This is a genomic window from Algoriphagus sp. UBA3586 (assembly GCF_002376385.1).
Lineage (GTDB): Bacteria > Bacteroidota > Bacteroidia > Cytophagales > Cyclobacteriaceae > Algoriphagus > Algoriphagus ornithinivorans.
Genome location: NZ_DFMT01000049.1, coordinates 57,672 through 115,342, shown reverse-complemented (window position 1 = coordinate 115,342; position 57,671 = coordinate 57,672). Strand labels below are relative to the sequence as shown.

The 57,671-nt window shown below is 39.4% G+C and carries 49 protein-coding genes and 2 tRNA genes (2 of these 51 cut by a window edge); 25 read left to right on the top strand and 26 right to left on the bottom strand.

Annotated elements, in window-relative coordinates:
* Together recG and B2906_RS17965 are read right to left on the bottom strand one after the other, a co-directional pair.
* Positions 1-1,147, bottom strand: the 5' portion of a protein-coding gene (gene recG, locus B2906_RS17970; protein ID WP_144605943.1) for an ATP-dependent DNA helicase RecG. The gene continues 947 nt to the left of window position 1, outside the view; only the first 1,147 of its 2,094 coding nucleotides appear in the window; its start codon is at positions 1,145-1,147; its stop codon lies off the left edge, out of view.
* Between the two features lie 86 nt (positions 1,148-1,233).
* Positions 1,234-2,295: a phosphotransferase enzyme family protein gene (locus B2906_RS17965; protein WP_144605944.1), complete on the bottom strand. Its 1,062-nt coding sequence runs from the start codon at positions 2,293-2,295 to the stop codon at positions 1,234-1,236.
* Positions 2,296-2,452: 157 nt separating this feature from the next.
* Here B2906_RS17965 and B2906_RS17960 point away from each other — a divergent pair, with 157 nt between their 5' ends.
* The gene (locus B2906_RS17960) at positions 2,453-4,228 is read left to right on the top strand and encodes a sodium:solute symporter family protein (protein ID WP_144605945.1); all 1,776 of its coding nucleotides are present in this window, start codon (positions 2,453-2,455) and stop codon (positions 4,226-4,228) included.
* Here the strand turns inward: B2906_RS17960 and gldD are convergent.
* Positions 4,225-4,797, bottom strand: a complete 573-nt coding sequence (gldD, locus tag B2906_RS17955) for a gliding motility lipoprotein GldD (RefSeq protein WP_144605946.1) — start codon at positions 4,795-4,797, stop codon at positions 4,225-4,227. The genes B2906_RS17960 and gldD overlap by 4 nt on opposite strands.
* Positions 4,798-4,874: 77 nt before the next feature.
* Between gldD and B2906_RS17950 the strand changes: the two genes are divergently transcribed.
* On the top strand, positions 4,875-5,405 hold the full coding sequence (locus B2906_RS17950; protein ID WP_091653350.1) for a DinB family protein: 531 nt from the start codon (positions 4,875-4,877) through the stop codon (positions 5,403-5,405).
* Between the two features lie 39 nt (positions 5,406-5,444).
* On the opposite strand, the gene B2906_RS17945 is transcribed toward B2906_RS17950, so the two are convergent.
* The 4 genes from B2906_RS17945 to B2906_RS17930 all read right to left on the bottom strand — a co-directional run bounded on the left by B2906_RS17945 (position 5,445) and on the right by B2906_RS17930 (position 9,419).
* Positions 5,445-6,053 (bottom strand): nitroreductase family protein, encoded by a 609-nt coding sequence (locus tag B2906_RS17945; protein WP_144605947.1) that lies wholly within the window; start codon positions 6,051-6,053, stop codon positions 5,445-5,447.
* A gap of 14 nt (positions 6,054-6,067) precedes the next feature.
* The gene (locus B2906_RS17940) at positions 6,068-7,420 is read right to left on the bottom strand and encodes an FAD-dependent oxidoreductase (RefSeq protein ID WP_091653353.1); all 1,353 of its coding nucleotides are present in this window, start codon (positions 7,418-7,420) and stop codon (positions 6,068-6,070) included.
* Between the two features lie 158 nt (positions 7,421-7,578).
* The gene (gene kynU / locus B2906_RS17935) at positions 7,579-8,865 is read right to left on the bottom strand and encodes a kynureninase (RefSeq protein ID WP_144605948.1); all 1,287 of its coding nucleotides are present in this window, start codon (positions 8,863-8,865) and stop codon (positions 7,579-7,581) included.
* 41 nt (positions 8,866-8,906) lie between these two features.
* Positions 8,907-9,419 carry a 3-hydroxyanthranilate 3,4-dioxygenase gene (locus B2906_RS17930; RefSeq protein ID WP_144605949.1) on the bottom strand — a complete coding sequence of 171 codons (513 nt, stop codon included), beginning with the start codon at positions 9,417-9,419 and terminating at the stop codon, positions 8,907-8,909.
* 122 nt (positions 9,420-9,541) lie between these two features.
* Between B2906_RS17930 and B2906_RS17925 the strand changes: the two genes are divergently transcribed.
* Both B2906_RS17925 and B2906_RS17920 read left to right on the top strand, forming a co-directional pair.
* Entirely contained in the window at positions 9,542-10,522 is a 981-nt protein-coding gene (locus B2906_RS17925) for a dipeptidase (RefSeq protein WP_144605950.1), read from the top strand.
* Entirely contained in the window at positions 10,522-11,142 is a 621-nt protein-coding gene (locus tag B2906_RS17920; RefSeq protein ID WP_144605951.1) for a thiamine pyrophosphokinase, read from the top strand. The genes B2906_RS17925 and B2906_RS17920 overlap by 1 nt, the downstream gene beginning before the upstream one ends.
* On the opposite strand, the gene B2906_RS17915 is transcribed toward B2906_RS17920, so the two are convergent.
* The 4 genes from B2906_RS17915 to B2906_RS17900 all read right to left on the bottom strand — a co-directional run bounded on the left by B2906_RS17915 (position 11,129) and on the right by B2906_RS17900 (position 14,332).
* Positions 11,129-11,614 carry a GAF domain-containing protein gene (locus B2906_RS17915; protein ID WP_144605952.1) on the bottom strand — a complete coding sequence of 162 codons (486 nt, stop codon included), beginning with the start codon at positions 11,612-11,614 and terminating at the stop codon, positions 11,129-11,131. The two genes, B2906_RS17920 and B2906_RS17915, sit on opposite strands and share 14 nt — an antisense overlap.
* Entirely contained in the window at positions 11,607-12,632 is a 1,026-nt protein-coding gene (gene ribD / locus B2906_RS17910) for a bifunctional diaminohydroxyphosphoribosylaminopyrimidine deaminase/5-amino-6-(5-phosphoribosylamino)uracil reductase RibD (RefSeq protein WP_144605953.1), read from the bottom strand. The genes B2906_RS17915 and ribD overlap by 8 nt, the downstream gene beginning before the upstream one ends.
* The gene (locus tag B2906_RS17905) at positions 12,632-13,432 is read right to left on the bottom strand and encodes a DUF4382 domain-containing protein (protein ID WP_186300116.1); all 801 of its coding nucleotides are present in this window, start codon (positions 13,430-13,432) and stop codon (positions 12,632-12,634) included. The genes ribD and B2906_RS17905 overlap by 1 nt, the downstream gene beginning before the upstream one ends.
* Positions 13,433-13,519: 87 nt before the next feature.
* The gene (locus B2906_RS17900; RefSeq protein WP_219957367.1) at positions 13,520-14,332 is read right to left on the bottom strand and encodes a DUF4382 domain-containing protein; all 813 of its coding nucleotides are present in this window, start codon (positions 14,330-14,332) and stop codon (positions 13,520-13,522) included.
* A 104-nt stretch (positions 14,333-14,436) separates the two neighbouring features.
* Between B2906_RS17900 and dgt the strand changes: the two genes are divergently transcribed.
* Together dgt and B2906_RS17890 are read left to right on the top strand one after the other, a co-directional pair.
* Positions 14,437-15,780, top strand: a complete 1,344-nt coding sequence (gene dgt, locus B2906_RS17895) for a dGTP triphosphohydrolase (protein WP_219959484.1) — start codon at positions 14,437-14,439, stop codon at positions 15,778-15,780.
* A gap of 105 nt (positions 15,781-15,885) precedes the next feature.
* Positions 15,886-18,888, top strand: a complete 3,003-nt coding sequence (locus B2906_RS17890) for an AsmA-like C-terminal region-containing protein (RefSeq protein ID WP_219957366.1) — start codon at positions 15,886-15,888, stop codon at positions 18,886-18,888.
* Positions 18,889-18,948: 60 nt separating this feature from the next.
* Here B2906_RS17890 and B2906_RS17885 read toward each other — a convergent pair whose 3' ends face one another.
* The 14 genes from B2906_RS17885 to B2906_RS17820 form a co-directional block, all read right to left on the bottom strand.
* Positions 18,949-20,742 (bottom strand): acyl-CoA dehydrogenase family protein, encoded by a 1,794-nt coding sequence (locus B2906_RS17885; protein WP_219957365.1) that lies wholly within the window; start codon positions 20,740-20,742, stop codon positions 18,949-18,951.
* An 18-nt stretch (positions 20,743-20,760) separates the two neighbouring features.
* Entirely contained in the window at positions 20,761-21,936 is a 1,176-nt protein-coding gene (locus B2906_RS17880) for an acetyl-CoA C-acyltransferase (protein ID WP_091653369.1), read from the bottom strand.
* Between the two features lie 91 nt (positions 21,937-22,027).
* Positions 22,028-22,399: a four helix bundle protein gene (locus tag B2906_RS17875; RefSeq protein WP_091653371.1), complete on the bottom strand. Its 372-nt coding sequence runs from the start codon at positions 22,397-22,399 to the stop codon at positions 22,028-22,030.
* 61 nt (positions 22,400-22,460) lie between these two features.
* Positions 22,461-24,866, bottom strand: a complete 2,406-nt coding sequence (locus tag B2906_RS17870; protein ID WP_144605958.1) for a 3-hydroxyacyl-CoA dehydrogenase/enoyl-CoA hydratase family protein — start codon at positions 24,864-24,866, stop codon at positions 22,461-22,463.
* Between the two features lie 47 nt (positions 24,867-24,913).
* On the bottom strand, positions 24,914-25,375 hold the full coding sequence (locus B2906_RS17865) for a MarR family winged helix-turn-helix transcriptional regulator (RefSeq protein ID WP_144605959.1): 462 nt from the start codon (positions 25,373-25,375) through the stop codon (positions 24,914-24,916).
* 255 nt (positions 25,376-25,630) lie between these two features.
* Complete coding sequence (locus B2906_RS17860) at positions 25,631-27,379, bottom strand: AMP-dependent synthetase/ligase (protein ID WP_144605960.1); 1,749 nt, start codon at positions 27,377-27,379, stop codon at positions 25,631-25,633.
* Positions 27,380-27,911: 532 nt separating this feature from the next.
* Entirely contained in the window at positions 27,912-29,612 is a 1,701-nt protein-coding gene (locus B2906_RS17855; RefSeq protein WP_250161354.1) for an Ig-like domain-containing domain, read from the bottom strand.
* The gene (locus B2906_RS17850) at positions 29,609-30,403 is read right to left on the bottom strand and encodes a class I SAM-dependent methyltransferase (protein ID WP_255590418.1); all 795 of its coding nucleotides are present in this window, start codon (positions 30,401-30,403) and stop codon (positions 29,609-29,611) included. Before B2906_RS17850 ends, B2906_RS17855 begins: the two co-directional genes overlap by 4 nt.
* A gap of 100 nt (positions 30,404-30,503) precedes the next feature.
* Complete coding sequence (gene mnmG / locus B2906_RS17845; RefSeq protein ID WP_286942100.1) at positions 30,504-32,372, bottom strand: tRNA uridine-5-carboxymethylaminomethyl(34) synthesis enzyme MnmG; 1,869 nt, start codon at positions 32,370-32,372, stop codon at positions 30,504-30,506.
* A gap of 78 nt (positions 32,373-32,450) precedes the next feature.
* Positions 32,451-32,876, bottom strand: coding sequence for an rRNA maturation RNase YbeY (ybeY, locus tag B2906_RS17840; RefSeq protein WP_144605963.1), 426 nt, complete (start codon positions 32,874-32,876; stop codon positions 32,451-32,453).
* Position 32,877: 1 nt separating this feature from the next.
* Positions 32,878-33,279 (bottom strand): ATP-binding protein, encoded by a 402-nt coding sequence (locus B2906_RS17835; protein WP_091653382.1) that lies wholly within the window; start codon positions 33,277-33,279, stop codon positions 32,878-32,880.
* A gap of 35 nt (positions 33,280-33,314) precedes the next feature.
* Positions 33,315-34,079, bottom strand: a complete 765-nt coding sequence (locus tag B2906_RS17830; RefSeq protein ID WP_144605964.1) for an exodeoxyribonuclease III — start codon at positions 34,077-34,079, stop codon at positions 33,315-33,317.
* Between the two features lie 2 nt (positions 34,080-34,081).
* Entirely contained in the window at positions 34,082-34,444 is a 363-nt protein-coding gene (locus B2906_RS17825; RefSeq protein WP_144605965.1) for a hypothetical protein, read from the bottom strand.
* Between the two features lie 5 nt (positions 34,445-34,449).
* Complete coding sequence (locus B2906_RS17820) at positions 34,450-34,791, bottom strand: carboxymuconolactone decarboxylase family protein (protein WP_091653386.1); 342 nt, start codon at positions 34,789-34,791, stop codon at positions 34,450-34,452.
* Between the two features lie 79 nt (positions 34,792-34,870).
* Between B2906_RS17820 and B2906_RS17815 the strand changes: the two genes are divergently transcribed.
* The 7 genes from B2906_RS17815 to B2906_RS17785 all read left to right on the top strand — a co-directional run bounded on the left by B2906_RS17815 (position 34,871) and on the right by B2906_RS17785 (position 40,041).
* A complete protein-coding gene (locus B2906_RS17815; protein WP_219957362.1) occupies positions 34,871-35,569 on the top strand; it encodes a ComF family protein in 699 nt (232 codons plus the stop codon).
* Positions 35,570-35,574: 5 nt separating this feature from the next.
* Entirely contained in the window at positions 35,575-36,117 is a 543-nt protein-coding gene (locus B2906_RS17810) for a YfiT family bacillithiol transferase (RefSeq protein WP_144605968.1), read from the top strand.
* Between the two features lie 12 nt (positions 36,118-36,129).
* Positions 36,130-36,888, top strand: coding sequence for an SDR family NAD(P)-dependent oxidoreductase (locus B2906_RS17805; protein WP_144605970.1), 759 nt, complete (start codon positions 36,130-36,132; stop codon positions 36,886-36,888).
* 7 nt (positions 36,889-36,895) lie between these two features.
* Positions 36,896-38,311 (top strand): pyridoxal phosphate-dependent decarboxylase family protein, encoded by a 1,416-nt coding sequence (locus B2906_RS17800; protein ID WP_286942093.1) that lies wholly within the window; start codon positions 36,896-36,898, stop codon positions 38,309-38,311.
* A gap of 12 nt (positions 38,312-38,323) precedes the next feature.
* Positions 38,324-38,887, top strand: coding sequence for a hypothetical protein (locus B2906_RS17795; RefSeq protein ID WP_286942091.1), 564 nt, complete (start codon positions 38,324-38,326; stop codon positions 38,885-38,887).
* A gap of 97 nt (positions 38,888-38,984) precedes the next feature.
* Positions 38,985-39,440 (top strand): PaaI family thioesterase, encoded by a 456-nt coding sequence (locus tag B2906_RS17790; RefSeq protein ID WP_286942088.1) that lies wholly within the window; start codon positions 38,985-38,987, stop codon positions 39,438-39,440.
* A gap of 184 nt (positions 39,441-39,624) precedes the next feature.
* On the top strand, positions 39,625-40,041 hold the full coding sequence (locus tag B2906_RS17785) for a hypothetical protein (RefSeq protein ID WP_144605977.1): 417 nt from the start codon (positions 39,625-39,627) through the stop codon (positions 40,039-40,041).
* A 16-nt stretch (positions 40,042-40,057) separates the two neighbouring features.
* Here the strand turns inward: B2906_RS17785 and B2906_RS17780 are convergent, their stop codons facing one another.
* Positions 40,058-40,597, bottom strand: coding sequence for an RNA methyltransferase (locus B2906_RS17780; protein WP_144605979.1), 540 nt, complete (start codon positions 40,595-40,597; stop codon positions 40,058-40,060).
* A 79-nt stretch (positions 40,598-40,676) separates the two neighbouring features.
* Here B2906_RS17780 and mutS point away from each other — a divergent pair, with 79 nt between their 5' ends.
* The 12 genes from mutS to B2906_RS17720 all read left to right on the top strand — a co-directional run.
* Positions 40,677-43,280 carry a DNA mismatch repair protein MutS gene (mutS, locus tag B2906_RS17775; protein WP_144605981.1) on the top strand — a complete coding sequence of 868 codons (2,604 nt, stop codon included), beginning with the start codon at positions 40,677-40,679 and terminating at the stop codon, positions 43,278-43,280.
* 48 nt (positions 43,281-43,328) lie between these two features.
* Complete coding sequence (locus B2906_RS17770) at positions 43,329-44,126, top strand: LuxR C-terminal-related transcriptional regulator (RefSeq protein WP_219957358.1); 798 nt, start codon at positions 43,329-43,331, stop codon at positions 44,124-44,126.
* Positions 44,127-44,266: 140 nt separating this feature from the next.
* Positions 44,267-44,339: transfer RNA gene (locus tag B2906_RS17765), tRNA-Gly, on the top strand.
* An 84-nt stretch (positions 44,340-44,423) separates the two neighbouring features.
* A tRNA-Leu gene (locus tag B2906_RS17760) sits at positions 44,424-44,507 on the top strand.
* A 368-nt stretch (positions 44,508-44,875) separates the two neighbouring features.
* Positions 44,876-48,046 carry a CHAT domain-containing protein gene (locus B2906_RS17755; protein WP_219957357.1) on the top strand — a complete coding sequence of 1,057 codons (3,171 nt, stop codon included), beginning with the start codon at positions 44,876-44,878 and terminating at the stop codon, positions 48,044-48,046.
* A 53-nt stretch (positions 48,047-48,099) separates the two neighbouring features.
* On the top strand, positions 48,100-49,281 hold the full coding sequence (locus tag B2906_RS17750) for a serine hydrolase domain-containing protein (RefSeq protein ID WP_219957356.1): 1,182 nt from the start codon (positions 48,100-48,102) through the stop codon (positions 49,279-49,281).
* 71 nt (positions 49,282-49,352) lie between these two features.
* On the top strand, positions 49,353-49,910 hold the full coding sequence (locus tag B2906_RS17745) for an RNA polymerase sigma factor (protein ID WP_219957355.1): 558 nt from the start codon (positions 49,353-49,355) through the stop codon (positions 49,908-49,910).
* Positions 49,910-50,641, top strand: a complete 732-nt coding sequence (locus B2906_RS17740) for a tetratricopeptide repeat protein (protein WP_219957354.1) — start codon at positions 49,910-49,912, stop codon at positions 50,639-50,641. Before B2906_RS17745 ends, B2906_RS17740 begins: the two co-directional genes overlap by 1 nt.
* 68 nt (positions 50,642-50,709) lie before the next feature.
* Positions 50,710-53,214 carry a hypothetical protein gene (locus B2906_RS17735; protein ID WP_219957353.1) on the top strand — a complete coding sequence of 835 codons (2,505 nt, stop codon included), beginning with the start codon at positions 50,710-50,712 and terminating at the stop codon, positions 53,212-53,214.
* 139 nt (positions 53,215-53,353) lie between these two features.
* Positions 53,354-54,532 (top strand): hypothetical protein, encoded by a 1,179-nt coding sequence (locus B2906_RS17730; protein ID WP_219957352.1) that lies wholly within the window; start codon positions 53,354-53,356, stop codon positions 54,530-54,532.
* A 31-nt stretch (positions 54,533-54,563) separates the two neighbouring features.
* Positions 54,564-56,747 carry a hypothetical protein gene (locus B2906_RS17725; protein ID WP_286942081.1) on the top strand — a complete coding sequence of 728 codons (2,184 nt, stop codon included), beginning with the start codon at positions 54,564-54,566 and terminating at the stop codon, positions 56,745-56,747.
* A 118-nt stretch (positions 56,748-56,865) separates the two neighbouring features.
* Positions 56,866-57,671, top strand: partial view of a mechanosensitive ion channel family protein gene (locus tag B2906_RS17720; RefSeq protein ID WP_286942078.1) — the 5' portion only. It continues 49 nt past the right edge of the window; the window shows 806 of its 855 coding nt (coding positions 1-806); it begins with the start codon at positions 56,866-56,868; its stop codon lies beyond the right edge, outside the window.

The window sequence follows — 57,671 nt, the reverse complement described above, 5'->3', positions numbered from 1 at the left end:
CTTCCAACAATGCATGGGTTCCAATGAGAATTTTCAATTCGCCCGACAGCAGTTCTTCATGTATTATTTTCCTGGCTGATTTTTTAACAGAGCCGGTGAGGATTGCGATTTTCAAACCCATCATATCCGCAAACTCTTTCAGGCCCTCATAATGCTGATTTGCCAAAATCTCAGTTGGAGCCATCAAACATGCCTGTGCACCGGAACTGATCGCTATCAACATACAAATAAAAGCGACCATGGTCTTTCCACTTCCTACATCTCCCTGTACCAGGCGATTCATCTGCTTACCTGACTTAAGATCATGATAGGCCTCTCGAATAACACGCTTTTGTGCATTGGTTAATTCAAAAGGAATATGATTTTGGTAGAAATCAGTCAACAATTCCGTGTTGTCCAAAACTTGTCCCTTGAACTTTTCAGTTCTGGCAACTTTCATCATCAAAAGCCTCAACTGTAAAAAGAAAAACTCTTCGAACTTTAGGCGTTTCCTGGCTCGGTGTAAAAGGCCTGGCTCCGATGGAAAATGTATTTCCTTAACAGCTTCTCTTTTTCCAATCAGTTGATATTGTTGAAGGATCTCCTGAGGAAGTGTTTCCTGAATATGAGGATAGCAGGCCTGCACCAACTGCTCCATGATTTTGGAAATCCCTCTACTATCCAAAAAGCGGGCTCTCAGCTTTTCCGTAGTTGAATAAACCGGCTGAAAATTATTTCTCTTTTCCGAAGCTTGGGATAGTGGTTCCATCTCTGGATGGGCGATACTCCATTTTCTCCCAAACTGAGCAGGCTTTCCAAAAAATATGAATACCGCCCCAGTTGGCAATTTCTTTTGGACCCATTGAATTCCCTTAAACCAAGTCATTTCCATTTCTCCGGTTTCATCAGCCACATGAGCTACCAGTCGCCTTTTTCCGCCCATTCCAATCAGCTCCACTTTCAAAATCCGGGCGATTACTTGGACATTTTCTAACTCCTCATGGAGCTCCCGGATTTTATAAAACTTGCTTCTATCTTCGTAGCGAAAAGGGTAATGCTGTAACAAATCTCCATAAGAAAAAATTGAAAGCTCCTTATTCAGCAAATCCGCCCGTTGGGGACCAACACCTTTTAGAAATTCAATTTTTGTGTCGAAAAATCCGGACAAGAGATTCTGGTTTTAGAGGAAAGCAAATTAAATCGGGTAAGCATCAAAAGCCAAGTTTTTGACTAAAATTGTCAGGTCCTACTGGTTTAAAGACAAACTTTATTTCCTATCTCTTCAAGAATCTTTCTTTTGGCTTGCTGATCTTTTAAAAAGATCATCTGATTTTTCGCTCTGTGAAGATTTTGCTCGGGGTACTTTACCTTATAATAGACATTCCCCATCAAATGATCCGTAAAAAATCTCAATCCCATGATACAAGTCATGATTTCTCCTGCCAATAGCAATGACTCTTTTTCCGCTGAAGTTGCAATACTTCTAATTCCTGACCAATACCCTTTTAGAAGCTCTTCATAAACGTCAATATTCAAATGGATAGCCGGCCAATTGATACTTGTTTCGGATACCGAGCAGCCAACTGTACGAATCAGGTCTCCCAAATCATAAAGCAGATATCCTGGCATTAAGGTATCCAAGTCGATCAAGGCTTTCACATTTTGAGCATTTTCAGAAAAAATCAAATTATTGATCTTGGTGTCATTATGGGTTAAGCGTAAGGGAAGATTGGAGATCCAGGATTTGTAAGCCTCCACTAAGGGCTTTTGGTTGATATAAAACATCAAAATTGACTGTTCCTCTTCATTAAGGTTTTGCTTTGAACTAGCCACCTCCAAAAACCTCTCATACCGCAAGTCCAACCGATGAAAATTGGGAATAGTTTCCTGATAAAGACTGAGGTCAACATCCTTCGCCCAGGATGCGAAAAATCCATACGCTTCCCCCGCAACATATGCCTGCTCTTTACTTTCGATTTCTTGAATAGTGGTGCCCTGAACAAAATCAAAAAGCCGATAGAGTTTCCCTTCCCAGTCTATCATATTTTTTCCTTCAGCAGACTTTAAAGGCAGAGGAAGATCATATTGAAATGGATGACTGTCTCTATATTCAGCCAGCAAGCTTAAATTGGAGGATATTCTTTCCGGGAATTGAAATACTTCCCGATTAAAGGCTTGGAGAACAAATAAACCTTCTGGAGTATTCAATAAAAAAGTCTGATGAATCAAACCCTCTCCCAATTCAGTGAGGGTAGCTTTGGAAATAGGTCCTAATTCATATTCCTTAAAAATGGCTGTAAAGAGTGCTTCATTCATAGTTTGAAAATACAACAGATCCCATTTTAGACATTGAATTCAGGAAATTTTATCAAAAGAGCGAAAATTTTTAATGTTTTTAAAATTTATTAAAAAAGCCAGAAGGCATTTTAATAAATTTTTTGTTATTTGGGCGAATTAAATAAACCCATCACCCATGAATGTCAGCACTTTAGACTGGGCCATCATTGCAGCCTTCTTTATCATATCCCTTTTGATAGGGATTTTCACTTCCAAAAAAGCCGGAAGCTCAGCAAAAGAATTCTTCCTTTCCGGGAGAAATATGCCTTGGTGGCTATTGGGGGTATCAATGGTAGCGACCACCTTTTCAGCAGACACTCCCAACTTGGTTACCGATATAGTCAGAAAAAACGGAGTAGGAGGTAACTGGGCCTGGTGGGCATTTTTGTTAACAGGGATGCTTACGGTATTTGTGTATGCAAAACTTTGGAGAAGATCCGAGGTCACCACCGATTTGGAATTTTATGAATTGAGATACTCTGGAAAAGGTGCTGCTTTCCTGAGAGCTTTCAGAGCATTGTATTTGGGTATTTTCTTTAATGTAGTCATTATGGCTACGGTATCATTGGCTGCGATCAAAATCGGTGGAGTGATGTTGGGGCTTTCTCCCGTACAGACTCTTTTGATAGCCTCAGTGGTTACGGTGATTTACAGTTCTTTGGGAGGTCTGAAAGGCGTTTTATTGACAGATTTCTTTCAGTTTTTTATAGCCATGATAGGTTCATTTGGAGCCGCTTATTTTATCTTGGATTTACCAGAAATTGGCTCTCTGAATAATCTTTTGGCACATGAAAATGTGGTAGACAAATTGGATTTTGTTCCGGACTTCACAGATCCCAATGTGTATATTCCTTTATTCATCCTTCCGATTGCAATTCAATGGTGGGCCACTTGGTATCCAGGAGCTGAGCCAGGTGGCGGTGGCTATATCGCCCAGCGTATGCTTTCGGCAAAAGATGAAAAAAATGCCGTAGGTGCTACTTTATTTTTCAATATTGCCCATTATGCCATGAGACCTTGGCCTTGGATATTAATAGCCCTTTCCTCATTGGTGATTTTCCCTAACATATCTGATATGCAGGAGGCATTCCCTCAGATTCCGGTGGATAAATTAGGAGATGATTTAGCTTATTCAGCCATGCTTACTTTCCTTCCTACAGGCCTAATCGGAATTGTATTGGCTTCATTGATTGCCGCGGTCATGTCAACTCTTTCGACACACCTTAACTGGGGATCCTCATATATCGTGAATGATTTTTATCTCCGTTTTGTAAAGCCGGAAGCTTCTGATAAAGAATTGGTAGCTGTGGGTAGGATTTCCACGGTAGGATTAATGGTATTGTCAGCATTCTTGGCTTTAGCACTTTCTTCTGCTTTGGATGCGTTTAACATTCTGCTCCAAATCGGTGCGGGTACCGGCTTGATATTTATACTTCGTTGGTTTTGGTGGAGAATCAACGCTTACACAGAGATTTCTGCTATGGCCATTTCATTTGTAGTAGCCATATTTTTTGAGGTAATCAATCCTAAAGTCAACTGGATTTTAATTCCTGAAAATCAAGCTTACCTCAAACTCATCTACTCAGTTTCCATCACAACTGTAGGCTGGTTATTGGTTACTTTCCTGACTCAACCGGAAAAGGACGAGGTATTACTCAGCTTTTATAGAAAAGTATATCCGGCTGCTTATGGTTGGAAAAAAGTGTTGGATAGATATCCTGAGGAGAAGCAGACCGTTGGCCAACTTCCAAAAGAAATTGGTTTGATGCTGATTGGTTCCATCATGGTATACGCCGCATTATTTGCAACTGGCTTCTGGATCTACAGTGAGACCTTTCCAGCAATCATCGCTTCAGCAGTGGCAATAGTGGGTGGAGTGATAATTATTAAATCCTGGAAAAATCTGCGTTAATCCCGAAATTTCACTGAATTCATCAGGTGGGCCATGTCCACCTTGATGTATTCTATTACAGGTGCCAACGAATCATTTTTCATAGCTGTATTAAAATACAAGGCTCCACGAAGGAAATGCTCTGTGGAATCTGTAACAAAGAACTGAAATTGGGTAGGTACTTCTCCCTGTAATTCTGCCACGACACCCGTATATCCATTGGGCGTTACCAAGACCGACTCTTCGATTCCATAGGCTTTGATTTGATGCTTGGCTGTCAACTTAAAGGCATCCGTTGACAAAGTTCTGAAATCCTGAGTCTGGGTGATCGGCTTGTAGGTCAAGTGAACTTTAGCTCCAAAGTTCGGATAGCTTAAATTAATCCAATTTTTCTCCGCCAAATTAAAGGAATCTGGCTCAACTCTACTGTGAACGGATAACTCAAATTGATATGCATAATCACCTGATAGAGGCTGGTAGCTATGATTTGGTAAATCAATTCTATTATATCCTGGAGGTTTGGGAAGATAGTTTTCCTCACATCCCATTAGAGCAATTAAAAATATGCCAGCCAATACCATTCTCTTCATGCTTTAAAATTAGTCTTTTGAATTTGATTTGAACTTGGAATAATGGAAATTTAACATGTAACCAACCATAGTTTCCTATGAAAAAGACAATAAGTACCCTGATTTTCAGCCTAGCTGCAGGAATGATGATGCTGGCTTCAGGCTATGCGAATGCCCAAACTACCATGGAGGAGTTTGTGAGCAAATGGAACAACAGTAAGCAGTTTACGATTGATGTGTTAAATAAAATGCCTGACTCAGGAATGGATTACAAAACTGATCCGGATGCCATGAGTTTCAAGGAGCAAATTCATCATATTGGTTCTGCCATTGTAGGCATCTCGAAAGGATTCCTTGGAGGCGGAGATTTTGATTTTACAATCGATGTGGCAACCGCGTCAAAAGCTGAATTAGCAGATTATGTTGCCAAATGCTATGACTATGGAACAGCAACCGCCAAGGCATTAACACCCGAAAAAGCTGGGGAACAAATAGAGGTTTTTGGAAATAAAGTAACTCGAAGACAAGTTTTGGCCCTAATCATGGATCACAGCACTCATCATAGAGGAGCTGCCATTGCATACCTTAGAGCAAATGGTGTAGAGCCTCCTGCTTTTGTGGGATTTTAAATCAAAAGAGGCTGGTTTGATAGAAACCAGCCTCTTTTTTTATTCTCTTATCCAGCCAACTTTATCAGCAATTGGCTCTCTTTTTCCTGCTGGCCAGTTTTCAGTAGCTGGCTTTGCAACATAAAAGAAGCCCATCAGCATATCTTCGCCCTCCAGTCCAAAATCTTCTCTGGCTTCTTCCCAAAACGTCGGTCCACCAGTACCCCAATAAGCTGCTAAGCCATGAGCGGAAGCAGTGAGATACATATTTTGAACGGCCATAGAAACTGCTGCGATTTCTTCCATCACAGGAATACCAGAACCCTCGGTTCTTTTCATCAAAATTGCAATGACATGAGATGCTTTTAGAGGATTCTCTTTGAATTTTTGGTAGGTAGCTTCAATAAATGGGGTCCTATTCTTTTCTGCCCTTTTCTTGTACAACTCGGCCTGATAATCAGCAAATTTTTTCAAGCCCTCACCAGTGTAAACAATAAATCTCCAAGGTTGGGTCAATTTGTGAGTAGGTGCCCAATTTGCGTTTTCCAACATTTCTTCAATGATGCTGTCATCTACGGGGTCATTCTCTTTGAATTGAGCTACGAACATGGATCTTCGTCCACGGATAATCTTATTAACTTCTTCGATGTTAAAATCGGGTTTCTGCATATTGCTATTAAAAGTTATACTGCTTTCGCAGTTTCCATGATATTGATGATTTCTTCGTAGTCCAGCTTGTCCCAATTTTCGGTGATTAAAGGATCTGCCATCACCTTATCCATTACTGCTTCCTGTAATTTTCCTTGAGCATAGGCTTCTGCATATCCCATATCGGAAAAAGTAACCATGGAATACAAAGGAATCCAGTCATTAGGATATAAATCGTGCAATTTTGCCTCAATCTTTTTCCTAAGAATAAATTTAGGATCTGCTACAGAATCACGCATTTCCACGAAGTTTTCCATCGCTAATTGGCAAATTGCGTCTGTATCAGGCTTACGTTGCTTCTGGAATTTTTCAAATACCAAGTCCCAAGAATTGTGACCGAATTTATCCAGATAGCTATTTAAAATATAGCAGTCCTCAAATCCGCAATTCATTCCCTGACCATAGAATGGAACCATCGCATGGGATGCATCTCCCAATAAGATACTGTGCCCTTGAACCCAAGGATAACACTCAATATTGATTAGTGCTGCTGTAGGGTTTTTAAAATATTCCTCCTTTAAGTTGGGCATCAACTGATAAGCATCATCAAAATAATGCTTGAAAACAGATTCCAAATCTGAATCATCATTGATTTTTTCAAAGCAAACTTTACTTCCCTCAAAAGGAAGAAACAAAGTGCAGGTAAAGGACTTGTCTGGATTGGGAAGTGCTATCAGCATAAATTTTCCCCTTGGCCAGATATGCAAGGCATTAGGGTCCATTGCAAACTCCCCTTTGGAAGTTGCCGGAATCGTCAATTCCTTATAGCCATGAGAAATATATTCCTGCTTGTAATTAAATCGAATTTGCTTTTGCATAGCCATTCTCAAAGAAGAGTAGGCTCCATCTGCACCAATAATTACCGGTGCTTCTTTCTTATAAATTCCTTCTTTGGTTTCGAAGGTTATTTCCTGATTAGAAAAATCAACATCCACGCATTTGTGCTCAAAATTGATCACAGCACCTAAGCGCTCTGCCTCCTCAGCGAGAAGTTGATTGAATTTTCCTCGGGAAATAGAATAAATCGCTTGCTTGTTTTTCCCATAAGGAATGAAAGTGGTTCCTCCATGCTCATCATGGACTTTTCTTCCATACATTGGAATCGCTAAAGGAAGAACTTTATCTTTCAGACCAACCTGCTCCAAACTTTTCCATCCTCTATGGCTCAGAGCCATGTTGATAGATCTTCCTCCTTCGTAATAAGGCGTTTTGCGTTTATCAGGCCTTTTGTCGTAGACAGAAACATCCAGACCTTGACGCTTAAGATATATGGCCATCAATGATCCGATTAATCCGGCGCCAAGGATGGTGATTTCGTTTTGTTTCATGAGATTATGATCGCTTTTTAAAAGGCCTTAAGCCTTTCCCGAATAGCTCCACTTGTTGGATGCTCCACTCGGAAATATCTCGCATGCTGGGTGATTAGACTTCTGTTCATCAACTGTATCATGCTCGAACTCATAAGGATTGGTTGATCCTCGCTCTTTTAAGCGAATTTTTCTATAGATTGTTCCAATATCTGTGCAAATCGGAATACATCCTCAAAGCTATTGTAAAGTGGAGTAGGAGCCAGACGAATCACATTTGGATTTCTCCAATCTCCAACAACTCCGTGTTTGTACCATTCATCAAAGACGGCTTTTCCGCCTCTATGAATGTGCAAAGATAACTGGCAACCTCTTTCCAATTGATTTTCAGGGGTAATTATTTCCAAAACACCGGATTCACCACTGATTTTCTTGATCAAAAACTCCAGATAACCAGTTAGCAAAAAGCTTTTTTTCCGAAGGTTTTCAATTCCAGCCTCCTGAAAAATATCTAAAGAGGCCTGATGAGCCGCCAATGCCAAAACATTACTGTTGGCCAATTGCCAGCCGTCTGCTCCATGCATGGGGATAAATCCCTTTTCCATCAGAAAGCGCTGTCCCTCATCATGCCCCCACCAGCCTGCAAACCTAGGTAAATCCGGACTTTCGGCATATTTCTCATGCACATAGATCCCCGAGACATTTCCCGGGCCTGAGTTCAAATACTTATAACTGCACCAAGTAGCGAAATCCACTTCCCAATCATGAAGCTTCAGAGGAATATTTCCTGCAGCGTGGGCCAAATCAAATCCAGCGAAAGCTCCAACGGAATGTGCAGCTTGGGAAATGGCTTTCATATCAAAAAGCTGACCTGTGTAGTATTGAAGGCCTGCCATATTGACCAAAGACAATGAATCTCCCTGCTTTTTAATCTCTGCAAGAATATCTTCGGTTCTTAGCGTATGCTCGCCTTCTCTTGGCTTCAACTCAACGATGACCTCAGCGGGATTTAAACCATGAAATTTCACCTGGCTTTCCAACATATACTGGTCTGAAGGAAATGCCCCAGCTTCAATAATGATCTTATTTCTGGACTTAGTGGGTCTGTAAAAAGAAACCATCAAAAGGTGCAAGTTCACGCTCAGGTTGTTCATAGCCACTACCTCATGCTCATGTGCACCAAATAGTTCTGATAATGCAGGCTTAGACTTCTTTCGGATATGGTACCAGGCATCTTCCCCGTGAAAATGTCCATCCACGGCTAAATTACCCCAGTTTTCAAGTTCTTTTTCCAAATAGCTTTTGACTGATTTGGGTTGTAAGCCTAGAGAGTTTCCACAGAAATAAATGGCTTCTTTTCCATTTACTCTAGGGAATAGAAACTCATTTCTAAATTTTCTCATAGGATCTTCCTGATCCATTTTTTGAGCGAATGCTTCTGAATATTGATAGTCTGGAAATTGCATATGTTTGAGGATGGGTGAAAAGATAAGTTTGAATTTAAACCTTACTTTTCCATGACAGTACCGCAGTTTTTACAAGTAGTGTGTTCGGGATTGTTCCAGAATCTCTCCATGATTGGAGGCAATTGATTTACTATATCCGTCAGCTCGACATATTCTTCATACAGCAAATCACCGCAGTTTTCGCAATGCCAAATAAAGCCATCCTTTTCCCCTGGCCTTCTATAGCGTTCAATTACCAGGCCGACAGTATTAGCAGGTCTTCTTGGAGAGTGAGGAACCTTGGGCGGTAAAAGAAAAATCTCTCCCTCTTTGATATGAATATCTTTAGGCTTGCCGTCTTCAATAATTTTTAAAGTAATATCTCCTTCCAACTGGTAGAAAAATTCTTCTCCCTCATCGTAATGGTAATCTTTACGGGAATTGGGACCTCCCACTACCATCACGATAAAGTCATCATTCCCTTTAAAAACTTGCTGATTTCCAACAGGCGGCTTTAGCAAATGCCTGTTTTCATCTATCCATTTTTTGAAATTAAAAGGTTGGGATACTGCCATTTTGTTTGCTTTTAGGATGATTTGGAAAATATGCTGATATCTAAACTAGTAACAAGATTCCAGCCTAAAAGTATTAAAAAACACGCGTTTTTTTGGTTTACTTTGTCCAAATGCCAGAATTCATGCCCTTCCCAATAGTCGACCTACACTGTGATTTATTATCCTATCTAGCCAAAATACCAAATGCTAGTCCTTTTGCAACAGAGGATATTGCCTGTGCTTTTCCTCATCTGATCAATGGAAATGTAAGATTGCAGATTTGCGCAATTTATACGGATGTACGCCCTAGTTCTATGGATTTGGGTTGGAAACAAGCTGTGATTTTCAGAGAATTAATCGAAAAAGAGTCTACTTCTTTTATGGAGTTCGATGGAGAAAATTTAGCTCCTTCTGAAAAAGTGGGCATTATGGCATCCATAGAAAATGCGGCTGGAATTGGACATGAGGACGCTTCCTGGAAAGAAATTTACGAGCAGTTTGATCGGATTTTGGAAAAAACAGGAAAGCTGGCCTATATCAGTCTTACTCACCATACCGAAAATCGATTTGGTGGTGGGAATTACACGGAAGGAATTGGTCTGAAAGATGATGGAAAAAAATTGCTCGACTACATGAGTGGCAAAAAGATTCCCATTGATCTTTCACATACCTCCGATTTATTAGCAGAAGGAATTTTAACTCACATCAAAAAAGAAAATCTTTCCATCCCTGTTATTGCCAGTCATTCCAATTATAGGGCGATTTGGGATCACAAACGTAATTTGTCAGATGAGTTTGCTCAAGAAATTATCATCCAAAAAGGGATTATTGGGGTGAATTTTCTCCGGGCATTTTTGGATAATGATGTGCCGGATAGATTATACGAACATATCCTTCATGGATTTGAAATTGGTGGAGAAGAGGCGCAATGTTTTGGTGCAGACTTTTTTTACACACTGGATTTTCCTGATCCCAATCGATTCCCTTTCTATTTTCCACTCGCTGAAAATTCTGGAAAGTATCCTGCTATTTTGGAGGCACTTCAAGCTAATTTGGAGCAGAGTTCACTGGAAAAGCTAGCTTATAAAAATGCTCTTAATTTTTACCAAAACCTGTACCGCTAATGTCTTCCCATCATTTTGTCAAAGAGCAACAAGAGCCTGCAGTTTTAATTTTAAATACGGAAGGCTTCAGTTTTGATTCAATCAGTCCCTTATTGGAATGGGTGCCTACTGTATTGGTCGCCGAAACTTGTGTGGAGCAGGTATTGACTTGGGTTATTAAAATAGATGTGATCCTTGCAAGCCAAGAGTTTCAACAAAAGAATTTGCAGCTTTTAGAAGAGCAATATCCCCTGAAATTTTACACTTCTTCTCCTCAGGAATCTTTGGAAAATGCTCTCCACTATTTATTGGCCTCCGCTCATCAAGCAGTACACCTGGTTGGTTTTCCTCATGAAAAGGCTTTGGAATTATCTCTTTTTTTAGAAAAAATGGACCTCACTATTCTGGAGCCAGGATGGAAATTTTACCCAGTAAAAAACGGTGCTTTCAAAAAATGGCTGCCCGAAACTATTTTGGAGATTTTTGGAAAGGAAAATTTGCCTCTAGAAATTGAAAACTCCAACGGAAAAATAATTCTTCCTCTCACATACATCACTAGAATAGAAGTGCCAGAAGGCTTTACCAGCATTCAATCCTCAGAGCTTTTTTGGGTGGGAGAACCTTTGATTAGCTCAAAGTAGCACTCAGAGATTTCATCAGTTTCTCCAAATATTCTTGATCTGTGTTGTCAAAATCATTCAATTGATCAGAATCGACATCCAAAACCATCGCTACCTGATCCCCTTTAAATACAGGAACTACAATCTCTGATCGAGAGGCTGAACTGCAAGCAATATGTCCTGGAAATGCATCCACATCCGGTACCAGTTGCGTTTTTCCTTCTTTCCAGGCGGTTCCACAAACCCCTTTTCCAAAAGAAATTCTCGTACAGGCAATAGGTCCTTGGAATGGACCCAAAACCAGTTGATTTTCTTTGACTAAATAAAAGCCAACCCAAAAGAAATCAAAGGCCTGTTTTAAAGCTGCGGCTACATTGGATAGGTTGGCATATAAGTCCGGCTCCCCCGAAATCAAGGCTTCAATTTGAGGAAGCAAGGCTTCATATTTTTCAGCTTTGGTGGCTGTTTCAGGGATGAATAAATTTTCAGACATGATAATAAATGGCTAGTTCGTCTTCTTGGAATTGGATTCGTTCGGTGGCAGAAATAGGAAGCTGTGGAGCTTCGACACCTTCTTTGAATCTGGTTTTGGAGGTAAACACTCTTGCTTCGTCCCAAAGTTCGGATTCAATAAATTTATTCAAAAGGAAAGCCCCTCCCTCCACCAAAACACTTTGAATTTTTCGCTTTTGAAGGTCTTCCAAAAGTGCGGAAATTTTAAAGTTGGGAGAAAGCTTTACCCATTCAATATTTCCTTGGATTTCTGATTTGACTGTATTGTAACAAATGGTAGGTATCGCTTGATCGAAAATTTTCAAATCAGGTTTAAGTTCCAGTTTCGGATCAATGACCAAGCGAAGTGGATTTTTACCTACCCAATCTCTCACATTCAAAGCTGGATCATCATATAATGCTGTATTTTTCCCTACCAAAATAGCATCTTCTTCGGCTCTCCATTTATGCACCATTTGCCTACTTTGGGAATTGGATATCCACTTGGAGGAGTAATCTTTTCTAGCTACAAATCCATCCAAAGTTTGGGCCCATTTCAATATGACATAAGGTCTCTTTTGCTCGATTTGAGTGAAAAATCTTCGGTTTTGCTTTCGCGCTTCCTTTTCCAAAATGCCTGTTTCAACTTCAATTCCTGCATTTTTTAAGATTTCTATTCCTTTCCCTCCAACAAGTGGGTTAGAATCTGTTGCGGCAATCACCACTTTTTTCACCTGCTTTTCTACCAAAAGGTTGGCGCAAGGAGGAGTTTTTCCAAAATGAGCACAAGGCTCCAAGGTGACGTAGACTGTGGATTTTTTTAGCATTTCAGAATCAATGACAGAATTGACTGCATTGACCTCTGCATGGGGACCACCGTATTTTTGATGATAGCCTTCTCCGATAATTTTATCATCGTAAACAATTACGCAGCCTACCTGTGGGTTGGGGCTTACATTTCCTCTTCCCAATTCCGCTAGCTCTAGAGCTCGCTGCATATATGTGGCATGCATTTCCATCAGGGTCTAGGTCTAAATGTCAAACGATCCAATGCAAGTGTTTCTCCAGCTTCAACCTCGACGTTCTGAAGGGTATCTGGAAGGAAGTTTTGATTTTTGGGATCAAAGTAAAGCGTATAAGTACCTTCTGGCAATCTGAAAAGATACGTTCCGGAACTGTTTGCATGAGTACTGGTGCTATCTCCATTTGCAATGGCAAAAATGGCTGGACGTAATTGATTTTGAGAAAATGTACCTCTGATTTCTCCAACATTTCCCGGAATGACCAAGTCTATGGAAGGAGTAAAATTTAATCTCAAGGGATTTGTAGAAATGGTCTGAATGGATTTTTCCAGATCAAAATCCAGAATCACATCATAGGAAAACCCAGTTTCTATATTCAGGCTTAAAGGTAAAACCACCTCTTCCGAAACGCCATCTGCGTAATTTAAAGCATATCTGTTTTCTCGTTCCCAAAGGAAATTTCTTGTACCTAACCTGACAGCTAATTGGGTGATTTGACCAACAGGCAAGGGACTTCTACCCAGAAGTAAAACCTCTCCGCCTACTAAATCAGAAACCTTGACTTGCTTATTTCCCAGTTCATATGGTATGAAAAATACTTCTTGCGTGCTTTCTCTGCCCTGAACATTCATACTCACATCAACCCCTAGAATTTCCACGAAAACAGAATCATAGGCTGGAGGAGCATCTACCAAAACCAAATTGAGAAGGCCTTCTTGTCTGTCTGCGATGCCATCGCAAGATCCAAAAAGAAGTGTCAGGGCCGAAAAGAAAAAGAAATATGCTGATTTATTCACAATGCAAATTTAGTCCAAAAAGTCAAACTCAGGCCTTAAAAACAAAAAAGCCGGCGAACCGGCTTTTGAGGGTGTATTATTAACAGCTTATTCTTCTTTCAAAGTCACTGTGACTGGATCTAAAACAGTGATTTCGCCTTGCTCAACCACTACCGCTTCCAAACTCACTGGAGTATATCGCTCATTTGGAGTGATCAAAATCGTATATGTTCCAGGCTCTAAGCCTTGAATTTTAAAGTTCCCGGCTTCATCAGTAAAAGTGTTGAAGCTTTCTCCATTTCTGCTAGCTGAAACAGCTATGGTCTGCGCATCCAATGGTAATACCAATCCAGAAATCCCTGCTGCTTCCTCTAAATAAGCTCTCAAAACAGGCTTAAGAATAATGTTTCCTGAGTTTCCTGCAACTACAATTGACTTGGCAACATCGAAATCAATTACCAAATTATAGGATTGTCCTCCTTCAATAGGCTGATTTACCTTAATTTTTAGACCATTTTGTTGAGCACTTGGTGTCTTCAAATCGAACTCATTTCCGTCAGAAACTACGTAATTGTTTTCTCCAAGTACCAATCTGATTTGATCAATTTCCCCTTCTTCAAAATCCTCGGTTCCCAACAACAAAGAATTGTTACCGGTAAGGTCCAAAAGGTTGACCATTTTATCCCCCGGCTCATAATTCATTTCTCTCCAAGATGAATCATCATTCTCATCCGAGTTATCAGACTTCATTCGAACTCTCACAGCGAGAACCTCCACCCAAACTTCATCAAAATCTCCAGGGGCATCCACCAGGTAAAAATTTACGCGGGCCATTCCTTTATCCGGCGAATCATTGTAATCACAAGCGAAGCAAAAAAGGGCTGTTATCGCAAGAAGAAAATTAGAAATATGTTTTTTCATTGGTTTTAGTTTTAGTGCTATTAAAACCCGACCAATGTCCATGCCAAGTTCAATATTCTATTCTTTTGAGGATTTAAGTCTAGACCTTCTTATTTTTGGGCATGATGAAATGGGAAAGACTCCTCACCCGAGGAAGATTTGGAGACAAACCTGGATTTATTCCAACTCAAGCCACAAGAAGTGAATTCGAAATCGATTATGACAGAATTATTTTTTCTGCCCCATTCCGCAATTTACAGGATAAAACGCAAGTTTTTCCACTTCCTGAGCAGGCCTTTGTCCATACGAGATTAACTCACAGCCTGGAAGTTTCTTCAGTAGGCAGATCTTTAGGAAAAAGTGCGGGGGAATATTTGATTGAAAAATATCCAAGCCTTCAGAAATTAGGAATCAGCAGTTCAGAAATCGGAGGAATCGTAGCTGCGGCTGCTTTGACTCATGACATTGGAAACCCTCCTTTTGGCCATGCTGGGGAAGAGGCTATTTCTGATTTTTTTAAATTTCATCCTGCCGGAAAAATATGGGAAAACCACGTCAGATTAGAGCAATGGGCTGATTTATGTAATTTCGAAGGCAATGCCCAAGGATTCCGGATGCTTGTATCGAAGCAGTTTGGGCTCAAGCTTACCTATGCTACTTTGGCAGCATTTACCAAATATCCAAGGCCTAGTCAGATTGCCCATAGGGATATCGCCCGAAGAAGTCAGAAGAAATTTGGCTTTTTCATCAATCAATTGACTGATTTTGAGCAGATGGCTTCTTTTCTGGGCTTAGAAAAAGCTACGGATGAATGTTGGTACCGGCACCCATTGGCTTTTTTGGTAGAGGCAGCAGATGATATTTGCTATAGCATTATAGACTTGGAAGACGGATGCACCATGGGACTGGTGGGCTTTGATGAAACCATCTCTTTACTTTCTCCTATCTTAAAAGATAGGTTTGATCCTAAAAAGCTGGAAAATAGAACCGCTTCTCAAAATTTAGGGGCGCTGAGGGCTTTGGCTATTGGTGAGTTGATTCAGGAAACTGTGGAAGCTTTTGTACAATATGAGGAAAGTATGTGCAAAGGAAATTTTGACAAAGCTCTTACTGACATCATTCCCTCTGCTAAGCATCTCCAAAAAATCACAGAAGTCTCTGTTAAAAAAATCTACCGGTCTAAAGTAGTTTTGGAAAAAGAGGCGGCAGGATTTCAGGTTTTGGAAGGTTTATTATCTGTCTTTTCAAAAGCACTGTATCATCAGTTTTATGCCCCAGAGAATTTCTCAGGCCAAGACAAAAGTATTCTTCGTTTATTACCTGAAGACTTTCCTCTTAAAGGTTGGGGAGAAGAAGTGAATCCTTATCCGCTCTTGAGAGCGCTTATCGACTTTATTTCAGGAATGACAGACAAATACGCTCTCAACCTTTACCGCAGAGTAAATGGCATTTCCTTTCCAGGAAGTTAATTCTTCTGAATTTCCGGGAAAACCCATTAACTTTTTAAAGCTTGGCAAAATCTTTACTTGAATCAATTAGGTTCAATTAGCGTTAGAATTTAGAATCAATCTTTTATGAAAAAAGCAATCTATATACTTCTGGCAATTTTTAGTTTTCTAATCCTGAGTGCAGTGGCGATTCCTATCATCTTTAAAGACAAAATCGTCGCAAAAATTAATCAGGAGCTCGATGAGTCTATCAATGCTACAGTCTACTACAATCCTCAAAAAATATCCTTGAGCATTTTTCGAAGTTTTCCCGATGTCAGCGCTGGCTTAGGAGATTTTGGAATTATCGGAAAAGACCAATTCGAAGGGGATACACTGATTCAGGTAGATCAATTGGATCTGGATTTCAATTTAAAATCTGTTCTTTTCGGGGATTACCCTATGCTCACTGGATTGCATTTGAATGGTGGCGATCTTTATATCAAAGTCTTAGAAGACGGAACAGCCAATTATGACATTACCAAATCTTTAGACTCTGAATCAGAATCATCTGAAAGCAACTTTAGAATAGGCATAGAGCAAATCGAAGTAAATCACGTCAACATGATTTATGACGATAGATCCTTGCAGTTTACCATGGCCTTAGCGGATATCATGGCAAGGGGCTCTGGCGATTTTACCTTGGATGTTTATGATTTGCCTGTCAAAGCTACTGCAACTATCGCAGATATGGCTTATGAAGGAACTCATTATCTAACCAATAAAAAATTTCAGGGAGATGCCAACGTTCAGGTCGACCTGGAAAACATGAAATTCAGTTTTGAAAATGGAAAATTTGGACTGAATGATTTTCTTTTTAACATGAATGGCTTTATAGCCTTACCCGAAGAAGGAGTCGATTACGACCTAGCTTTTGCTGCTCCTGATTCGGACTTTAAAAGTGTTCTTTCTTTAGTTCCGGGAATGTATACCGAAAGCTTCTCCTCTATCAAATCCTCAGGAACTATGAGTTTTGAAGGTTTTGTCAAAGGACTTTACACTGAAACCAGCATCCCTTCTTTTGATATTAATCTTCAAATTAAGGATGGAATGTTTCAGTACCCAGAACTTCCTAAGCCTGTGGACAAAATTAACGTCAACATGGCGGTAAAGAATGAAACCTCTCAACTTGAGAATACCTCTATTCAGATTCCTACTTTTTCCATGAATTTTGGTTCAAATCCCATCTCAGGGAATTTCACTCTTCAAAACCTCAGGGATTACCTGATGGAAGGGGAGCTGAATGGTAAGCTTAACTTGAAAGAACTTACTTCTATTTTCCCAATTGAAGGGACTAGCCTTGCAGGAAATCTGGACTTTAGCGCACGAGCCAAAGGCAGATATGATTCTACCAATAAGGTTTTACCTGCTATTGCTGCCCAGTTTAAATTTTCTGAGGGATATGTAAAAAATGCAGAGTATCCTGCCGCATTGGAAAAAATTCATGCGGTTGCCTCGATTCGAAGCGATAAGGGAAGTATGCAGGATTTTGTGGCAGACTTCAGCAGTTTCGGTTTTGAGCTGGAAGGTGAAAAAATTGAAGGAAACCTTAGAATAGCGGATTTTGAGGCGCTCAACTGGCAAGGTGCTGTAGCAGGAGCGGTGGACTTAGAGAAAATCATGGCGATTTTCCCAATTGCAGATACCGAATTGAAAGGAAAAATTCAGGCAAATATCAACAGTACCGGCTCATATCAGGATGTGGAAAAAGAGCAGTTTTCTAGAATCAATACTTCAGGAGACCTCACTGTTTCCCAATTTTTCTTCAAATCTAAAGACTATCCTCAGGGAGTGGCAATCAATCAAGCTAAAGCCAATTTCAACCCCCAGCGAGCTGAATTGGTGGAGTTTGATTCGAAACTGGGAAAAAGCCCACTGACAGCTTCCGGTTTTCTATCCAACTATATGGATTATTTGCTTTCAGAAAACGGAACATTGAAAGGACAGCTTTCCCTGAACAGTTCCTATTTTGATATCAATGAATGGATGAGCGAAAGTAGTAGCTCAAGTACAGACAGCAGCAAACTGGAAGTGATCGCTTTACCAAAAAATATTGACTTCACCATGGCTGTGAGAGCGGATGAGGTAATCTATGATAACCTCAATCTCAAGGAGGTCCGAGGAACCATGGTTTTAAGAGAGGGAATTCTCAGCTTCAATGAGGCAGGAATGAAAACCCTAGATGGACGAATCACGCTGAATGGAAACTATGACCCAAGAGATATTTCCAATCCAAAATTCGATATGAGTTTGGATATCTCAGAGTTAAGTATAGCCAAGGCTTTTCAAAACCTTACAACAGTCAAAGCTTTTGCTCCGATTGCCAAGGATATAACAGGCCGATTCAATACCAAACTCAATTTCAGTGGCCTCTTGGGTCCAGACATGATGCCTGTGCTTTCCTCTTTGGATGTATCCGGAATTTTGGCGATTGCCGAAGCTGCTTTGAAAGAAAATAAAATACTGGAAGGTTTGACCAGCCTTACCAAATTAAAAGATGCCAACACCATCAAATTGAGTAATATCAAAGTTCCGATCAGTATTGAAAACGGGATGATGGAGGTAAAGCCTTTCGATGTGAAATTATGGGATTATCAAACCACCGTACAAGGAACAGCTGGGTTTGACGGGTCCATTAATTATTTACTGAACATGCAGGTGCCGGCTGGGAAATTTGGAGCACAGGCTAATAGTATTTTAGCTAGTATTTCAGGAAGCCAGGCAAATGAGTCCACATTGATTCCTTTATCCATCAACTTGGCCGGTTCTTATAATCAGCCTAAAGTGAGTTTGGCCGGAGGAAATAGTATAGAGACACTGCTGGCAAATGCGCTCAGATCCAGATTTGATTCCGAAAAACAAAACTTTCAAAATCAGGCTCAAGAGCAATTTCAGGCAGCACAAGACAGCATAAAAAATCAGCTGAAACTCAAAGCCGAAATGGTTCAGGACAGCGTGAAGAAAGAATTACAAAAGAAAACAGGTGAAAGTGCAGAAAAGGTAGTACAGGAGGCAAAGAGTATATTGAAAGGAGTACTCAAAGGAACTCCCAAACCCACCAAGCCGGATACTACTTCTACCAAAAATTAATAAAAAAGGCCTCCTGTTGCATTCATAACAGGAGGCCTTTCTCAATCTATCTGTGATTATTTAAAAAGGATATTTTCCAGCCTCAATCATGTAATCAGCTATTTGTCTTCTCAGCTCTTTGGTATTGATCAGATCCATTTTAGTAAATCTCTTCAATCCCATCAACATCACTTTTTGCTCATCTCCTTTGGTAAATGAAGCAATAGCTTCTTTAGCTGCCGCGTTGATTTTTTCCACTGCTTCTGAAAGATAAACTTGAGCCATGGAAATTTGATGCTTGCAAGCTTCTTCTCCTTTGATACTTACCAGTTTTTCAGCTCTTAAAATCGCTGACTCTGCTGCATAAATTTCAATCATCACATCAGCAAGATTCATCATGATTTCCTGCTCATCTTCAATTTTATCCTGAAGAGCCATGGCTGCTTTTCCACCAACCATCAAGAAAACCTTCTTGAGCTTAACCAAAACATCTTTTTCAGATGCAAATAGCTCAGAAGTATCGATAGTTTCAAAGGATGGAACAGATGTCAATTCCTTGGAAACAGCCATTGCCGGCTCAAAAAGGTTGATTTCACCTTTCATCGCTCTTTTCAATAGCATTCCAACCATCAACATTCTGTTGATTTCATTAGTCCCCTCATAAATTCTGGCAATACGCGCATCTCTGTATGCTCTTTCCATCGGGGCATCGGCAGAATATCCCATGCCACCATATACCTGAACGCCTTGATCTACGACGAAATCCAAAACTTCTGATCCATGTACTTTGGCTATTGCTGCTTCAATTGCAAACTGTTCCAAAGCTTTCAATTTTGCTTCCGCATCAGGCATGCCTTCTGCAGCCAAAGCATCCATTCGATCTTCAATATCCTGTCCGGCACGATAGCAAAGTGATTCAGAAACGAAAGTACGGGTTGCCATTTCTGCCAACATACGCTTTACTGCTCCGAAAGAATTGATACTAACTCCGAATTGCTTTCTTTCTGTAGAATATTTTACTGCCAAAGAAGTCACAGTACGAACCCCTCCCAATACTCCGGCTCCTAGTTTTACCCTTCCGATATTCAGGATATTCACAGCGATCTTAAAGCCATTTTCTCTATCAGAAAGCATATTTTCCACAGGAACTTTGCAATCATTGAAGAAGACCTGACGGGTAGAAGATCCTTTGATACCCATTTTCTTTTCTTCTTCATTCATTGTAATCCCGCCAAAGGATTTTTCTACGATGAAGGCTGTCAGATTTTTATCATTCTCAATTTTTGCAAACACGATGAATAAGTCTGCAAAACCTGCATTGGAAATCCACATTTTCTGTCCATTGATCAGATAATGTTTTCCATCTTCAGTTAGAGTTGCTTTGGTTTTACCGCTATTTGCATCTGAACCAGCATCCGGTTCGGTCAAACAATAGCATGCCGCCCATTCACCAGTTGCCAGTTTAGGAAGGTATTTTTGCTTTTGTTCTTCATTGCCATAATACAAAATAGGCAATGTGCCTATACCCGTATGAGCACCGTAGGTAGTAGAAAAAGAACCAGCAGCTCCAATAATATCAGCAATCAACATGGAAGTGTTGAAGCTCATTCCCATTCCACCAAATTCTTCCGGAACAGAAATACCCAATAGACCAAGTTCACCCGCTTTTTTGAAAATGGAAGGAACTAAATCCGGATTTTTCATACTGTCAATTTCCTCGATATTCGGAGTGATTTCCGTATCGATAAAATCCTGACATGCCTGAGCCATCATTTTTTGCTCTTCAGTAAATTGCTCTGGAATAAAGATGTCCTGGGCATCTGTTTCCCGAATAAGGAATTCTCCTCCTTGGATTGATTTTGATAGAGTTGTCATTTTATTTTTTATATTCTTTTATTTCAATAGTTCATAAATTCCAGCAACTCCCTGACCACCACCTACACAGGCCGTGACCATTCCGTACTTGGAATTTCTTCTTCTCATTTCATTGAAGAGCTGCACTGATAACTTCGCTCCTGTACATCCCAGCGGGTGACCTAATGCAACAGCACCACCATTTACATTCACCAATTCTTCATCCATATCCAGTGATCTGATTACTGCTAAAGCTTGAGCTGCGAAGGCTTCATTCAATTCTACCAAGCCAATATCTGACATAGACAAACCAGCTTGTTTTAAGGCTTTTGGCACTGCTTCTTTGGGTCCTATTCCCATGATTCTGGGATCTACCCCAGCTACTGAATAGGACATCATTCTAGCAACGGGGTCCAAATTCAGAGATTTCATCAATCGCTCAGACATGACAACCACGAAGGCTGCACCGTCGGAAGTTTGGGAAGAATTTCCTGCGGTCACCTGCCCACCATTTTTAAAAGCCGGTTTTAATTTTGCCAAAACCTCCATGGAAGTTTCTGCTCGAGGACCTTCGTCTGTATCTACAACAAACTTTCTTGTTTTCTTTTTCCCTTTTTCATCCAGGTAGGTTTCTTCAACTTCTACTGGAACTATCTCATCTTTAAATTTTCCACCATTAATTGCAGCTAGTGCTCTCTCGTGGGATCGAACCGAAAATGCATCGGAGTCCTCTCTGGTAATGGAATATTCTTTGGCCAATTCCTCAGCTGTCAAGCCCATGCTTAAATAGTAGGACGGATGCTCAGAGGCAATTTTCCAGTTTAGGGCAGTTTTGTAGCCCATCATTGGTACCAAAGACATAGATTCTGTGCCACCTGCTATGATACAATCAGCCATTCCAGCCTTGATTTTACCAACAGCCAATGCAATGGCTTCTAATCCAGATCCGCAATAGCGGTTGATGATAAACCCTGGATTATCTATGCCTAAAGCCAGCAAAGAAATCATTCTTCCCATCTGCATTCCCTGTTCCGCTTCAGGTACTGCATTTCCTACTATGAGATCATCGACCATTTTAGCCTCCAGTCCTGGAGTGTTGGCCACCAAATGTTTGATTACATCTGCAGCTAAATCATCCGGTCTGTAAAATCGAAATCCTCCTTTTTTGGATTTTCCAACTGCTGATCTATATCCATTAATTATATATGCGTCCATGGTTAGTTTACTTGAGTGTCTATTGTTAATTTTTAAAGTGCATCTTTTAAATATGAAGCGAGAGATTAGATACGAGAAGCGAGAGCATGAGCTAATAAGGGTTTGACTCTATGTTAGATTTGAGACCAATCAGCATTTTCTGTATTTCGTCAAGTTCAAGATTGATAGATTCGAATGCTTCTTGGTTCAACAATCCTACTCTAGTTGCGATAATCGTTTGAGTCTCCAATTCAAAACTTTCACCTAAACTTATATCAAGACAATTTGAAAACGCTTTCGAAGAATTTCTTGCGGTTCCTTCAGCAATATTTGAAGGAATAGATACACTAGATCTTCTCATTTGAGAGGTCATTCCGAATCTCTCTTCAGAAGGAAATAGGGCCGTTGTTTCATAAACTTTTACTGCCAAATCCACCGATTTTCTCCAAACAGTCAGGTTTTTAAAATTATGTCTCAACTTCATAAGTCATCTGGTAAAAATGTTTACTAATGGTCTCTAGATTCTCGATTCTAGCTTCTCATCTCTAATTTCTAAGCGGTTTTCCTTTAAATAGGATGCTATGAATCCTTTCTAAAGTCTTTTTCTCTCCCGTCAAACTCAGAAATGCTTCTCTTTCCAGATCCAGTAAATACTGTTCTGAAACCTCTGTTGGGGAAGACAAATCTCCTCCAGACATTACCCAAGCCAGTTTTCTGGCAATTTTTGCGTCGTGCTCTGAGATGTAAGCACCATATCTCATTCCGGTAATTCCAGCTTCAAATAGAGCTAAAGAGGTTTTTCCCAAAACTCGAATATTGCTTTGCTGAACAGGCTGAGTATAACCGGCCTCATGTAGCTCTAATACTTTTGCTTTTGCTTCAGCCAGTTGACGCTTTCTGTTTAAGGTGATGCCGTCCTGATTTCTCAGGTAACCCAGGTTTTTTGCCTCGGCAGCTGAAGTGGACACCTTGGCCATAGCAATATTCATGAAGTATTCCTGTAATAGGTTCAATTCCACATCTCCATCTTTCACGGTATTGGCAAAGCGTTTGGTCATTTCTTTGGTACCACCACCTGCAGGAATGAGGCCTACACCTACTTCCACTAATCCCATGTACAATTCTGCATGCGCCTGAATGTGATCAGCATGAAGGGATAGTTCACAACCCCCACCCAAGGCCATATTATGAGGAGCAACCACAACCGGAACCGAAGAATATCTAGCTCTCATCATGGTGTTTTGGAATTGCGCAATCATCAGATTGATTTCGTCAAATTCCTGATCTCCGGCAAACATGAACAACATTGCCAAGTTGGCTCCGGCTGAGAAGTTTCCTCCTTCATTTCCGATTACCAAACCTTTGTGGGACTTCTCCGCCATTCCAATCGCTGTGTTGATTCCTTCGATTACCTCAGCGCCCAGGGAGTTCATCTTGGTATGGAATTCCAATCCTATGACATCATCTCCCATATCATATACGCTTGCACCTGCATTTCCCCAGAGTTTTTTACCTGAAGCCTTGAGAGTATCCAACAATATAAAATCTTCTATACCCGGAATTTCTACGTATGATTTGGATGGGATATCGTAGTAGAGTTTTTTACCATTTTCAACTTTGTAGAAAGATTCATTTCCTGCTTTTAGCATTTCATGAATCCAATCAGCAGCTTTTTCACCCGCCGCTTCCATTTTTTCTACAGTTTCCTTCACTCCGAGAATATCCCAGGTTTCAAAAGGACCCAATTCCCAACCAAAACCCGCGCATACTGCTTGATCAATCCTGTACAATTCATCAGATATTTCTGGAATTCTATGAGAGCAATATTTGAATAAATCATAGAAAGAAGCTCTATAAAATTCACCGGCTTTATCATCAAAATTCATCAAGAATTTGATTCTCTTTTTCATATCCTCGATATCCTTTGCTGCTTCAAGTGCTTTGATTTTTGGTTTTTCTACATCCTTGTATTCAAAGGTTTCGAAATCCAATTCCTTGAGTTCTTTACTTCCGTCTTTGTGACGGATCATTTTAAAATAGCCTTGACCTGTTTTATCCCCGAACCATTTGTTGTTATATAAGACCTCCATAATTTTTGGAAGCTTAAACTTATCTCTGGACTCGTCGTGAGGAAGTGCTTTGTATAAGTTGTTGGCAACATTGACAGTAGTGTCCAAACCTACCACATCCATCGTTCTGAAGGTTGCTGATTTTGCCCTACCGATTACTGGTCCTGTCATCTTATCAATTTCAGATACACCAAATCCCATCTTCTCGATGGTATGCATCCCAGAAATAATGGCATAAACTCCAATTCTATTGGCAATAAAGGCCGGAGTATCTTTACAAAGCACAGTTTCCTTTCCAAGGAATCTATCTCCGTAATCCATCAAGAAATCAACAATTTCAGGATCAGTCTTAGGACCAGGAATGATTTCTAATAATCTTAAATATCTAGGCGGATTGAAAAAGTGAGTTCCTGCGAAATTTTTCTGGAAATCCTCACTTCTACCTTCACACATCATGTGCATAGGAATACCGGAAGTATTCGAGGTAATCAAAGTGCCAGGCTTTCTGAATTTTTCGACTTTTTCAAAAAGTTGTTGCTTGATATCCAACCTTTCAACAACTACCTCAATGATCCAGTCATAATCCTTAATTTTCGACAAATCATCATCAAAATTTCCTGTAGTGATCCTTGATGCAAAGGTTTTGTCGTAGATGGCAGAAGGATTCGACTTCAATGTATTTTGAAGTGCAGCAGTGACAATTCTGTTTCTTACAGCAGGATGTTCCTGGGTAAGGCCTTTCTTTTGCTCTTCTTCTGTGAGCTCAAAAGGTACAATGTCCAGTAAAAGCACCTGTACACCAATATTGGCAAAATGACAGGCAATTCTGGAACCCATTACTCCGGAACCTAAAACGGCTACTTTTTTAATGGTTTTGTTCATTTTTTTGGGTTTTTTGGTAGTCTTGATTCCAAGAAGAATCTTGGAAATTATAGTTCATATATAGGTTTATTCACTTCAATTCCGCTGAACTGGTCAATGACCATCTGGATTTTTTCAAAGGTGGCAAAGAAGCTTTCCAAATCTTTTTCAGGAATAACCTGTCGGATCTGTTCATTAAATTCTTTAATCGTCTTTACTGATATTTCCTTTTTTCGTTTTCCCTCTTCAGTCAGATAAATTCTCACTGATCGCTTATCCACCAAATCAGGTTTTTTGTAGACCAATCCTTTTTCTTCCATAGTCTTCAGCATACGGGTAAGACTTCTTGTTTCCAAGCCAAGCTTGGGAGCAATTTTGGTCGCGGGGGTTCCTTCTTTGGAATTGATATTGATCAATACAAAACCAATGGCAGTGGTAAAGCCTTCTTCGGCTGCATGCTGATTGTACATCCTGGATATAGCATGCCAGGCACTCTTAATGTGAAAATCTACTGTTTCTTCTCTCTTCATACGGATCTCCCATTGTTTTGAGGAGACCTAATTTAAAAAAATTTTGTATGCATGCATACTATATTTGAAAAAAAGTTATGCATGCATCACAAATATTGATTGGAATTAACAAATATTATAAAATATTATTTTAATTAATCTCAATGATTTGAATTTATCAGAATATAATTAATAAACTGAGGTTCTTTCGGAATTTTCTTTTGATTACTGGGATTAAGGACTTAAAAGTCATTTACAGAAACTTTTTGACTCAAATCAAACCTGATAAATGGCTTCTATTTCATCGGCATATTTCTGATGGATTACTTTTCGTTTCAATTTCATCGTAGGAGTCAGTTCACCTGATTCTACTCCCCAAGCTTCAGGCAGTAATCTAAAGCGTTTGATCTGCTCCCATTTTCCAAAATATTTATTGAGGGAATCCACCTCAGATTGGTACTTCTCCAGAATATCTTCTCTTTGGATCATTTCTCTATCAGTGGTGTAAGGAATATCCTTTCGCTTACAATATTCTCTCAATCCATCAAAACTCGGTACGATCAATGCACCAGGGAAATTTCTGTTATCACCTACGACAATCAACTGCTCAATCAAGGTTGATTCCTTGAATTTATTCTCCATCACCTGAGGCGCTATATATTTTCCTCCGGAGGTTTTAAACATCTCTTTTTTACGATCAGTGATTCGGAGATAATTTCCGTCAAGCTCACCTATGTCTCCTGTGTGGAACCAGCCATTCTTAAGTACCTCTGCGGTCATCTCGGGGTTCTTGTAGTACCCTTGCATGACATTGGGTCCTTTGACTAGGATTTCACCATCTTCTGCGATTTTCACTTCCACATCTTTGACAATCTTGCCGACCCAACCAATTCTGATTTCCTCATGATTGGAAATAGAAGCAGTCACCACGGGAGACGTTTCCGTCAGACCATAACCTTCACAGACTTTTATTCCTGCAGCCCAAAAAACTCTGGCCAATCTAGGTTGCAAGGCGGAGGCTCCAGAATTAATCTGCATAATATTTCCGCCTAATGCCTCTCTCCATTTTGAAAAAATGAGCTGGTTGGCAATTTTGAGTTGAAAATTATACCATCCACCCATATCTGCAGCAGGATCATATTTTAATCCAAGATTTAATGCCCAGAAAAATAATTGCTTTTTAATACCTGATAGCTCATAACCTTTTGCTACAATTTTGTCATAAACTTTTTCCAAAAGTCTCGGAACTGTATTGAATACGTGTGGTTGTACCTCCTTTAAATTTTCACCAATACTATCCATATTCTCTGCATAGTAAATCGAGAAACCCAAGTAGAAGAAACAGAAGGATGCTGTCCTCTCGAAAATGTGGCAAAGCGGAAGGAAACTTAAAACTTTGGAGGTACCTTCTGGTGGACTCATGATATGAGAAACCGACAAAACATTACTTAATACATTATGATGAGTTAACATCACTCCCTTTGGTCTCCCTGTCGTTCCGGATGTATAGATAATCGTAAATAAATCCTCGGATTTCACGGCAGCTTTTGATTTTTCCAATATGGAAAGATCACCAGAAAGGCCAGTCTCCTTTAAGGAAGTCCAGTGCTCAACGCCATCAATTTTGTCAAAAGAATAAATTTTGCGATCTCCTGCTACCTCAATCGCTTTCTCATAAATAGTAGTATCCCCAACAAAAATCATTTTGACTTCAGCATGATCAAATATGTAAGCATAATCATCACTGGTAATCGTTGGATACATAGGAACAGAAATCGCTCCTATTTGCTGCAAAGCCAAATCAACAAAATTCCATTCCGGTCTATTTTCTGAAATAATAGCCACTCTATCTCCTGCAGCAATATTTGCTTTCATGAAAGCCAAACTCAGATTATCAATGATCTCTTTGACATCTCTCGAAGAATAAGTAATCCATTCTCCATTTTCTTTTCTGGCAACGGCATCTGTTTTATCAAATTTGGCAATCTGATAAGGCACTAAATCAAAAAGACGGTTTAATTCCATGGGTTTATTGTTTATGAGCTAAGAGATCTATTGTCCGAAGGTTTGAGCTTTTCTTTTTAACTACTAACTCAAGTCTGCGGAAAACGGTTGATTTTTTGTTTGTATTGAAAATTGATTAGCTCCTAATATAACCAAAAAATAAAATTGAAAGGATAGCTATCCACAGTATTCACTTGCTTATAACTCTATTAGATTAATTTTTAAAAAATTTCTTATTAAGGTTATTAAGGCTGTGGAAATGTTGGTAAGTGTTGATTTCTTGATTCCCCACTTTCCTTCCAATCTTATACATTACTTATCTACGACTTATCCTCAGTTTATCCACTTGTATCTATTTGATCACAAAGATTTTATAGCTAACTCGATATTTTTGTGGATGAGCTCTGTGTTTTGAAAGGTGTCTAACTATGCTGTGGAAATCTTATGTGATCTCTGTTGATAGATCTTAGCTTATCCCCTTTTTCGTAGGCTTTACTTTTCAAACTCTTGCCTGTGGTGTATAAGTGTGAGTTAAGTCCACTTTATGCTTTACTTATCCACCGTCTTCTGATGGGTTGTCCACAGGTTTTTTCTGACTGATTCCAGTAGTTTTTGAAGGTTCAATGATGATTCCATCATTAGTCCATCCACCTCTGATGATGATATCCGTACTTGAATTTTCTGGATTTCTAAAATAGAAAATTCTTTCAGCCTGTCTGTTTTCAAAGAAGTTTCCTGGATCCCACCTTCCATTTCCATTTCTATCTTCTATGACTCTTATCTTATAAGTTCCTGCTTCTATCCGTTCAAAACGGAAATTATTGGTGTCTATAAGCTTCTTTTCTGCCTTTAATTCATCCTTGTTATCAATCAACTGTACCACAAATGGTGGTTCTGCATTATTAATTCTGCCGGCCAGTAAGTCTGCTAAAGTTTCTGGTCTGATTTTTCGATAATTAGCTTTTAATTCTTTTAGATTATACTGAAGCTGTATATCCTGAAAAGTAGAATCTGCAACTGTCAGAGTAACAACATCGGATTGTGTGCTGTCTGGAATGGATACCTTTAATCTGAGAACATTTCTCATACTTGAATCCTCAAAATAGTACATCTCTGGTCCTATTTTGATACTTCTCGCTGAGTCTAGTGGGATATAAAGAGAATCTGTGTGGATCTTTGTTATTGGCTTATTAAAGCTTAGAATGGCCTCCATAGTGCCAGTGAAATTTTTGCCCGAATTAGCTTTTACAGTTAATTCCTCTGGTTTTCTTTCATTGACTGGAAATTTGGCATAGATCAGCGTATCAATTTGATATCCTACAGAATCAATCAAATTAACCTTAAATGCTAAGCTATCAGGAATGCTTTTATCTGAAAATAAGCGAATCCTTTTGTCTTCTTTAGTGTAAAATATGCTCTTTCCCAGACTCTCATTTTCAAGCTTGATGTCTACCGCATTTTTATTGAGGATCAAATCATAGCTTCCATTAGTAAAAGATGATCTGAGTAATCTAATAGGTGTTAAATCCGCTTGAGATAGATTGAATATGGCTCCTTCAATATTTTCTTCAATGGTGATTGTGTCTTTTAAAAAATCGTGAGCCTCAGATTTGAATTCTGCCTTTAAACTGTTGTTAGCATCATTCCAAGCATAGGCTCTGTAATTTCCATTCTTGATATTGCTTATTTTGAATTGGCCTGTACTGTCTACTTGCGATATATAATAAGGTGCTGCAGCAAATAAATCTGTTGTGTCATTTTCTGGATATAAGCCTACCAATACGTTTTTGAAATCCGTCTGTTTATCTGGGAAATAGAAATTAACCTGACCACTCAATTCCAGGCTATCTATACTTGAACCTGTTGAAAAGACAATTTTTAGATTTTCTGCAGGATTTCCCTCTGATAAGTCCTGAACTGATTTTTGAAAATTGAATACGTAGGTAGTGTTATCTTCTAATTCCTGATTAAGTTCTATTGTGACAGTATTTTTTAAAGCGGTAGTTACCACCTCATCCTTTTTTACTCTTGGAGTAATGATGATATTTTTATTGGGGTTATCTAGTTTGATATATTCATCAAATACTAAGACTATCTCTTCGGGTTTGATATTTATTGATTGGTCTTTAGGATTTGCCTCCAATAATTTTGGTGGGTCTTCATCTCTAGGTCCTCCCTGAGGTGTACTTTGTTTTGCGCATTGAGTGAATAATGCAACAGAAAAAACTAATAGAAAGGTGTATTTTATCTTCACTTTTTCTGAAGGATATATAGGTTGCTTGAATAATTACCGGTCTTTCTTCCTGATTGATTTGATTTTAATCCTGTCCAAAATGACTTGCTGTAATTGCTTAGTATATTGGAATTTGGGTTCTGATATTTTTCTGATAAAAGCGACACATAATAACTGTCGAATATCATGGGCTTTTTTTCCTTGATACTTAAATCAAATTCTTCTGCCAGATAATTTATAGACTTTTCATTGAAATGATAAAGATGTCTAGGCACATCCCAACCTGCCCAGAATTTTCCATATCGATTTGCATCTTCACTTTCAAAATTTGGGATTGCTAAAATAATATAACCATCTGATTTTAAATGACTTAATACCTTTTTGAACCCTTTTCTTAAAGAATGAATATGTTCTAATACGTGGAATAGCGTAATAATATCAAACTCTTTCTTTAGATCTAAATCAATAAGATTTTTATGGACTTTTTGTTGCAGATTTTCTTTTGCCAGCTTCCTGGCATTTTTATTTGGCTCTAAGCCTTCTACATTCCATCCGTTCTTTTTGGTATAAGCTAAAAACTCTCCAGTTCCACAGCCTATATCCAAAATTGATTTCTCTGTTTTTAATGATTCTATCAACTTGAATTTTTTCTTGATAGAATATTTTCTGACTTTAGAATAGATCAGAGCTGTTAAAGATTTGCTCTTAGTAGAATGGGAGTAATATTCTGGAAAGTCATAATAAGGAGCTATCGCTTTTTCTGTTGGTCTAGGATTGGTAAATACCAACTGACATTTCGTGCATTTACACAAAATGAATCTCTCCTTACTTACAGCGAAATCCGGGATCTCGGTGTAATTAAGAAAAAGCCCACTCTTACAAAGCGGGCATTTTGTTAATCTTTCTACAGGTTTATCTTCCAAGGTAAACAGTCAATATGGATAGGTCAGCTGGTGATACCCCACTTATTCGGGAAGCTTGACCCAATGTTTCTGGTCTAATTTTATTCAATTTTTGTTTTCCTTCAGCAGATAAAGCAGGGATAGCTAAATAATCAAATCTCTGAGGGATTCTAAAGTTTTCCATATTAGAAAGCTTCTCCACCATTTGCTGTTCTTTTTCTATATAGCTATCGTATTTGATTTGAATTTCTGCTTGCTCTAATACTTCGGTTGGATATTTTGATAAATAAGTAGCCAATTCTTTATCCAGCTTCTTCAAATCACTGATCCCGATTTGAGGCCTTTTTAGAAGTTTTTCAGCACTGATTTTTTCCTTGATAGCAGCTGTATCAATAGCTTCCAGCCCCTCATTTGTTGTTTCGTCAGGAAGTAGCTTTTTCTGCTTCAAATCATTGATCAATTTTGCAGTTTGCTCTTTTTTATCCTGGATCTTATCAAATCTTTTTTGATCAGCTAAACCGATAGAATAACCCAACTCTGTTAATCTCAAATCAGCATTATCCTGTCTAAGCAATAATCGGAATTCAGCTCTGGAAGTGAACATTCTATAAGGCTCCTCTGTACCTTTATTGATTAGATCATCTATGAGTACTCCTATGTATGCATCTGATCTTTTCAATATAAATGGATCTTTTTCCTGAGTTTTCAGTGCTGCATTGATTCCTGCAATTAGACCCTGAGATGCCGCTTCTTCATATCCAGTTGTACCATTGATCTGACCTGCAAAGAATAGGTTTTCTACTAATTGTGTTTCAAGTGTGATCTTGAGTTGAGTTGGTGGGAAGAAGTCGTATTCTATGGCATATCCTGGTCGAAACATTTTTGCATTTTCAAAGCCTGGAATTTGCCTCATGGCTTTCTGCTGAACATCTTCCGGTAGAGAAGTAGAAAAACCGTTTACGTAGATTTCTACAGTGTTCCATCCTTCTGGTTCAACAAAAATTTGGTGCCTTTCTCTTTCAGCGAAGCGGTTGATTTTATCTTCAATTGATGGACAATAGCGCGGACCCAAGCCTTGAATTCGGCCATTAAACATAGGAGATCTGTCAAAACCAGTTTCCAGTGTTTGGTGTACATCCTTATTGGTGTAAGTAATCCAACATGACCTTTGTTCTTTTAAGGGACTTGTTTCATCAGAATAAGAGAATTTTTCAGGGTTCTCATCTCCGTGTTGAACTTCCATTTTGGAATAATCGAGGCTTCTACCATCTACTCTTGGAGGAGTTCCGGTTTTCATTCTTCCTGCCTCGAATCCCAAGCTCACCAATTGTTCTGTAATTCCTTTAGCTGCTGCTTCTCCGGTTCTGCCTCCTCCAAACTGTTTCTCTCCTATATGAATGATCCCATTTAGGAATGTTCCATTGGTTAGGACTACAGTTTCTGATTCTATTTCTAAACCTATTCCAGTTTTAACACCTACTACTCTATTGTCTTTGACAATGATTCCAGTAATCATTTCTTGCCAAAAGTCCACATTGGGAGTTGCTTCTAATGCCAATCTCCACTCTTCAGCAAACCTCATTCTGTCATTTTGAGACCTTGGAGACCACATGGCAGGACCTTTTGATCTATTGAGCATGCGAAATTGTATCATGGATTTATCTGAGATAATTCCAGACATACCTCCGAGTGCATCAATCTCCCGTACAATTTGCCCTTTAGCTACTCCACCCATTGCTGGATTGCAGGACATCTGTGCGATGGTATTCATGTTCATGGTACACAATAATACCTTAGAACCCATCTTTGCCGCGGCATGTGCTGCTTCACATCCGGCATGTCCTGCTCCTACTACTATGACATCATATTTTTGAAACATGATAATTTTCCTTTACTGTTTCACGTGGAACACTTACAGATTAAGTAAGTAATTTGGTTTACTGTTCCACGTGGAACACTATGATTTTTTATATAATTCAATAGCGAACTCTTCCTTGGTTCTCATGAGTTCTGCTTCTTCTTTTTTCTTGTCTTTGTATCCAATCAAATGAAATAAACCGTGACTTATCACCCGGCTTAATTCATCTTCCTCTTGGACTAGATGTTTGGATGCATTTTCCTGAACCCTATCAATACTGATGAAAATGTCTCCTTCGATAAGTCCATCTTCTTCTGAATTGTCAAAGGTGATAATATCTGTATAAGTGTGGTGATTTAAATACTCCACATTGATTTGGTACAAATATTCATCTGAACAGAAAATATAATTGAGATCTGAAATTTGATAGGCTTCCGATTTGGCTATTTCCTTAAGCCATTGCTTTCTCTTGTTTTTCTGCTTGAGCTGAAAAGGGCTGTCTTCAGTAAAGAAATTAATCGCCATGTTAATCCATGTAAAAGGAAAGGATTGTTTTCTTTCCGTTTTCTTCAAACTTTACCTCATCAGTCAAATGTCGAATCAAGAAGATTCCTCTGCCTCCTGGTTTGGCGATATTTTCCGGGGAAGTAGGATCAGGTAATTGTTCCAAATCAAAACCCTCTCCTTCATCTTCGATGATGAATTGCAGTTGATCCTCTTCTGCTTTCAATTCCAGATGAACCAGCTTGTTCTTGTTACTTTGGTTTCCGTGAATGATAGCATTACTGATACATTCTGTGACAGAAATCATAATATTCCCATAGATATCATCATTGATTTCAAACTTCTCGCGAGCATTGTCAATGAAGCTCTCAATGATTTTTATGTTCTCAATCAGTGATGGTATTGAAATTTTTATAGAATTCATTCCTTTTATATGCTATGGGTAATATTTATTTGCGTTTAATCTTCAATTTCTAAAACAATCGGACAATGATCCGAATGCACCACATTTGGCAAAATTACTGAGCTTTTTAATTTGTTCTGCATTTCCGCAGTAGCCATATGATAATCTATACGCCATCCCAGATTTTTTGATCGTGCATTTGCCCGATAACTCCACCAAGTGTATTGATGAGGGTCTGGATTAAAGTGTCTGAAACTATCCACAAATCCTGATTCGGTGAATTTATCCATCCAGGCTCTTTCTTCTGGCAAGAATCCTGAAGAGTTTTTATTTGACACAGGATTATGAATATCTATGGCCTTGTGACAAATATTATAATCTCCGCTTAAAATCAAATTAGGATGCTCTTTTCTCAAATCTTGCATATATCCATAGATATCATCCAAGAACTCATATTTGAAGTCTTGTCGAATATCTCCAGTGGTTCCTGAAGGAAAATACGCAGATAAAAAGGAGAAATTATCAAATACTGCTTGAATCAATCTTCCTTCATCATCGTATTTGTCCAAACCCATTCCCATTTTGATTGATTTGGGTTTGATTTTGGTAAATATGGCTACTCCGGAATATCCCTTTTTGACAGCAGGAAACCAATGTAACTCATATCCTAAGTCAGTAAATATACTTGGTTCAATTTGGGAAATATCTGCTTTAAGTTCTTGAATTCCAATGATATCTGGGTTTTCAGTCTTCAACCAATCCACAAATCCTTTGTTGATGGCAGCCCTGATTCCATTTACATTGTATGAAATAATTTTCATGCTTAATCAATCTCTATTTGGTACTCTTTTTCAAAATATTCCAAAACCTGAATCTTCAGGAGCTTTTCCTGCTCCAATAAATCGAAGTGAGGAAGTTCTTTTATTAGTTTCCAATGAGGCCAGCCTTCTTGATCTACAAAATCCAATTCGTAAAATCCTGCTAGACTTAAGACCTTGCAAACAGCAATATGCATCAAATCCTGCTTTTGCTCCTTTGAAAATGTCTTGGCCCCTTTTCCTAGTTCCTGAACACCTATTAGAAATAAAACTCCATTGAGATCTTTGGGTTTTTTCCCAATAGTATCTTCCAGCCCAACCAATAGTTTGGACCATTTTCTCTCCAGGTCTAGATCTTTTTTAAACACTTATATTATTGATTTTCAAGTTCTTCCCAATATTCGGTCGCCCTTCTTAAATGAGGAATGACGATGCTGCCACCTATTAATGTTGCGATGGAGAATACTTCAAATATTTCTTTGGAATTGAGCCCAGCTTCGTGGCATTTTCCCAAATGATATTTGATACAATCGTCGCATCTCAAAACCATGGAGCAGGCTAGACCGATCATTTCTTTCGTTTTGATATCCAAAGCACCTTCTGCATAAGCATTGGTGTCAAGATTGAAAAATCGCTTGATCACTTTATTGTCCGCGGCCATGATTTTATCATTCATGCGGGCTCTGTAATCGTTGAATTCCTCTATAAGATTCATTAAATTAATGGTTTAGGATAAATCTGCCGCAAATATACAGCTATTCTGCAAGCAGTTTGAATAACAGCAACTAATGCGTATGCGTTTACTTTTTGTCAAAGATTTTTTGGATTTAATTTTTCCCCGCAATTGCGAGCTGTGCACAAGGGCTCTTTTCGACTACGAGTTTTGTCTTTGTACGATTTGTGAAGGCAAACTTCCAATAACTAGCTATCATCTTCGGGCAACTGACAATGATTTGAAGGATAAATTGCAGGGGTTGACAAGGGTTTTAAGAGTTTTGGCCTTTTTGAAGTTTACAAAAAATGGTAAAAGTCAGCGCTTACTTCATCAGCTGAAATACCGAAATAAGCCTCAAGTCGGATATTATTTGGGTAAAAAGTATGGTCAACTACTCTTAAAACAAGATTATTCAAAAAGCTGGGACTGCATTGTTCCGGTACCCTTACACCGAATGAAACTGAAAAGAAGGGGATACAATCAAAGTGAGGAATTTGCCAAAGGGCTTGCTGAAAGTCTGGGTATTCAAATGGAGAATATTTTAGAGAGAATAGTAGCAACAGAAACTCAAACCAAAAAAAGCAGACTGGAAAGAATGGGAAATGTAGAGGAGGTTTTTCAATTAAAAAGCAATATTTCAGTTCAAAACAGAAACATCTTACTAGTGGACGATGTCATTACTACCGGAGCAACTTTATGCTCCAGTGCAAATGTACTTTTGGCCAATGGGGCAAAAAACGTAGATTTAGCAACCATAGCCGCAGGAGGCAAAATTTAAACCCTATGATTGATATAGAGCATTTAAAGTACCCTATCGGAAAATTTCAGTTTGATCCTGAATCTGCCGAGGAAAATCTCAAAGAGGCGATCGAACAGATAAAATTACTGCCCGAGAACCTAAATAAGGCATTGAGAAATCTCAATGAATCTCAAATAAACACTCCCTACCGGCCTGGAGGTTGGACTGTTCGTCAAGTGGTCCATCATATTGCTGACAGTCACATGAATGCTCTTATCCGTTTCAAATTGGCTTTGACGGAAGATAACCCTACTATCAAACCTTATGATGAGGCTGCATGGGCCAAAATGTCTGATTATGATCTTGCAGTAAATCCTTCTTTGGATTTGATACGAATCATACATTTCAAATGGGTAGTACTTCTGGAAAAAATGGAGCTGAGCGATTTCCATAAAACCTATTATCACCCGGAAAATAAGAGGCAACAAAGCCTTTTGGAAGTTGCTTTGATGTACAGTTGGCACTCCCAACACCATCTCGCTCATATTCAGCACTTGGCCATTCGGGAGAACTGGGTTACAAAATAATATTTTGCTATCATGAACATTTCTCTAAAAAACCAAAGAATATTGGTCACAGGTGCTTCCAGAGGCATAGGAAGAGCTATAGCTCGTCAACTTTCTGAATCTGGAGCTGAAGTAATCGTCCATTTTAATTCCAATGCTGAGGAAGCAGAGTCTTTGTTGAGTCAATTCAAAACTCCAGGATTCATGGAGTCTTGTGATTTATCGGATTCCGGAAAAGTAGTGGGTTTTATTCCTGCATTAATAAAAAAATATGGGCCATTAACCGGATTGGTGAATAATGCCGGGGTTTCTATTCCTGCAAAAGATACTTTGCCTACCGATGAATGGCTGAAAATTTGGGAAAAAACCATGGCGATTAATTCCACAGCAGTTGGAATTCTTTGTAAAGAGTTTGTTGATCAGGCTAAAAGCCAGCAGAACGGTCGGATCATTACTATTTCTTCTAGAGCAGCTTTTCGAGGAGATACTACCGATTATCTGGCCTATGCGGCATCCAAAGGCTCCTTGGTAAGTTTGACAAGGTCAATTGCACGGCATTATGGGAAAATAGGCATTAAAGCCTTTTTAATTGCTCCAGGGTTTACCAGGACAGACATGGCAAATGAGATTTTATCGGAGTACGGAGAGGATTTTGCGCTAAATGATATTGCCTTGAACGAGCTGACTCTCCCTGAGGACATTGCTCCTATGGTCACCTTGCTTTGTTCTGGATTGGCTGATCATGCTACCGGAACTTCAATTGATATCAATGCAGGATCTTACGTGAGATAAAAACCCTATGGATAAGCAGGAATTTAGAAAGAGAGCCCATCAGTTAGTTGATTGGATGGCAGATTACTTGGAGGAGAAGGAAAAATATCCGGTTACACCCAATACAGAGCCCAAAACTATATACAATCAGCTTCCTAAAAATGCCCCTGAAAAGGGAGAATCATTCGATCAGATTTTTGAGGATTTTGAAAAAATAATTCTTCCTGGAATGACGCATTGGCAGCATCCCGCCTTTTTTGGCTACTTCCCGGCGAATAATTCAGAACCTTCCATCTTGGCAGAAATGCTGATGTCAACTTTGGGTGCTCAATGCATGTCTTGGTTGACTTCCCCCGCAGCCACGGAATTGGAAGAAAGAGTTTGTGATTGGTTGAGAGACGCCAAGGGAATAGATTCATCCTGGAAAGGAGTCATTCACGATACTGCGAGCACCGCAACCTTAAGCGCAATATTAACTGCAAGAGAAAAAGCCAGCCATTATCAAATCAATGAAAAGGGCTTTGTTGGAGATAAGGTTTTTCGGGTTTATTCATCTTCCCATGTTCACTCTTCAATCGATAAGGCGATAAAGATCGCTGGTTTGGGTGTTCAAAATTTGGTACGAATCCCAGTGAATCAGGAATTTGCCATGATTCCTGAGGAATTGGAAAAAGCGATAGTGGAAGATTTGAAAAATGGATTTTATCCACTTTGTGTGGTTTCTGCTTTGGGTACCACCAGTTCAACTGCAGTTGATCCTATCGATGAGATCAGTCAAATCACGCAGAAACATGGGCTTTGGCATCATATAGATGCAGCTTTTGCTGGAACGGCTCTGATTTTACCTGAATATCAGTGTTTGATGCAGGGACATGAAAAAGCGGATAGCTATGTTTTCAATCCTCATAAGTGGATGTTCACCAATTTCGACTGTACCGTCTTATTCTTAAAGGAACCACAATATTTGGTAAATACTTTTTCGCTCACACCCGAATACCTGAAGACTCAATTGGACAATGAAGTCAACAATTACCGAGACTGGGGCATACAACTGGGTAGACGATTTCGGGCTCTGAAATTGTGGTTTGTCCTGAGAACTTATGGATTGGAAGGAATTCGGGAAAAACTCAGAAATCATCTAAAACTGGCAAAAACAGTTGAGGAATGGATATCTAAGCATGAAAGTCTTGAGATATTGGCGCCAGTAAATTTCAACACAATCTGTTTTCGATATTCTCAGGCAGATTTATCAGTAGAAAGGCTAAATGTTATCAATGAAAAGTGGATGAATGAAGTCAATGCTAGTGGAAAGGCATTTTTTTCACATACTAAACTCGAGGGTAAATTTGTCATTCGCTGGGTAATTGGCCAGACTGATGTGGAACAAAAACATCTTGAAAGTGCATGGGTTTTATTAAAAGAAAAGCTTCAAAGCATTCTTTAATACTATCTGTGTATGGCTGCAAAAGATCCGGTTTTAACTCCTGAGTTACTGAAAATCATCAAAATATTCGGAATAGCGTCCATTTTGATGGTTTTGGGTCTTTCCTTTTTCAATTCAAGAAGAGCCAACAATACGGGAGAAGACTTAACCTTTCGGATGAGTGATGCTGCAAGAATCTATTTTTTAAATATGAAGGCCATCAATTATAATAGAGAAATCCGTTCTGATGCAGGTATGACCTTATTCAGACACGAAGATTTGAGTGTGAAAAATGATGAAGCTGGAATTCAATTGGTGTTGATTTTAAATCCACCTAAAGATGAGGCTTACTTATACCTCGAGCCACAAAATTTTGATTGGCCAATTCAAATCAAATCGGGCGGAGAAACTTTCATTTTTAAAAATGGAAATAAATCAGATCATTTGTCAGCAATAAATCAACTAAAGGCCTTGATTGAAAATGGAAAAATGATTTTTTTAGTCCAAAATGAAAGAGAAATCCCGCTTTGGGAAGAAGAATCAGAAAAAGATGCACTCAAGCAGGTATTTGAAGACTACGCGCGCTTGGTGGAATAAGGTTTTTTTCATTGAGTTTAGAGTTTATCACAAAATATTGTTCATCCCTCTTTATTTTTAAACCCCTTCTAATACAAAATAATAATATCCCTAATTCATGAAAAAAGAGTCGAAGGCATTGCAATCGTTTCAGTCTCTTGTAGGCAAAACCTTAGATAAAACTCCATCAGCAGCAGGTAACTGGTTGGCTGGTACATTGAAAGAAGTAAGTGAGAAGCATATCAAGGTGGCTTACACTGTAAGAGCGGAAATGTGCAATCCTGCAAAAATTTTACATGGTGGAATAGCTTCGTTGATGTTGGACGACGTGATTGGAATGGGAAATTTTGTTGCCGGCTCAGAATATCTGATGACCAGCATTAATTTGAATGTTGACTTCTTATCTCCTGCTCAAATTGGAGAAGTCTTGGAGGTGAGTGCAGAGTTAATCCGTTCGGGCTCAAACCTGAACCATTGGGAAGCAGTGATCCAGAAAGACTCAGGCAAGATTGTGGCAAAAGCAAGTTCAAATATGATCAAAACCCACGTTAAGCTGAGTGATTTAGGTTTTTAATATCAAATACAATTAAATTTTAATCAATTTAAATAAAGCCTTTAGAATTCAATTGGAATGATTCTTCTGGCATATCCTTAAAAACTACTATTACATGAAATCGAGCATCGGGGAACCTGTGCGAGATTGTCCCGAATCAAGTTCGGGACAAGCTATATGGCCCTTTAAAAACAAATTATATCATATGAAAAAAATTTTACTGACGCTTATTTTTTGCGTTTCCTTTGCATTTTTGTCTCAGGCCCAATGGACTGTTTCCTATCATCAGAGTGATCTACCCTTTTTGGGAATTAATAAGCAGCTAGGTGAAAAATGGATTCCGGAGTTTCGCCTAGGGGCCAATAATTTCACACGATTTCTGAGTTTGGAGCTAGTTGCGAACTATATGGTCAAATCTGATGAGGACCTTCAGATTTACCTGGGATTTGGAGGAAGAGCTAATTTATTTCCGGGACTTGTTTTTCCTGCCGGGATTAATTACTACCCATTTGCTAAAAAAGAATTTGGTTTTCATTTTGAAGCGGCACCTTTGGTTTCATTCCAAAATGGAGCCTTGTTAAGAGGATCTTTAGGCTTTAGATATCGCTTTCTGAAAAACTGATCGGAGTTGGGGGCTTTTAGGAATCGAAAGCCTCCAATTTTACCATCAGATCCCAGACTGCAATTCCCAAGGAAACAGAAATATTCAGGGAATGCTTTGTGCCAAGTTGAGGGATTTCCAAGACTTGATTGCAAGCTTTCAAAACTTCCTCCTCTACTCCAAAAACCTCATTTCCGAAAATCAAGGCATATTTTTTATTAGGTTCTGGCTTGAACTCGTTTAGAAGTATGGATTGGTCAACTTGTTCTAAGGCGCAAAGCTGATAACCTTCCGCCTTCAATTTGTGAACAGCCTCCATGGTATTCAGACAATATTCCCACTCTACAGACTCTGTGGCTCCCAAGGCAGTCTTCTGTATATCACGATGAGGAGGAGTTCCAGTAATTCCACAGAGATAAATCTTCTCCACTCTGAATGCATCCCCGGTCCGAAAGGCCGATCCTACATTATTCAGGCTTCTTACATTATCCAAAACCAGAGCAATGGGTGATTTTTTGGTTTCCTTAAACTCTTCAACGGAGAGCCTTTCCAACTCTTCCATACTTAATTTCTTCATCTTTTTTGATCTCCCTTGCTTATAGGCTATTTTCAAACTTAATTCGTTCCCCCAAATTTAAGAGAAATTAGCCGAACCCATGAGTAAATCCAAAGATGGAAAAGAAACCCCGCTGATGAAGCAGTATAATGCGATCAAAGCGAAGCATCCTGGTGCCTTGCTTTTGTTTCGTGTGGGTGATTTTTATGAGACTTTTGGTGAAGATGCAATAATTGCCAGTAAAGTTTTAGACATTGTTTTGACTAAAAGAGCCAATGGTGCAGCTTCACATATAGAATTGGCGGGTTTTCCACACCATTCATTGGATAATTACCTTCCCAAATTGGTCCGAGCAGGAAATCGTGTCGCAATTTGTGATCAGCTCGAAGACCCCAAGTCGGTCAAAGGAATCGTGAAAAGAGGGGTTACAGAATTAGTAACTCCGGGCCTTTCCTACAATGACCAAGTTCTGGACACCAGAAAAAATAATTACTTGGCATCCATCCACTTTGGAAAGGATAAACATGGAATCGCCTTTTTGGACGTTTCAACGGGGGAATTCATGTGTGCTGAAGGGAATTCCAGCTATGTAGAAAAGCTTCTGCAAAGTTTTGCACCTGCAGAAATTATTTTTTCGAAAGCTGCCAAAAAAACAGCTCATGACTTGATCAAAAACGACTACATCACTTTTCACTGCGAAGATTGGGTGTATCAGTTTGATTATACTTACGAAAAGCTCAAAACCCATTTTGAAACTGCCAACCTCAAAGGTTTTGGAATAGAGGAACTGGAGATGGGCATAGTGGCAGCCGGAGCGATTCTGTTCTATCTTGAAGAAACTGAGCATAAGGAAATACAGCATATCTCAGCAATATCAAGGATTGCTGAAGAAAAGTATGTGTGGTTGGACAAATTTACCATCCGAAACCTCGAATTGGTATTCCCACAGCATGATGGAGGCGTTCCGTTGATTCAAATTTTGGATCATACGGTAACTCCGATGGGTTCGAGAATGATGAAAAAGTGGATGGTTCTTCCTTTGAAGGAAAAAGCTCCTATAGAAGAACGCCTTAATGTGGTTGAATTTTTCCATGAAAACGCAATCCTGATAGACGAAATATTGGCTCATTTGCGCCATATAGGTGATTTGGAAAGATTGATTTCTAAGGTGGTGGTCGGAAGGGCCAATCCAAGGGAAATGAATCAGATCCGTCGGGCCCTGAAAGCGATTTTGCCTGTAAAAACCCTTCTCAAGGAACAGCAAAACCCCACTCTAAAGAGATTAGCTGATCAAATCCATCCATGTGAATACATTTTGGAGAAAATTGAGAAGGAGCTTCAAGAGGATGCGCCGATGCTGGTTCATCAAGGAGGCGTGATCAAAGATGGCGTAGATGCAGAATTGGATGAATACAGAAACTTAGCAAATAAGGGCAAGGATTTTCTGGTGCAAATTCAGCAAAGGGAAATCCAGAATACAGGAATCAGTTCTTTAAAAATTGCCTTCAATAAGGTTTTTGGGTATTACTTAGAGGTCACCCATGCGCACAAGGATAAGGTGCCTCAAGAGTGGATCAGAAAACAGACTTTGGTCAATGCGGAAAGATATATTACCCCCGAGCTCAAAGAATATGAGGAAAAAATCCTGAATGCAGAGGACAGAATGATTGCTTTGGAGCAAAAATATTTTCAGGAATTAGTTACTGAGACAGCTCAATTTGTCACTCAAATTCAACAAAACGCCAGAATAGTTGGCACATTAGACGCGCTATTGTCTTTTGCACAGGTTGCTCTAAATAATAATTATTCCCGTCCGAAGGTATCCGATACCGAAACTTTGGAGATTAAGGACGGAAGGCATCCGGTGATAGAGAAGCAATTGCCAGCTGGAGAAGAATATATTCCGAATGATATTTATCTCGATCACGACAGCCAGCAAATAATAATCATTACAGGGCCTAATATGGCTGGTAAATCGGCCCTGCTAAGACAAACGGCCTTGATTGTTTTGATGGCTCAAATGGGTTCTTTTGTTCCTGCTTCTTTCGCAAGAGTTGGAATAATTGACAAAGTGTTTACCCGTGTTGGAGCTTCAGATAATTTATCCAAAGGTGAGTCTACGTTTATGGTCGAAATGACCGAAACGGCTAGCATTTTGAATAATTTATCAGATCGAAGCCTAGTTTTGATGGATGAAATCGGGCGAGGAACTTCCACTTACGATGGAATTTCCATAGCCTGGTCTATTGTCGAGTACCTTCATAATCATCCTACTTTCAAGGCAAAAACCTTGTTTGCAACTCATTACCATGAGTTGAACCAGCTTACTCAGGATTTTCCTCGCATAAAAAACTTTAACGTAGCTGTAAAAGAAGTTGGAAATAAGGTGATTTTTATGAGAAAACTGAAGGAAGGCGGCAGCGAGCATAGTTTCGGAATTCACGTAGCTCAAATGGCTGGAATGCCAAACCCTGTGGTATTAAGAGCTGCAGAAATTATGTCTCATCTTGAAAAGGATAAGGCCATGAACCAGGGCAAAAAGTCACTTAGTTCTGTCCCAAAAAATAATTATCAGCTTAGTATGTTTGAGATGGATCCTAAATTCAAAGAGGCAAAAGAACTTTTGGATCAAATAGATATAAATTCTATTTCTCCCATAGAAGCACTGCTAAAGTTGCATGAAGTGAAGAAAACTCTTGACTAATTAAAAATCAGTTTTTTAGTATATTGACTGCAAAAAGAGAGATGTTCTATGGATAAGGTGTTACTAAAGGACCTTAAAAAACAAGATAAGTATACTAAGTTCTTCCAAAATTGGGCGGAGCAGGAGTTTAAAGCTCATCCCAACGAAAGAAGACTATTAGAGAATCTCGAGGCATTAAGCCAAAGTATTGGCATGAACGAGGGGCTTTTGATAGCTTGTTTTGATTATAGAAATCTAAAATTGGCCTTTTTTACTGGGGAGGTTGAAAAGCTTACAGGGTATCCGGAGGAGATGTTCCGCAAAAAGGGGATGGAAACTTCTTTTACCATGGTGCATCCTGATGATCGGGAGGAGCTGTTTAAGTTCCAAAAGATTGTTTTCGATGCCTTTCACAGTTTAAGTTTGAATGAGAGACATTCTTTTGAATTTTCCTATATCACGCGCTGGGTTCATCGAACCTCCGGTGAAGTATCTTGGATGATGGCCAAAGTAAGACCTTATTTGATTGATAAGGATGGCAATTTTGCCATGGACTTACATATTATCGTCAAGCTGTTGACACCACCTAAATACAAGGGTTATGATTGGAACTATTCTTACACTAAAGATGATGGTACCCGAATCATTGTATCTAAAGATTCTCCAAATGACAAGGAGGTCAAGTTGACGAAGAAGGAAAAAGAGGTGGTTGAGTTGATGCTGGAAGGAATGGAATCAAAGGATATTGGGGAGAAATTAAATATTTCTATCAATACAGTCGGAACCCACAGAAAGAATATTCTTCGAAAGCTGGGAGCGAAAAATGTGGCTGAGATGGTTAAAATCTTGGCCTCATATGAATTTTAAAAATTGCTGAAAATCAGTGTGATCCTTAAAATTCCTGAGATTATTAAAAAAATTCCAGTCAGAATTATTGTAAAAATCAAAGAGGAGCTTACCTTTGCATCCACAATTCGCTCAGACAAAGATCTGGGATATTGAAATAAGCGAGAGTAGCTCAGTTGGTAGAGCACGACCTTGCCAAGGTCGGGGTCGCGAGTTCGAATCTCGTCTCTCGCTCAGATCAAGCCCTTGAAAGAGGGCTTTGTTGTTTCAAGCCATAGCTTTAACAAGCAAAAGACAGCCTATAATTTTATAGGTAATGCCGGGATGGTGGAATTGGTAGACACGCAAGACTTAAAATCTTGTGTCCTTTTGGACGTGCGGGTTCAAGTCCCGCTCCTGGTACATTAGCCTCACAGAAATGTGGGGCTTTTTGTATTTTAGTTCTTAAGTAATTTAATAGAGTAAAATACTTCAGGCCATTAAAATTATCATTAGACTTTTTAGCAAGTTGGTACAGCCAAGAGGCCTTTAGGTTTTGCGAAGGTCCTTTTCTAATGATTGTGATTTTTTAAGCGAAATCTGAGTTTCCTATATTATGCTCTTGCCTTACTTTAACAAATAAATCTTGAAGAAGTGGGCTAATTATTGAATCTGAAGAAAGGAATCAATTCCTTTTTTCGATGACTTTTTTTAACTTATTCGATGAGTGTTTGATTATTTACTACTTATTATTTCAAATGCGAAGGCTCTTAGTAATTCTTTTTTTCTTTTTGTCGTTTCAACTATTTGGTCAAAAGGGTTCTGCTGATGGAATTATTGACTCATTGTTAGAAAACGGGGCACAAAAAGAAGCCTTAAAACTTGTTGAAAATTATATTCAGGATTTTGAAAGGAACATGCAGTTTGACAGTTTACCTGAATACTTGGTGTTATATGGTCGTGTTGTAAGGGCCATTCAACCAGAAAGTGATGGTAACAAAAAGCTCCTTTTTACTTACCAAAACTGGAAAAAACTCTCAATTGAACCTAGTTTTCAGAGGAAATTAGCTAAAAGTCTTGCCAACTGGTATGAGTATACTGGAAATATTAGTAAAGCCTATGAGGTTACACTGCTTGCATTAGATTGGGCGAGAAAAGAGTCAGGATCGAAGCCACAAATTTTTGCTGATCTCTACCTCAATTTAGGAGGGCTTGCAATAAAAAACATGGATCTTTCGGCTGCCAAAAAGCATTTAACCCAAGTCCTCAGTTTAAACCTTTCCGAAAAAGATCCAGAAAATATTTACTTCGCCAATAGTTACTTGGGAAACATCGCCTATTTTACTTCCAACTTAGATTCTGCAGCCTACTATTATGAAAAAACTTTAAAGGCAATAGATCTACTCGAACCAAGCCCAAGGAACCAGCTTTATCGAAAAAGTATTATCCTGAATAATCTTGCAGGGGTTCAAATGGCTCAAAGCGATTTCAATGCTGCAGAAAAGTCGATGAATCAAACAATCCTTTTTCGGGAAAAATACATGGCTACCAATCTAGATGCCATTGAATATCAAAAAGTACTTCAAGACTATTTGAGTTCCCTCGATAATCTTGCGGGACTCTACAAGCAATTGGGGCATTATAGTCGGGCAAAGCAACTTTTGGAATTTTCCTTTCGGAGAAAAATCGAGGAATTGGGAGAAAATGACTTAGCTACTACCAAGTCTCGTATTCTTTTAGGCCAAATCTACTTTGATATTCAAGAACTTGAAATTTCTAAGAGGTACTTAGAAGATGGCCTAGGAAGACTTCAAAACACTGACCAAGAAAGTTCATATTGGCAAGGAGATGCTCTTCATACTTTAGCTAGGATGGAGGATTTTCTTCAAAATGAAGATGTTGCAGATTCCTTATATCGTCAGGCCAAATTGATTTTTGATGAAGAGCTTCAAGGGGAGTACGATGTGATATATCTGGATTTTTTGAAAAATTTCTCACGTTTTTTAGCTGAAAACAGGAAAACTGCAGAGGCCATTTCCCTTTCGCAAAAGGCTAGGAAATACCTCGAGGAAATTAATTCGGACAATTTGTTTTTGGACTTTAATCAGTCTTTAAATCAGGCAGCAATTCACGAGTTAGGAGGCCAATATTCGGAGGCATTAAGGGTATCAAATAGTACTTTCGAATTATGGAATAGACTAATAAATCGGAGGAATAGTGTTCAAGATTCAATCCAAGCCGTATTTCTTAAACCTAAGATCATCCTTATTAAAAATAGAAGTCTATATAAGTTAGAAAATAAAAGTGCTGAAATTTTAAAATCTATTGAAAAAGAACTTCTGGAGGGCCTTCAAATTATCGACTCTCAATCAGACTTTCTTTTCGAGCCTTCAGACATCAGTATTCAGCTTGATATAAACCGGGAATACTTTGAATTTTTGGAACAAATCGAATTGGATCTTTATCAGGTGTCAGGAAAAGAAATCTATCTGGATCGATTACTGACATATCATGAGCATGCGCGCTATAGGCAAATTCGCTCTAGGCTTCAAAAAAACCAATCAGTAAAATTTGGAGGGATTCCTACGAAAATTCTCCTGCGCGAAGAAAATCTAAAAGATCAACTTAAAAAATCTTTTCTCGATGAAGGGAAAAACCTGGTAGCTTATAGTAAAGCTAAAGAAGAATGGGTAGATTTTCTTGATTCATTGAGAGTACATTATCCCAAATATTATCAGCTTCATTTTGAGACAAGCGAAAGCGCGCTGAAGAGAGTTTATTCCAGTCTAGATCCAAGTATGACCTATCTTCGCTACTTTCAGGTAGGTCAGGACTGGATGGTTTTGGTGATAAAAGAAAAATACAAAAAACTAATACCCTTAAATACGAAATCGCTCTCACCTATTCTGGAAACACTAGCTGATCAATCATCAAAAAATAAATTTCAGCCCTTAGTTTTCCACAAAATCTATCAATTAGTTTGGGAACCCATTAGACCCCATCTAGAAACTCATCGAATAACAATCATCCCTGAAGGCTTATTATTTAATTTGAGTTTTGATGCACTCAGTAAACAAGCAGTTAACCAATGGTCTGAACTTGTAAAGTACTCTTTGATCCAGGATCATAGCTTTTCATATCAATACAGTCTACTTTTGCTGGAAAAGCAAAAAAGAACATCTTACCAGACACAATTAGCTGCTTTTGCACCTGGGTTCTTTGATGGAATGAAAAAAACCTATCAAGCGGCTTTTTTTGATAAACAGTATGTGGATAAAAACTATCTGGAATTGATTCCACAACCATTTACACGAAGGTTGGTAGAAGAGATTTCCTCCAAATTTGAATCAAAAACATATTTAGAAGGTCAATCGACTGTTAGCAACTTCAAGAAAGAAGCTGGAAAATCCCGAATTATTCACCTTGGCACCCATGCCTTTTCTAGCAATGTCAATCCAAGTGATACACATTTGGTTTTTGCTAAGTCAACAGAGAATCCTCTAGAACCTCACGAGCTTTTTGCCAGTGAAATATATGAGTTGAATTTAAATTCGGAATTAGCAGTGCTCCTTGCTTGTGAATCTGGCAAGCCTACTTATGCAGCAGGAGAGGGAATGATATCCTTAGCTCATGCATTTAATTATTCAGGGACTCAATCCATGCTTATAGGCTTAGGCAAAATTGACGAAAAGACCAGTGTTGATATAGCAGATGACTTTTACAGTTTTCTTGAAGAAGGGTTGCCAAAGGATGTAGCACTAAGAGAAGCAAAATTGAATTATATAGCTCAAGCCAATGGAAGAGAATTAGATCCTAGTTTTTGGACAGGTTTAATTATTTTGGGTAATCCTGATCCGGTGGAGATTGAAGCAAAATCAGAAAAGTGGATTATACTTTTTAGCTCAGGATTAATCTTTATGACTATTTTTTGGATCTTGAGAAAGAAATTAAAGGAAAATTGATGACAAATTAGAGGTTAACTCGATGTGAAGGAAAGAACCTAATCTTTCTAGAAATGAAAACCGAAACTTCAAATGCATCCCAAATTCTTCTATTCATTCTGTTCATCTTTTCTATTGCATGCTCAGAAAAATCAGAACCAACACCCCAGCCAATACCCAGTCAAAAAGACTTAATTGAAATTGATTCTCAAATCGAGGACTTCCTTTCTGAATATAATATCCCAGGGGCAAGTTTGGCAATTTCTAAGAATGGAAAGCTTGTATATCAAAAGGCTTATGGTTTAGCCGATCAATCTCAAAATAAACCTATGGAGATCGGAACTCAAATGAGAGTGGCAAGTGTATCCAAATCCTTTACAGGATTAGCAATAATGTTATTGGTGCAAGATGGAAAAATCGCTCTAGAAGATAAAGTGTTTGGAGAAGGGGCAATTTTAGGAACAAACTTCGGCAGTAAACCCTATTCTAATCGAGTGAAACAAGTCACAGTTAAACACCTTCTTCAAATGACTACCGGAGGCTGGGTAGTTAATGGAAATCGGGATGCAATTGATTATGAGCAACAAAGAACCAACGCTGGCTTCTTCGATTGGATGATGGATAATGCATCCCTGACTTTTGATCCTGGGACTCAATATTTATATATCAATACCAACTATTTCGTTGCAGCTAGAATCGTAGAAGAAGTTTCCGGAAAGAGCTTCTCTCAATTTGTAAAGGAAAGAATTATGGGACCTCTCAAAATGGCTTCAACTGCTTATGGAAAAAACGGCACGCAGGGAAGGCTGCCTAACGAGGCGGTATATTATGGGCAAGGTGGAACAAAAGGCTTTGAATATAATTTCAATATAGAAAGGAGAGACGGTGATGGAGGATTGGTTACATCAGCTCCTGATTTACTAAGATTCGTAACCGCAGTCGATGGAAGTCCGTCAAGACCTGATCTATTGCAGCCGGCATTTTATAACCAATTTATCCAAGGTTCGGCTCCTAATCCCAATTTTGCAAATGGCGTAGCAAGTTTTAATCAGTCTAAATATTTTTTTGGAGCCCTACCGGGTACCCGATCAGGATATATGTTTAATGCTAATGGGATGGCAGCAGCAATTATTTTCAACGGAAACGCAGATTACACTCAAGCTAACTATACAAATTTTGCCAATGCACACAATGCTTTAATGGTTAACCTGACAACTAAAAATATCAATAATTATCAAGACATTGATCAATTCTAATAGAACTTAACCGGCCAAAAGCTCTTGGGATAAAGTAGATTTACTTGTATCTTTTTGGCAACTAGCTTAGTATGCCAAAAGATTCAATTCATCAGCTATCGCAAGAAGAACTCGTAAGAGGACTCAGGGAGAAGAACAGGAAAATAATGTCTTCCTTATATAAGGAAACTTTCCCCAAAGTGAGAAACTATATTTTAAAGAATAGTGGAGACGAGGATCAAGCTAAAGATATATTTCAGGAGGCATATTTGTCGGTTTGGCAACAAGTGAATGCTGGAGACTTCTCTCCTAAAAATAATACAGCCTTGCAAGGCTTTCTTTACCAGGTTTCAAAAAACAAATGGCTAGACTTCCTTCGCTCAAGGAAATACAAAGTTGAGCAGCCATTGAATGCTTCTTTGTTGGAAATTTCAGATAATCAAGAAGGTGAGGATCAAGATCAAAGGCTTCAAAAGCTGGAAAAGGCTTTTTTGCAGCTTGGAGAAAGTTGTAAGGAACTCTTGAAGCTGTTTTATTTTAAAAAAGTTTCACTTCAGGACCTCGCCCAAAGCTTTGGTTGGACCGCTCAAACGGCCAAAAACAATAAGTATCGCTGCATGGAAACTCTCCGGAAAATTATCAAATCCTGATGGAAAATAATTTAAAAATCACACCTTCAGAGTACGAGCTGATTGAAGCATGGCTTGATGGAAAACTTACCAAAGAGCAATCACTGGCGTTTCAACATTCAGAAAATGAAGACCCAGAATGGAGTTTGAAAATTCAGGAAGTCAAAATTCTTAAAAATGACTTGGAGGCCTATTTGTTTAAAGTAGAATTGGAAAAAATACATGAAGAAATTGTAAACCAAAAGCCGACCAAATCTGCTTCACTTTCCCGTTGGATTTTAGCAATAGCCGCTTCATTAATACTGATTTTGGTGAGTTGGTGGGGTATTCAGAGCGTATTCCAAAGTCCAAATGAAAAGCTTTTCGCTGCCTACTACCAGACAGACCCTGGATTGATTACTGCCATGTCGGGCTCGGATTCCTACGAATTTGACCGTGGGATGGTAGACTATAAAGAAGGAAAGTATAAGGAAGCTTTGGCACGATGGAACCTTCTTCTTGAAGAGGAATTTGCAGATGACACGCTGATCTATTTTGTGGCAATGGCTAATCTGGAATTGGGAAACTATGATTTATCGCAGAAACTCTTGAAGCAGGTTGCAGATGAAAACGCCTCTGAATTCAAGGAGGATGCGAGTTGGTATTTGGCCTTGATTTATCTGAAGAATGGAGAATTAGATCCAGCAAAACTTATGTTGTCTAATCTTGATAGACCAGAGGCTCAGGCACTTTTAAAAGAAATTCAAAATTAATTCTTAGAATTCTTGATGACTTTTTGAATCTCTTACGATGAGTAAGTAAACCACTTCTTACTTATCTTATGAAAAAGTTACTTTTATTCTTTCTGGTAGCCTTGACTATTTCTTGTCAGGAAGACACCGAACCTGCTAATCCTACCGATCCTACTGTGGGAGAAAACCCAGCCGGAAATTATGAGACTCAGGATGTACAGATTGTCTTGCCCGAGGGAAGCTCTTTGGACCTAACTGGGGCGGAATTGCTTTCATTTGGTGAAAGGTTTCCGGTAGGAAATGAAGGTAAAGTAAAGGCTATTGCTACTCCCGGCGAGGGCAGTGTTACATTTCTTTTGGACAAAAATGGGGAAATAGTCCTGATGGGGTACCTTTCAAGTGATCAAAACAAAATATCTCCTCAGACCACAGCGGATGTGTTATTGTACCAAGGAAGCCGCTTATGGTTAATTCCCGGACAAAATGCCCCAAGTTTCTTTGCCAAAATAGATGAAATTTCTCCCGCAGTTTCCTGGAGAAAAGAATTTGAAGGATTATGGAAGCAAGATCCACTCATACTTTCCAAGGGGATTTTTGTTGAGCCATTGAAGGAAGTATTAAAGCAAATCATGCCAGAACCCAATGAATTGGATATTCGAGCTAAAGTATCCGATATTCAAGTAGATGCGGCAGATATCAAAAGCGGTATTCAGGTTTTTGAAAGCGACCTGGGAAAAATTTCCGTCACCAATTCCTATCGAAGAAGAGCGCATGCTTTCCTGTATAAAGTATCTTCAAAGGATGAATCCGGGGTGAAAACAACTCTTATAACCAACTTAGGAGGCAGTACACCAGCCAAAGAGGATTTTCCCATTGACCCAGCCTCAGCTGCCAATTCTTTAACAGGGATACTGGGCAGTCTGGTGGAAAATACACAATCGGAAATAGCAGCGAAAACAAGTGGTCCAGCATCCTTGCCTTTGGAAGATAAGGAAAGTGAGGCTGAGTATAAGCTGCATATCGTAGGCCCAGGAATAAGCTCGACCAATCCAAAAACCGAAGCAGAGTTCCTCAAATTGACCCGGCTGGAAGTGGAGACTTTTGCCATCGATTTTATGTTCCCGCTCATCATGGAGATTTTTGGGTACAAGGGAGATCTGAAAGAAGGTGGGATTGATATTAAAAATGGTAGAGTTGAGGCTTTTATCGAAAAGACTGAAGTGTTTTTAAAGGCTAGCCCCGATGTTTATGATGAAATAAAAAAAGGTCAATATGCTGCTGCCTTGAAAAAAGGAATAGAAAAAGTGGAAACAGGCCTAATTGAATCTACTTTCAAGGAGATGGCTTTCACAGGCTTTGACATCATGACCGAATTTGGAAAAAACTACGTGAAGGATTTTCCCAAAGTAGATGCCAGTAAATATGATGAGGTTTTTGAAAGTGCAGGAAGAGTGCTCAAAGTATTGAATTCTGCGCTTTTAGCAGGAGATTTTCTTCGAATTGGTCTAGATTTTAGAAATTCCCGTCAGTTTGAGGAATGGACAGTCACAGCCCGCTCTGCCAAAGTCAGCCTCCTTCCTGCCGAAGCCACCGTTTCCAGTCGTGGCAACAAAGAAATCAAAGCCGAAATCAAAAATTTAGAAGAAGAAGGGGGCGATAATTTCCCCTATTTCAAATGGAGCACTTCTGGAAAATACGGCTACATCCAGGACAAAAAAGGTAACAAGGGTAAGTCATTTGACAGTTCGGACAAAGAAATCACTTATTATTCCGAGACCAGCGCCTCAGATCTACCTGAAGAAAACAACTTCGAATATGTCTATGTGGAGGCTTATTACAAAAATCAGCTAATAGGGAGGGACACTACTGTCCTCAATCTGAAAAAGAGCACCTATATCCTGAAACCGGGAGGTCTAGTACTTTCCGGCAAGGAGGATCAGATAAATACAGCCAAACTTTACATCGAGCCAGTCAACCAACGCGATGCTGACTTTACTGGGAAAAAGGTCGTTTGGTCCACTGAAGGGAAACATGGACGATTAGTAAAGTTTGCCGAAAATGGAACAGTCATTACCACCTATGACGATAATGCCATCAATTATCTAGTGACAGATGAGGACACAGAAAAAGGAAGGGAGACCGTCAAGGCGAGAATTTATGAGAAATCAGCAGTAGATGGGGAGTATTTTCTTTACGAGGAACTGAGCCTGGATATTGAGATAGACAATTCAGATAACATCAAAATCATTACAGTAGACCTTACGCTTACCAGTTTCCAAAACAACACGGACAAATTCTACACCTGCGGGTCAAGATTGCAGTTTCTGGTTGAACCTGAGCCCAATGCAGTTTCCTACACAGCAAAAATTATAGATCTCACTCCAGGGGGAAACTTTCTAGGCAAGACAGCTTCTTGGAGTGCAAATAAGACACCTGAAGAGGATGGAAAATACCGAGCATTTATTGTAGCCTTCAAAACTGAAAGCCGACCTGTAAATCTTGGATCACCAAATTGTGGAGCAATTGCTGCAGAGGTGAAATCTAAATTTGTGGGAAAAGCTCAAGTGGTTATCCGGCTAAAAGATCCTGGCTAAGAATGCATAGCTTAAGAGCGTAGAAAAGTCATTGGTGATAAAGTGAGTTCTCTCTACACCAATGACTTTTTTATAAAATTCTTTGATGACTTTTTTCAATTTCCCACGATGAGTAAGCAAACCACTAATTACTTGTCTTATGAAAAAGCTATTCTTTCTACTCTTCGGGTTTTTCTTGTCCTGTCCTGTTTTTTCCCAAACTAGCTACTATTATCCTCCCGGCTACTTTGGGTTGTACAATAATCAATCCACCAGTGCCCGAGCCCAGGGGATGGGTTTCACCACGCTGACAAGAGCCGGAATCGAAAATTCCTTTTATAATCCTGCAGCTATCGGGAGTTCCATGGCCCCGATTCAAGCATATGCCAACTACGCAAATGGACACTCCTACCGTCCAAATTCCAGGTACTATTTCGTAGGTGGAGCATTCAAGCTGAAAGAAAAATTCTCTTTAGGCATTTCTTATTTCAGCTACCAAAATCCTGATCCAGTATGGACAACCATTATTGGTAGCGAAACCTTCGACACGGATTTCTTTTCTCAACATGCTATTTCTTTATTGGCATCATACCAAGTGGTAGAAGGCCTTCAGGTTGGTTTGAGTGCTAATTTGATGCAGGAAAATGCAGTGAATGGAGAAAAGACGAATTCCGACTTTATACCTAGTTTGGGGCTTCAGTATCAAAGACCGGTAGAATTTTTCAAGTCCGAAAAAATACAAGACCAGCAGTTTTTTGGAGCTTTATCCCTCTCCAACTTCCTTTTTAACGGAGAGACCAATCAAGAATACGAGAGTTGGGTTTCTGACAGATATTTGCCCATCATTCTTAGGTTGGGTGCCGGTTTCTCTTTTCAGCTTCCGCTAAATTTAGGTCTGACAGCAGATAAGGCCTACTTCGAAGGGACCGATAAGGCTATAGACTTGCGACTCGACCTACAATTTCAGGATTACCTTCCTGGAGGTCCCAAAAATAACACTGATCATGAACTCAGTACCGCTTTTGGGGTCGGTGCCGAGGCTTGGTTTTTCGAAAGACTGGCCTTCAGGATTGGATATTTCACCGAAAAAGGTCCTTCGGGTATTCAATCCGATGGGGATATCTGGGTGACCGGTAATCGAGCCGGCTTTTCTTGGGGCTATGGTACCCTGATTCCAACCTATCAGCTCACCGATGGCAAAATGCCCTTCGACATAGAAGTCAATCTGGTCACCGGCAAGCAGATTACTTCCCTGAATGAAGAAATATACACCCATCCGGCCATTTTCGCCGATGATACCTTCCAGTTTGCTTTTGGGCTCAATCTGCTTTGGAGATAAGACCCTAATTCCTCTTTAAACTTCTTAAATCATGAAAAAAAGAATTTTCTCCTACATTTTTCTAGCCACACTCCTTTGTCTTTCCTGCAATACAGAAGAAGACATCCTTCCCCAAGATCCTGTAAACCCAGATCCTTTGGTAGGATTGGAGACCTACAGCGTTACTGTAGAATTTCCAGAGGGAAAAAGCCCTGATTTGACCGGAGCTTCCCTTTGGTCTTGGGACAAATCCAGTCCGCTGAATGAGCAGAAATCCGGAAAGGTGATGAAATTTCCCTCCGAATCTGCATTTGCTTATCTTCTAGATAGGCAAGATCGACTCCTTTTAGCCGGAGTGATTGATGCAAATCAGCAAAAACTGGATTTAAGCACCACCGCCAAAACCTTGCTTTTTTGGGGTCTTGGAGGGCCATTTTTCGAGCCTGAACTTGCACCTCGGTTTTTTGCGGAAGTAGAATCTTTTCCCAATTGGCCAGAGTGGAAGTCACAAGTGGATCAGGCTTTTGAAAAGGATCCTTACTTCCTGTCCGATCCCAATCTTGGGCTACTCTTAGGGGAAATGATTAAGGGATTGGATCCTAATTTTCCTGATGCCCGCATCAGCGAGGAGACAAAGGCCTCCGACTTATTGGTGGATGGGGAAATCAAAAGCGGTATCCAAGTATACCAGATCGGATTGAGCCAGTTTGAGATAGCAAACACTTTCAGAAGGCGGGCGACGGGATTTCTCTACAAGACCAAAAGGATAGATGAGTCAGGCAAAGAAGAAGCGATCAATGAATTTCCAGGATCAAGTAATCAGAAGAGTGCGGACAAAACCGTGGAAATCCCCGTGGTCACCGGAATTACCAGCTTTTCGGGAACGGTCTATGAATACCTCTTAGGCAGTACCGAGAAGTCCTTTCGGGTCAATACCGATCCCATAGAAATTCCCTTGAGCCTGAATGAAAAAGAAGCCACCTGGCAGCTGCGGGCCATCGGTATGGGAAAAGGCGGACAAAATCTCAATCAGGCTGAAATCGCCGAGCGTACCAAACTCATGCTTTTGACCTTTACCCTTGATTTTGTCGTGCCTTTGATTGCGGACGGCCTTACCGCCAAAGCCACTGCCTCCAAAAATACAGGAGCTCCCAAAACACAGCAGGATTTCTGGGAGGCGATGATCATTGCTACTGCGGGCTATCTGGACCAAATGCCCAGCGTCAGTCAAAAAGTACAAAACGGAGAGCTATCCGAGGCGGTCAGGGACTTTTTTACCATTGGCTATAATCAGTTCGGCTCGATTTTTTTGGAGGATTTGGCGCGGGTAGCAGCAGAGACGATTTGGGAAAACGCCCCAGCAAATCTTCCCAAACCTAGTTTGGAAGACTTCAAGCAAAGCGCCATCAGAAAGGCCAAGATTTTGACCACGATCGATCTCATGCTAAAGGGAGCTGACTACGCAAGAAAAGTACATGATATTCAAAACTCCAGGAGTTTGGAGGTCTTCGAAATCAAGGCGCGGGAGATCGAAATCAATTTGGAGCCAAGAGAATCAAAAGTATCCCCTGAAAATAGCCGGGAGCTGACGGCATTTATCAAATCCTCTGTAGCAGACGGGCAGGTGATCGAATACGAATGGTCCACTTCTGGAAAATTCGGCTACTTGTATGATGATATTCATGAAGGGAAGAGTTCCTCCAGTTCAAAAAATAAGGTCAAGTATTTTGCCTCTGTCAAGGTTGGAAGCATATCTGAAAATGCAGTCGATACTGTCAAAGTAAGAACCTATATCAAACAAGGTGCAAATCGTACGAAAATTGGAGAAGATTTCGCAATCATCCGAATAGAGGATAAAATTCAATTTATAACAGGATGGGAAATATATGTACCTGTGAGTGAAAGAGAAACGTCTTTATCTCCAACTGGAGTAGAATATACCATATCGAACGGAGGATTTTTGGCAAAATTCACCACAGAAGTAGAGCCTAAAGCCTTTCAGTTTCAGCTTATCCGACAAGATGGAACTAGAGGAAACATAGTAAACAGAAATGCATCGGATTTGCAAAGGGATGGCGAAAGTTATGTCTACAGAGTCGGTGTGGGTAGTATAAGAATAATAAAAACCTACAGTAAAGCAGTAAGGGATGAATGGGTGGCAAAATTCACGGAAGAGCTGGAAGCCAGAAGAAATATTTATCACGCAGTTGAGGTCACGGTGATTCCAAAAGACTAATTCCAGTAAGGGTCGACTTTAAATCGGCCCTTATTTTATTATAATTCTTGGCTCAAATAATTCCACTAAGAGTCAAATCCTGAGCTTTTTTGTATTTTAAGAAAAATCAAAATATAGGATGATGAAAAGCCTTGACATTTTTCAGACAGATTGGGAAGGAATTGAAGCACTTTTAAAGACAATAGGTCTTTCTTTAGCCATCCTACTCGCTTTTTACTTTTTGGCCAATGTCCTTCAAAAATTTTTGAGAAAAAGATTATTGGTCCGGATGGATGATCCGCTATTAGCCAATTTCTTATCCGTTGTCTTCAGGTTGATCATTATACTGCTTGGGTTTCTATTGGTTTTTAGAATAATTGGACTGACAGGCTTGGTTTCAGGTCTTCTAGCCGGTGCGGGGATTACAGCTTTTGTGATCGGTTTTGCTCTTAAGGATATCGGTGAAAACTTTTTAGCAGGAATTCTTCTAGCCTTTAAAAGACCTTTTAAAGTGGGGGATACGGTAGATATTAATGGGATAAGGGGTGTGGTATTAAACCTGAATTTGCGGGACACTCAAATCAAAACCCCAGATGGAAAGGATGTATTTATTCCTAATGCCACCATCATTAAAAACCCTTTGGTCAACTTTACCATAGATGGATTTCTGCGCTATGATTTTATAGTTGGTTTGGATTATGGCTCCGACTACCAAGTCGCAAGAGCTTTAATTCTCGAGGCCATTCAAAAAGTCCCGGGAGTCTTAATGGATACCAAAACTCCTAAAGTTTGGGTTTCGGAGCTTGCAGAAAGCACCTTAAATTTGCAAGTAGCTTTTTGGGTGGATACTTTCGACAGAAAAATTGCCGATTTGGAAGTGAAAAGCCAAGCTATTATCCAGGTATTGACTACATTAGAAAAGGCCGGATATAATCTTCCGGCCCG

Excerpts from the sequence above, each read along its gene's own strand:
- B2906_RS17800 (WP_286942093.1), top strand. The coding sequence starts at position 36,896 with ATGGATAAGCAGGAATTTAGAAAGAGAGCCCATCAGTTAGTTGATTGG.
- gldD (WP_144605946.1), bottom strand. The coding sequence starts at position 4,797 with ATGAAGAGAATGGTATTGGCTGGCATATTTTTAATTGCTCTAATGGGA.
- mnmG (WP_286942100.1), bottom strand. The coding sequence starts at position 32,372 with ATGTTTCAAAAATATGATGTCATAGTAGTAGGAGCAGGACATGCCGGA.
- B2906_RS17930 (WP_144605949.1), bottom strand. The coding sequence starts at position 9,419 with ATGGCAGTATCCCAACCTTTTAATTTCAAAAAATGGATAGATGAAAAC.
- B2906_RS17735 (WP_219957353.1), top strand. The coding sequence starts at position 50,710 with ATGAAAAAGTTACTTTTATTCTTTCTGGTAGCCTTGACTATTTCTTGT.
- B2906_RS17805 (WP_144605970.1), top strand. The coding sequence starts at position 36,130 with ATGAACATTTCTCTAAAAAACCAAAGAATATTGGTCACAGGTGCTTCC.
- B2906_RS17925 (WP_144605950.1), top strand. The coding sequence starts at position 9,542 with ATGCCCTTCCCAATAGTCGACCTACACTGTGATTTATTATCCTATCTA.
- B2906_RS17965 (WP_144605944.1), bottom strand. The coding sequence starts at position 2,295 with ATGAATGAAGCACTCTTTACAGCCATTTTTAAGGAATATGAATTAGGA.
- B2906_RS17795 (WP_286942091.1), top strand. The coding sequence starts at position 38,324 with ATGGCTGCAAAAGATCCGGTTTTAACTCCTGAGTTACTGAAAATCATC.
- B2906_RS17880 (WP_091653369.1), bottom strand. The coding sequence starts at position 21,936 with ATGGACGCATATATAATTAATGGATATAGATCAGCAGTTGGAAAATCC.
- ribD (WP_144605953.1), bottom strand. The coding sequence starts at position 12,632 with ATGGAAATGCATGCCACATATATGCAGCGAGCTCTAGAGCTAGCGGAA.
- B2906_RS17890 (WP_219957366.1), top strand. The coding sequence starts at position 15,886 with ATGAAAAAAGCAATCTATATACTTCTGGCAATTTTTAGTTTTCTAATC.
- B2906_RS17725 (WP_286942081.1), top strand. The coding sequence starts at position 54,564 with ATGAAAAAAAGAATTTTCTCCTACATTTTTCTAGCCACACTCCTTTGT.
- ybeY (WP_144605963.1), bottom strand. The coding sequence starts at position 32,876 with ATGGCGATTAATTTCTTTACTGAAGACAGCCCTTTTCAGCTCAAGCAG.
- B2906_RS17835 (WP_091653382.1), bottom strand. The coding sequence starts at position 33,279 with ATGAATTCTATAAAAATTTCAATACCATCACTGATTGAGAACATAAAA.
- B2906_RS17785 (WP_144605977.1), top strand. The coding sequence starts at position 39,625 with ATGAAAAAAATTTTACTGACGCTTATTTTTTGCGTTTCCTTTGCATTT.
- B2906_RS17945 (WP_144605947.1), bottom strand. The coding sequence starts at position 6,053 with ATGCAGAAACCCGATTTTAACATCGAAGAAGTTAATAAGATTATCCGT.
- B2906_RS17900 (WP_219957367.1), bottom strand. The coding sequence starts at position 14,332 with ATGAAAAAACATATTTCTAATTTTCTTCTTGCGATAACAGCCCTTTTT.
- dgt (WP_219959484.1), top strand. The coding sequence starts at position 14,437 with ATGAAATGGGAAAGACTCCTCACCCGAGGAAGATTTGGAGACAAACCT.
- B2906_RS17815 (WP_219957362.1), top strand. The coding sequence starts at position 34,871 with ATGCGTTTACTTTTTGTCAAAGATTTTTTGGATTTAATTTTTCCCCGC.
- B2906_RS17810 (WP_144605968.1), top strand. The coding sequence starts at position 35,575 with ATGATTGATATAGAGCATTTAAAGTACCCTATCGGAAAATTTCAGTTT.
- B2906_RS17740 (WP_219957354.1), top strand. The coding sequence starts at position 49,910 with ATGGAAAATAATTTAAAAATCACACCTTCAGAGTACGAGCTGATTGAA.
- B2906_RS17750 (WP_219957356.1), top strand. The coding sequence starts at position 48,100 with ATGAAAACCGAAACTTCAAATGCATCCCAAATTCTTCTATTCATTCTG.
- B2906_RS17745 (WP_219957355.1), top strand. The coding sequence starts at position 49,353 with ATGCCAAAAGATTCAATTCATCAGCTATCGCAAGAAGAACTCGTAAGA.
- B2906_RS17820 (WP_091653386.1), bottom strand. The coding sequence starts at position 34,791 with ATGAATCTTATAGAGGAATTCAACGATTACAGAGCCCGCATGAATGAT.
- B2906_RS17860 (WP_144605960.1), bottom strand. The coding sequence starts at position 27,379 with ATGGAATTAAACCGTCTTTTTGATTTAGTGCCTTATCAGATTGCCAAA.
- B2906_RS17920 (WP_144605951.1), top strand. The coding sequence starts at position 10,522 with ATGTCTTCCCATCATTTTGTCAAAGAGCAACAAGAGCCTGCAGTTTTA.
- B2906_RS17770 (WP_219957358.1), top strand. The coding sequence starts at position 43,329 with ATGGATAAGGTGTTACTAAAGGACCTTAAAAAACAAGATAAGTATACT.
- B2906_RS17885 (WP_219957365.1), bottom strand. The coding sequence starts at position 20,742 with ATGACAACTCTATCAAAATCAATCCAAGGAGGAGAATTCCTTATTCGG.
- B2906_RS17790 (WP_286942088.1), top strand. The coding sequence starts at position 38,985 with ATGAAAAAAGAGTCGAAGGCATTGCAATCGTTTCAGTCTCTTGTAGGC.
- B2906_RS17875 (WP_091653371.1), bottom strand. The coding sequence starts at position 22,399 with ATGAAGTTGAGACATAATTTTAAAAACCTGACTGTTTGGAGAAAATCG.
- B2906_RS17960 (WP_144605945.1), top strand. The coding sequence starts at position 2,453 with ATGAATGTCAGCACTTTAGACTGGGCCATCATTGCAGCCTTCTTTATC.
- B2906_RS17870 (WP_144605958.1), bottom strand. The coding sequence starts at position 24,866 with ATGAACAAAACCATTAAAAAAGTAGCCGTTTTAGGTTCCGGAGTAATG.
- B2906_RS17950 (WP_091653350.1), top strand. The coding sequence starts at position 4,875 with ATGAAAAAGACAATAAGTACCCTGATTTTCAGCCTAGCTGCAGGAATG.
- kynU (WP_144605948.1), bottom strand. The coding sequence starts at position 8,865 with ATGCAATTTCCAGACTATCAATATTCAGAAGCATTCGCTCAAAAAATG.
- B2906_RS17780 (WP_144605979.1), bottom strand. The coding sequence starts at position 40,597 with ATGAAGAAATTAAGTATGGAAGAGTTGGAAAGGCTCTCCGTTGAAGAG.
- B2906_RS17865 (WP_144605959.1), bottom strand. The coding sequence starts at position 25,375 with ATGAAGAGAGAAGAAACAGTAGATTTTCACATTAAGAGTGCCTGGCAT.
- B2906_RS17915 (WP_144605952.1), bottom strand. The coding sequence starts at position 11,614 with ATGTCTGAAAATTTATTCATCCCTGAAACAGCCACCAAAGCTGAAAAA.
- B2906_RS17730 (WP_219957352.1), top strand. The coding sequence starts at position 53,354 with ATGAAAAAGCTATTCTTTCTACTCTTCGGGTTTTTCTTGTCCTGTCCT.
- B2906_RS17940 (WP_091653353.1), bottom strand. The coding sequence starts at position 7,420 with ATGAAACAAAACGAAATCACCATCCTTGGCGCCGGATTAATCGGATCA.
- mutS (WP_144605981.1), top strand. The coding sequence starts at position 40,677 with ATGAGTAAATCCAAAGATGGAAAAGAAACCCCGCTGATGAAGCAGTAT.
- B2906_RS17830 (WP_144605964.1), bottom strand. The coding sequence starts at position 34,079 with ATGAAAATTATTTCATACAATGTAAATGGAATCAGGGCTGCCATCAAC.